51 protein-coding genes (1 of these 51 running past the window's edge) are annotated in these 57,671 nt (G+C 45.8%); 27 read left to right on the top strand and 24 right to left on the bottom strand.

Annotation, left to right across the window (positions count from 1 at the left end; translation table 11 throughout):
- The 3 genes in view from A3IE_RS0100260 to fdnG are tightly spaced (at most 10 nt apart) and all read right to left on the bottom strand, a layout consistent with a single transcriptional unit that may run on beyond the window.
- Nucleotides 1-191 carry the start of a formate dehydrogenase subunit gamma gene (locus tag A3IE_RS0100260; RefSeq protein ID WP_020393557.1) on the bottom strand. The gene continues 448 nt to the left of window position 1, outside the view, so 191 of the gene's 639 nt are visible here — the first part of the coding sequence; its start codon is at nucleotides 189-191; its stop codon lies off the left edge, out of view.
- Complete coding sequence (gene fdxH / locus A3IE_RS19475) at nucleotides 191-1,111, bottom strand: formate dehydrogenase subunit beta (RefSeq protein ID WP_020393556.1); 921 nt, start codon at nucleotides 1,109-1,111, stop codon at nucleotides 191-193. The genes A3IE_RS0100260 and fdxH overlap by 1 nt, the downstream gene beginning before the upstream one ends.
- 10 nt (nucleotides 1,112-1,121) lie before the next feature.
- Nucleotides 1,122-4,181 carry a formate dehydrogenase-N subunit alpha gene (gene fdnG / locus A3IE_RS0100250; protein WP_483855277.1) on the bottom strand — a complete coding sequence of 1,020 codons (3,060 nt, stop codon included), beginning with the start codon at nucleotides 4,179-4,181 and terminating at the stop codon, nucleotides 1,122-1,124.
- A 407-nt stretch (nucleotides 4,182-4,588) separates the two neighbouring features.
- Here fdnG and A3IE_RS19470 point away from each other — a divergent pair, with 407 nt between their 5' ends.
- From A3IE_RS19470 to A3IE_RS0100225, 4 genes are all read left to right on the top strand, one after another.
- Nucleotides 4,589-5,299 (top strand): DUF533 domain-containing protein, encoded by a 711-nt coding sequence (locus A3IE_RS19470; protein WP_020393553.1) that lies wholly within the window; start codon nucleotides 4,589-4,591, stop codon nucleotides 5,297-5,299.
- A gap of 141 nt (nucleotides 5,300-5,440) precedes the next feature.
- Complete coding sequence (gene cas6 / locus A3IE_RS0100235; RefSeq protein ID WP_020393552.1) at nucleotides 5,441-6,127, top strand: type I-MYXAN CRISPR-associated protein Cas6/Cmx6; 687 nt, start codon at nucleotides 5,441-5,443, stop codon at nucleotides 6,125-6,127.
- Between the two features lie 107 nt (nucleotides 6,128-6,234).
- Nucleotides 6,235-6,576 carry a TusE/DsrC/DsvC family sulfur relay protein gene (locus A3IE_RS0100230; protein WP_020393551.1) on the top strand — a complete coding sequence of 114 codons (342 nt, stop codon included), beginning with the start codon at nucleotides 6,235-6,237 and terminating at the stop codon, nucleotides 6,574-6,576.
- 27 nt (nucleotides 6,577-6,603) lie between these two features.
- Nucleotides 6,604-6,798, top strand: a complete 195-nt coding sequence (locus tag A3IE_RS0100225; RefSeq protein ID WP_020393550.1) for a hypothetical protein — start codon at nucleotides 6,604-6,606, stop codon at nucleotides 6,796-6,798.
- Between the two features lie 100 nt (nucleotides 6,799-6,898).
- Here A3IE_RS0100225 and A3IE_RS0100220 read toward each other — a convergent pair whose 3' ends face one another.
- The 4 genes from A3IE_RS0100220 to purE form a co-directional block, all read right to left on the bottom strand.
- Nucleotides 6,899-7,168 (bottom strand): GlsB/YeaQ/YmgE family stress response membrane protein, encoded by a 270-nt coding sequence (locus A3IE_RS0100220; RefSeq protein WP_020393549.1) that lies wholly within the window; start codon nucleotides 7,166-7,168, stop codon nucleotides 6,899-6,901.
- A gap of 128 nt (nucleotides 7,169-7,296) precedes the next feature.
- Complete coding sequence (locus tag A3IE_RS0100215; RefSeq protein ID WP_020393548.1) at nucleotides 7,297-7,890, bottom strand: class I SAM-dependent methyltransferase; 594 nt, start codon at nucleotides 7,888-7,890, stop codon at nucleotides 7,297-7,299.
- Nucleotides 7,883-9,022 carry a 5-(carboxyamino)imidazole ribonucleotide synthase gene (locus A3IE_RS0100210; RefSeq protein WP_026154701.1) on the bottom strand — a complete coding sequence of 380 codons (1,140 nt, stop codon included), beginning with the start codon at nucleotides 9,020-9,022 and terminating at the stop codon, nucleotides 7,883-7,885. Before A3IE_RS0100210 ends, A3IE_RS0100215 begins: the two co-directional genes overlap by 8 nt.
- A gap of 7 nt (nucleotides 9,023-9,029) precedes the next feature.
- Entirely contained in the window at nucleotides 9,030-9,527 is a 498-nt protein-coding gene (gene purE, locus A3IE_RS0100205; RefSeq protein ID WP_020393546.1) for a 5-(carboxyamino)imidazole ribonucleotide mutase, read from the bottom strand.
- Nucleotides 9,528-9,600: 73 nt separating this feature from the next.
- Here purE and A3IE_RS0100200 point away from each other — a divergent pair, with 73 nt between their 5' ends.
- Both A3IE_RS0100200 and A3IE_RS0100195 read left to right on the top strand, forming a co-directional pair.
- Nucleotides 9,601-10,515, top strand: a complete 915-nt coding sequence (locus A3IE_RS0100200; RefSeq protein WP_033406097.1) for a phosphoribosylaminoimidazolesuccinocarboxamide synthase — start codon at nucleotides 9,601-9,603, stop codon at nucleotides 10,513-10,515.
- A gap of 304 nt (nucleotides 10,516-10,819) precedes the next feature.
- Nucleotides 10,820-11,908 carry a type II secretion system protein N gene (locus A3IE_RS0100195; protein WP_020393544.1) on the top strand — a complete coding sequence of 363 codons (1,089 nt, stop codon included), beginning with the start codon at nucleotides 10,820-10,822 and terminating at the stop codon, nucleotides 11,906-11,908.
- Nucleotides 11,909-11,912: 4 nt separating this feature from the next.
- On the opposite strand, the gene A3IE_RS0100190 is transcribed toward A3IE_RS0100195, so the two are convergent.
- Together A3IE_RS0100190 and A3IE_RS0100185 are read right to left on the bottom strand one after the other, a co-directional pair.
- Nucleotides 11,913-14,078, bottom strand: coding sequence for a RelA/SpoT family protein (locus A3IE_RS0100190; protein WP_020393543.1), 2,166 nt, complete (start codon nucleotides 14,076-14,078; stop codon nucleotides 11,913-11,915).
- An 88-nt stretch (nucleotides 14,079-14,166) separates the two neighbouring features.
- Nucleotides 14,167-14,850, bottom strand: coding sequence for an HAD family hydrolase (locus tag A3IE_RS0100185; RefSeq protein ID WP_020393542.1), 684 nt, complete (start codon nucleotides 14,848-14,850; stop codon nucleotides 14,167-14,169).
- Nucleotides 14,851-14,920: 70 nt separating this feature from the next.
- Between A3IE_RS0100185 and A3IE_RS19465 the strand changes: the two genes are divergently transcribed.
- From A3IE_RS19465 to ribF, 9 genes are all read left to right on the top strand, one after another.
- The gene (locus A3IE_RS19465; protein ID WP_020393541.1) at nucleotides 14,921-15,757 is read left to right on the top strand and encodes a PGAP1-like alpha/beta domain-containing protein; all 837 of its coding nucleotides are present in this window, start codon (nucleotides 14,921-14,923) and stop codon (nucleotides 15,755-15,757) included.
- A gap of 125 nt (nucleotides 15,758-15,882) precedes the next feature.
- Complete coding sequence (locus A3IE_RS0100175; protein ID WP_020393540.1) at nucleotides 15,883-16,767, top strand: energy transducer TonB; 885 nt, start codon at nucleotides 15,883-15,885, stop codon at nucleotides 16,765-16,767.
- A 5-nt stretch (nucleotides 16,768-16,772) separates the two neighbouring features.
- The gene (locus tag A3IE_RS0100170) at nucleotides 16,773-17,336 is read left to right on the top strand and encodes a YqgE/AlgH family protein (protein WP_020393539.1); all 564 of its coding nucleotides are present in this window, start codon (nucleotides 16,773-16,775) and stop codon (nucleotides 17,334-17,336) included.
- On the top strand, nucleotides 17,329-17,778 hold the full coding sequence (gene ruvX / locus A3IE_RS0100165) for a Holliday junction resolvase RuvX (RefSeq protein WP_020393538.1): 450 nt from the start codon (nucleotides 17,329-17,331) through the stop codon (nucleotides 17,776-17,778). The genes A3IE_RS0100170 and ruvX overlap by 8 nt, the downstream gene beginning before the upstream one ends.
- Nucleotides 17,765-18,274: a bifunctional pyr operon transcriptional regulator/uracil phosphoribosyltransferase PyrR gene (gene pyrR / locus A3IE_RS0100160; RefSeq protein WP_020393537.1), complete on the top strand. Its 510-nt coding sequence runs from the start codon at nucleotides 17,765-17,767 to the stop codon at nucleotides 18,272-18,274. Before ruvX ends, pyrR begins: the two co-directional genes overlap by 14 nt.
- Nucleotides 18,275-18,362: 88 nt before the next feature.
- Entirely contained in the window at nucleotides 18,363-19,358 is a 996-nt protein-coding gene (locus A3IE_RS0100155) for an aspartate carbamoyltransferase catalytic subunit (protein ID WP_020393536.1), read from the top strand.
- Nucleotides 19,355-20,650 (top strand): dihydroorotase, encoded by a 1,296-nt coding sequence (locus tag A3IE_RS0100150; RefSeq protein ID WP_020393535.1) that lies wholly within the window; start codon nucleotides 19,355-19,357, stop codon nucleotides 20,648-20,650. Before A3IE_RS0100155 ends, A3IE_RS0100150 begins: the two co-directional genes overlap by 4 nt.
- Nucleotides 20,651-21,115 (top strand): tRNA (cytidine(34)-2'-O)-methyltransferase, encoded by a 465-nt coding sequence (locus A3IE_RS0100145; protein ID WP_020393534.1) that lies wholly within the window; start codon nucleotides 20,651-20,653, stop codon nucleotides 21,113-21,115.
- A gap of 9 nt (nucleotides 21,116-21,124) precedes the next feature.
- Nucleotides 21,125-22,048: a bifunctional riboflavin kinase/FAD synthetase gene (gene ribF / locus A3IE_RS0100140; RefSeq protein ID WP_020393533.1), complete on the top strand. Its 924-nt coding sequence runs from the start codon at nucleotides 21,125-21,127 to the stop codon at nucleotides 22,046-22,048.
- Here the strand turns inward: ribF and A3IE_RS0100135 are convergent.
- Nucleotides 22,045-23,064 carry a class 1 fructose-bisphosphatase gene (locus tag A3IE_RS0100135; RefSeq protein ID WP_020393532.1) on the bottom strand — a complete coding sequence of 340 codons (1,020 nt, stop codon included), beginning with the start codon at nucleotides 23,062-23,064 and terminating at the stop codon, nucleotides 22,045-22,047. The two genes, ribF and A3IE_RS0100135, sit on opposite strands and share 4 nt — an antisense overlap.
- Nucleotides 23,065-23,466: 402 nt before the next feature.
- On the opposite strand from A3IE_RS0100135, the gene A3IE_RS0100130 reads away from it, so the two are divergent.
- From A3IE_RS0100130 to A3IE_RS0100120, 3 genes are read left to right on the top strand one after another with little or no spacing between them, the layout of a single operon-like run.
- Complete coding sequence (locus A3IE_RS0100130; protein ID WP_020393531.1) at nucleotides 23,467-24,078, top strand: sigma-70 family RNA polymerase sigma factor; 612 nt, start codon at nucleotides 23,467-23,469, stop codon at nucleotides 24,076-24,078.
- Nucleotides 24,079-24,094: 16 nt separating this feature from the next.
- Complete coding sequence (locus A3IE_RS0100125) at nucleotides 24,095-24,874, top strand: hypothetical protein (protein WP_020393530.1); 780 nt, start codon at nucleotides 24,095-24,097, stop codon at nucleotides 24,872-24,874.
- Between the two features lie 59 nt (nucleotides 24,875-24,933).
- Nucleotides 24,934-26,274, top strand: a complete 1,341-nt coding sequence (locus A3IE_RS0100120; protein WP_020393529.1) for a S8 family serine peptidase — start codon at nucleotides 24,934-24,936, stop codon at nucleotides 26,272-26,274.
- Between the two features lie 14 nt (nucleotides 26,275-26,288).
- Here A3IE_RS0100120 and hemF read toward each other — a convergent pair whose 3' ends face one another.
- From hemF to A3IE_RS0100105, 3 genes are all read right to left on the bottom strand, one after another.
- Nucleotides 26,289-27,206, bottom strand: coding sequence for an oxygen-dependent coproporphyrinogen oxidase (hemF, locus tag A3IE_RS0100115; protein ID WP_020393528.1), 918 nt, complete (start codon nucleotides 27,204-27,206; stop codon nucleotides 26,289-26,291).
- A gap of 50 nt (nucleotides 27,207-27,256) precedes the next feature.
- On the bottom strand, nucleotides 27,257-28,210 hold the full coding sequence (locus A3IE_RS0100110) for an AEC family transporter (RefSeq protein ID WP_020393527.1): 954 nt from the start codon (nucleotides 28,208-28,210) through the stop codon (nucleotides 27,257-27,259).
- A gap of 114 nt (nucleotides 28,211-28,324) precedes the next feature.
- The gene (locus A3IE_RS0100105; RefSeq protein WP_020393526.1) at nucleotides 28,325-29,839 is read right to left on the bottom strand and encodes a B12-binding domain-containing radical SAM protein; all 1,515 of its coding nucleotides are present in this window, start codon (nucleotides 29,837-29,839) and stop codon (nucleotides 28,325-28,327) included.
- A gap of 336 nt (nucleotides 29,840-30,175) precedes the next feature.
- Here A3IE_RS0100105 and A3IE_RS0100100 point away from each other — a divergent pair, with 336 nt between their 5' ends.
- Both A3IE_RS0100100 and A3IE_RS0100095 read left to right on the top strand, forming a co-directional pair.
- Nucleotides 30,176-30,568 carry a 3D domain-containing protein gene (locus A3IE_RS0100100; RefSeq protein ID WP_020393525.1) on the top strand — a complete coding sequence of 131 codons (393 nt, stop codon included), beginning with the start codon at nucleotides 30,176-30,178 and terminating at the stop codon, nucleotides 30,566-30,568.
- 82 nt (nucleotides 30,569-30,650) lie between these two features.
- Nucleotides 30,651-31,358 (top strand): class I SAM-dependent methyltransferase, encoded by a 708-nt coding sequence (locus A3IE_RS0100095; protein ID WP_020393524.1) that lies wholly within the window; start codon nucleotides 30,651-30,653, stop codon nucleotides 31,356-31,358.
- 74 nt (nucleotides 31,359-31,432) lie between these two features.
- On the opposite strand, the gene polA is transcribed toward A3IE_RS0100095, so the two are convergent.
- On the bottom strand, nucleotides 31,433-34,186 hold the full coding sequence (gene polA, locus A3IE_RS0100090; RefSeq protein WP_020393523.1) for a DNA polymerase I: 2,754 nt from the start codon (nucleotides 34,184-34,186) through the stop codon (nucleotides 31,433-31,435).
- 92 nt (nucleotides 34,187-34,278) lie between these two features.
- Nucleotides 34,279-35,088, bottom strand: coding sequence for a polyphosphate kinase 2 (gene ppk2 / locus A3IE_RS0100085; protein WP_245539162.1), 810 nt, complete (start codon nucleotides 35,086-35,088; stop codon nucleotides 34,279-34,281).
- Between the two features lie 457 nt (nucleotides 35,089-35,545).
- Here ppk2 and A3IE_RS0100080 point away from each other — a divergent pair, with 457 nt between their 5' ends.
- The gene (locus A3IE_RS0100080) at nucleotides 35,546-36,040 is read left to right on the top strand and encodes an invasion associated locus B family protein (RefSeq protein WP_020393521.1); all 495 of its coding nucleotides are present in this window, start codon (nucleotides 35,546-35,548) and stop codon (nucleotides 36,038-36,040) included.
- 45 nt (nucleotides 36,041-36,085) lie between these two features.
- Here the strand turns inward: A3IE_RS0100080 and A3IE_RS0100075 are convergent, their stop codons facing one another.
- From A3IE_RS0100075 to A3IE_RS0100035, 9 genes are all read right to left on the bottom strand, one after another.
- Nucleotides 36,086-36,319: a DUF6489 family protein gene (locus tag A3IE_RS0100075; protein WP_020393520.1), complete on the bottom strand. Its 234-nt coding sequence runs from the start codon at nucleotides 36,317-36,319 to the stop codon at nucleotides 36,086-36,088.
- Between the two features lie 42 nt (nucleotides 36,320-36,361).
- On the bottom strand, nucleotides 36,362-37,288 hold the full coding sequence (locus tag A3IE_RS0100070) for a DUF6929 family protein (protein WP_020393519.1): 927 nt from the start codon (nucleotides 37,286-37,288) through the stop codon (nucleotides 36,362-36,364).
- Between the two features lie 7 nt (nucleotides 37,289-37,295).
- The gene (locus tag A3IE_RS0100065) at nucleotides 37,296-38,918 is read right to left on the bottom strand and encodes an ABC-F family ATPase (protein ID WP_020393518.1); all 1,623 of its coding nucleotides are present in this window, start codon (nucleotides 38,916-38,918) and stop codon (nucleotides 37,296-37,298) included.
- 528 nt (nucleotides 38,919-39,446) lie between these two features.
- Nucleotides 39,447-39,974: a hypothetical protein gene (locus A3IE_RS0100060; RefSeq protein WP_020393517.1), complete on the bottom strand. Its 528-nt coding sequence runs from the start codon at nucleotides 39,972-39,974 to the stop codon at nucleotides 39,447-39,449.
- 339 nt (nucleotides 39,975-40,313) lie between these two features.
- Complete coding sequence (locus A3IE_RS0100055) at nucleotides 40,314-41,576, bottom strand: Zn-dependent hydrolase (protein WP_020393516.1); 1,263 nt, start codon at nucleotides 41,574-41,576, stop codon at nucleotides 40,314-40,316.
- 18 nt (nucleotides 41,577-41,594) lie between these two features.
- Nucleotides 41,595-43,046, bottom strand: coding sequence for a dihydropyrimidinase (hydA, locus tag A3IE_RS0100050; protein ID WP_020393515.1), 1,452 nt, complete (start codon nucleotides 43,044-43,046; stop codon nucleotides 41,595-41,597).
- A complete protein-coding gene (locus A3IE_RS0100045; RefSeq protein WP_020393514.1) occupies nucleotides 43,043-44,470 on the bottom strand; it encodes an NCS1 family nucleobase:cation symporter-1 in 1,428 nt (475 codons plus the stop codon). Before A3IE_RS0100045 ends, hydA begins: the two co-directional genes overlap by 4 nt.
- Before the next feature lie 86 nt (nucleotides 44,471-44,556).
- Nucleotides 44,557-45,861: an NAD-dependent dihydropyrimidine dehydrogenase subunit PreA gene (preA, locus tag A3IE_RS0100040; protein ID WP_020393513.1), complete on the bottom strand. Its 1,305-nt coding sequence runs from the start codon at nucleotides 45,859-45,861 to the stop codon at nucleotides 44,557-44,559.
- A 14-nt stretch (nucleotides 45,862-45,875) separates the two neighbouring features.
- Complete coding sequence (locus A3IE_RS0100035) at nucleotides 45,876-47,222, bottom strand: NAD(P)-dependent oxidoreductase (protein ID WP_020393512.1); 1,347 nt, start codon at nucleotides 47,220-47,222, stop codon at nucleotides 45,876-45,878.
- Nucleotides 47,223-47,783: 561 nt separating this feature from the next.
- Between A3IE_RS0100035 and aptA the strand changes: the two genes are divergently transcribed.
- The 6 genes from aptA to A3IE_RS0100005 form a co-directional block, all read left to right on the top strand.
- Nucleotides 47,784-49,097: an omega-aminotransferase AptA gene (aptA, locus tag A3IE_RS0100030; RefSeq protein WP_020393511.1), complete on the top strand. Its 1,314-nt coding sequence runs from the start codon at nucleotides 47,784-47,786 to the stop codon at nucleotides 49,095-49,097.
- Complete coding sequence (locus tag A3IE_RS0100025; RefSeq protein ID WP_020393510.1) at nucleotides 49,097-50,587, top strand: CoA-acylating methylmalonate-semialdehyde dehydrogenase; 1,491 nt, start codon at nucleotides 49,097-49,099, stop codon at nucleotides 50,585-50,587. Before aptA ends, A3IE_RS0100025 begins: the two co-directional genes overlap by 1 nt.
- Before the next feature lie 42 nt (nucleotides 50,588-50,629).
- Nucleotides 50,630-51,499 carry a LysR family transcriptional regulator gene (locus tag A3IE_RS0100020; protein WP_245539159.1) on the top strand — a complete coding sequence of 290 codons (870 nt, stop codon included), beginning with the start codon at nucleotides 50,630-50,632 and terminating at the stop codon, nucleotides 51,497-51,499.
- Between the two features lie 103 nt (nucleotides 51,500-51,602).
- Nucleotides 51,603-52,772 (top strand): Gfo/Idh/MocA family protein, encoded by a 1,170-nt coding sequence (locus A3IE_RS0100015; RefSeq protein ID WP_020393508.1) that lies wholly within the window; start codon nucleotides 51,603-51,605, stop codon nucleotides 52,770-52,772.
- A gap of 80 nt (nucleotides 52,773-52,852) precedes the next feature.
- Nucleotides 52,853-54,076, top strand: a complete 1,224-nt coding sequence (locus tag A3IE_RS0100010; protein ID WP_026154698.1) for an ATP-binding protein — start codon at nucleotides 52,853-52,855, stop codon at nucleotides 54,074-54,076.
- A gap of 66 nt (nucleotides 54,077-54,142) precedes the next feature.
- Nucleotides 54,143-57,671, top strand: a 3,529-nt coding sequence (locus A3IE_RS0100005) for a HEAT repeat domain-containing protein (RefSeq protein ID WP_020393506.1), incomplete at its 3' end; no start/stop codon positions are given.

The raw sequence follows: 57,671 nt of genomic DNA, 5'->3' as shown, positions 1-57,671 counted from the left end.
GCCACGCCCAAGAAGGGGTGCAGAATACGCGTCCAAGCACCACCGCCAAATAAATTGGTTAACCAAAATAAGGCTGGATGAAATAAGGCTAAGCCCGAAAAGGCCGCTAAAAAGAACAAAATAGCGACCATCCAATGATTGGAGCGTTCTGAAGGCGTATAGCGCTGGATGAGGTTAGGATTCGGTTCCATTATACGCGCTCCGCTGGAGGTTGATCGGATTGGGATGTTTGTACGGTGGCAAGACTTTTTTCCCTAGCAGCATATTCATCTTCAGCCACTTTGCGCCCACGACGCACAAAGTGGAAGAAGCTACCCAAGGCAATTAAGCCTAAGCCTGCCAAGCCTAGCGGTTTCGTCCAGCCTTTCCATAATTGCACACTGGCTGAAATATGCGGATTATCTGGTAACTTACTATAAAGCTGTGGCTGATCCGCATGTTGCAGCACATACATGACATGCGTACCGCCTACACCTTGCGGATCATAAAGCCCTGCTTTTTCGTAGCCACGCGATTTTAGATCCACAATGCGTGTTTCCGCATAATCCTTCATCGCCTCTTTAGTGCCGAAATGAATAGCACCCGTAGGGCAAGTTTTTACACAAGCGGGGGCTTGCCCCACCGTGACACGATCAGAGCAGAGTGTGCACTTATAGGCTTTATTGTCCTTTTTCGAAAGGCGCGGGATATTAAAAGGACAGCCTTGAATGCAATAGCCGCAACCAATACAGTGTTCCTGCTGGAAATCTACAATCCCATTGGTGTACTGAATGATAGCACCGGGGGATGGGCAAGCTTTTAAGCAGCCCGGATCAGCGCAATGCATACAGCCATCTTTGCGAATCAGCCATTCCAATTTGCCGTTTTGTTCGGTTTCGGTATAGCGCATGACCGTCCAACTTTGATCGGTGAGATCGGCTGGATTGTCATACACACCGATATTGTGCCCGACTTTATCACGCAAATCGTTCCATTCCATACATGCCACCTGACAGGCCTTACAGCCAATGCAGGTGGATACATCAATCAATTTCGCCACTTCTACCGAATGCCGTGCTTGCGGCGGTTCGGTAGTGGTTGCTGAGCGGCGCTGGATATCGAGTGAACTCATCATGATCTCCTTATGCCTTCTCAATCTTGACTAAGAACGATTTGAACTCAGGCGTTTGCGTATTCGCATCACCCACATACGGCGTTAAGGTATTTGCCAAATAGCCAGGGCGTGTCACCCCTTTAAAGCCCCAATGCAACGGTATACCCACGGTGTGCACTAACTTTCCATCAATTTGCAGTGAACGTATCCGTTTAGTGACCACAGCTACGGCTTCAATGTGTCCGCGCTTAGAACTCACGCGTACTTTGTCGCCATGTCCAATACCCGCTTCCTTAGCCAAAGATTCACCGATTTCGACGAATTGTTCTGGCTGAGTAATCGCATTCAATACTGAATGTTTTGTCCAGTAGTGGAAGTGCTCCACCAAGCGATAAGTCGTGGCTACATGTGGAAAATCAGCCGCTTTACCAAAGTTATCACCGTCTCCTTTAAATACGCGTGCGGCTGGGTTATTCCGCGCTTTAGCATTGTTCGGGAAGAAAGGATTGGCCTCTAAAGGCGATTCAAACGGCTCATAATGCACAGGGAATGGGCCTTCTTTCATGCCTTGGATCGCAAACAAACGCGCTACACCCTCTGGATTCATAATGAAAGGGCCCACCGATTCAGAGGGTGGGGTATCGGCACGGATGTCAGGAATATCATTCCCGACCCATGCTTTACCATTCCACTTAATCACGGTGCGACTCGCATCCCATGGTTTGCCACTAACATCACACGAAGCACGGTTATACAAAATGCGCCGATTCGCAGGCCATGCAAAACCCCAGTTTAAGGTTTGTCCCAAACCGGATGGGTCGGAGTTGTCGCGCCTTGCCATGAGATTGCCAGCTTGCGACCACGAGCCTGCATAAATCCAATTGCCACAGGCGGTTGAACCATCATCACGCAATAAGGCAAATCCTGCTAATTGCTCGCCAGCTTTTGCCAATATTTTGGTCGGATCTTTCGGATCAAGCACGTCAGCCATAGCATAACCAGAAACTTCTTTTGCCACCTCCTCAGGTGAAGGACTGGTGGGAATGCGATACGGCCAATGCAATTTTTGAATCGGCTCAGCATAAGCACCACTGCCATCAGCATACATCGCTTTTAGCTTCGTGAAGAGCAGTGCCATGATTTCCATATCGCCTTTGCCCTCACCAGGTGCATTCTGCCCCGCCCAGCGCCATTGAATGACACGCCCTGAGTTGGTGAAAGAACCTTCTTGTTCGGCAAATAAATTGGCAGGTAAACGGAATACCTCAGTTTGCACTTCCTCTGGCTTTACATCATTGTACTCGCCGTGCGCTTTCCAAAACTCAGAAGTCTCGGTTGCTAAGGGATCCATCACCACCAAGTATTTCAATTTCGCTAAAGCCTGACCAATTTTAGCTTTGTGTGAAACTGAAGCGAGGGGGTTGAAACCTTGACAAAAAAAGCCATTTAATTTGCCTTGATGCATCTGTTCAAACAGAGCCAAGACATCTTGTGCACCCGTAATTTTAGGCATCCAATCGTAGCCAAAATTATTTTCCGCGGTGGCATTAGGGCCATAAAACGCTTTGAGCAAGCTCACCATGAATTTGGGATAGTTCACCCAATAATTCATTTGTGCCATGCGCACGGGTTTCGGAGTTTTAGCTGCCAAGAAGGCTTGTAAATTGGGCTCTTTATCCGAAGGGCTAGCGAGATAACCGGGCAAGTTAGCACCGAATAAATTCATATCGGTAATACCTTGCACATTCGCATGACCCCGTAGCGCATTAATTCCACCACCGGCCATGCCAATATTGCCGAGCAATAGTTGGATAATCGCCATGGTGCGAATCATCTGTGAGCCAACGGAGTGCTGTGTCCAACCCAAGGCATATAAAATCGTCATGACTTTATCGGGTTTGGAACACTCGCCAATCATTTCCGCAATGTTGAGGAAGTCTTCTTTGGGCGTTCCTGTAACACTTTCTACCATCTCTGGCGTATAGCTGGAGTAATGTTGCTTGAGCAATTGCAATACACATTTCGGATATTGCATCTCAGGATCCATATACGGTGCACCGTCTGGCCCTTTTTGATATTGCCAAGAATCATTGGCATAACTGTGCTTCGCTTCATCAAAGCCCGAAAACATGCCATCCGCAAAGCTATACGATTCGTTGATTAGATAAGTCGCATTGGTGTAATAGCGCACGTATTCCGCATTGAATTTATTATTGCTCAGCAGGTAATTGATGACCCCGCCTAAAAACGCAATATCTGAACCAGTACGAATCGGTGCGTAGAAATCGGCAACAGCCGCAGAACGGGTAAAGCGTGGATCAACCACTACCAATTTTGCGCCACGATGTTTTTTGGCTTCAATCGCCCACTTAAAGCCGCAAGGATGCGCTTCCGCTGCATTGCCGCCCATAATTAAGATTAGATCAGCGTTTTTGATGTCAACCCAGTGATTGGTCATCGCACCACGCCCAAACGTCGGAGCCAGACTGGCCACCGTCGGTGAGTGTCAGATACGAGCCTGTGTGTCGATGCCGATAACGCCTAAACCGCGTAATACCTTATGGCTAATATAACCCGCTTCATTAGAAGCCGCCGAGCTAGCTAAAAAACCAACCGTTGGCCAATGATTGACAGTCACACCAGCTTCATTGGTCGTTTTGAAATTGGCATCACGATCCGCTTTCATGTGTGTGGCAATGCGTGTGATTGCCTCATCCCATGAAATACGTTTCCATTCGCTAGAACCCGCTTCGCGCACTTCGGGGAATTTCAAGCGATTTTCACTGTGAATCATTTCTAGCAGACCCGCCCCTTTAGGGCAAAGTGTGCCGCGATTCACGGGGTTATCAGGGTCGCCTTCAATGTGAATAATGCTGGCTTCGACATTCTTGGCTTTATCGCCAATGCTATACATCAAAACGCCGCAGCTTACAGAACAATAAGGGCAGATATTGCGCGCTTCACTGGTGCGCTCCAGTTTAAAAGGGCGAGTCGCAGCTTGTAAGGCTTCAGGTGTTAAACCCAAAGCACCTAAGCCAGCGCCAGCAAATCCCCCTGCTGTCACCTTAAAGAATTGGCGACGCGTCATGGTCTGACTCATAGGCTAATAATCCTCCTCGAACTTATCTATAAAGTGATAGATAGTTAGGCTTTGAGTTTATCGTCGGTTTGCGAAAAATCAAAGACATTTGAGCGGTTGAATCAGTGTTTACAGAGATAAGTCATAATATGTAGTCGCCGCCATCTTAACATCAACCCTATTCCTATCCTGCAAATCGAACAATCCGGCACGGAAAATCGTCTCAAGGGCTGTTAGCGCAATGGATTTAAACTGCCTTGCTGTTTTAGCAGTAGACTAAACTCATCGCAGTGTTGAATAAAATGGCGCTATTGTAAAAGTTTACTGTTTAGAAATTAAGAGTGAAAAGTTGTTGCTGGGTTTCTAAGCCAATCGCTTACACTAATTTGACGTTATAAAGAAATCAGGAGTTGGAAATGAGTTTAGCTAGCACATTGGGTCGGGTTGCGATGGGCATCATTGTAGGCCAAGCGACAAAAAAACTATTAGGGGGGCGTGGCGGTGCGGTCGGTGGATTATTAGGCGCAGTACTCGGTGGTGGTGCTACGCGCAATGCCGCTATCGCCGGTGGCATTGGTACTTTGTTAATGAATATGCTGTCCAGCAAAAGTGCACAAGCTAATACCGGTGCAAGTGCTACTACCGGTGGTGGTGTATTAGGCAGTTTATTTAATATGTTGGGTAGTAGCAATTCAGTATCAAGTAGTGGAAACAAAGGCGTTGGCGATTTTCTAAAAGCATCCTTGACTAATGAGCCGATTCAAGCGACACCTGAGGATGAAAAAACTGCCGCACTGATTTTGCGTGCCATGCTGAATGCGGTGAAATCAGATGGTGTGATTGATGATAATGAACAAGCGAAAATTAAAGAGTATTTAAAAGACGCATCGCCTGAAGCAATTAATTTCGTAAAAAGTGAGTTAAGTAAACCTATGGACTTACAAGGTTTAATTCAAAGTGTGCCGAAAGGTATGGAAAAACAGGTTTATCTTATGTCGTTATTGTCGGTGACCTTAGATACGCCACAAGAAGTGCAATATATGAAAAATTTGGCACAGGGCTTGAGTCTTTCGAACACCGAATTAAATGCCATGCATGATCAATTAGGGATTGCACACTTAGCATAACCTATTCAATTCCAAGGCAAATCAATGCTTGATTTGCCTTTCTATGCTGCATGACATCTCAACTTCAACTCCCATCTTGCATATATACATCGCCGTTGTTTTCATGCTTTGCTGTTTTGGTTAAGTAATCGGATGACATCCATGTTTTGGCAAGAAGACGAAGATAAAACCCTGCCGTTTCAAGCGCCGGATAATGTGCTTGATGTCAGTTTTGCAATACGTTGTAAGCGCCTACCACTTGATCATCATTGGGCGCTATACCAAGCGATTGTAAAAGCGCTACCTTGGTTTGATGAAGATGTGGTGAGTGGCGTGCACAGTATTCATGTCGCAGAGAGTGGCAATGGCTGGTTGCGCCCTGAGGATGACGATGCCTATCTCATTCCGTCGCGACGCACCCGTTTAAATTTACGTATTCCTAAAAGGCGTATTGAGCCAGTAAAAGTACTGAGTGGGCAATGTTTATCGGTTGCTTATCAGGCTTTGCAGCTAGGAGATATGAAAGAAAAACCTTTCACTAATGCAGCCGTGTTATTTGCACGTTATGTGATTTCGGCTGAAGCAGAAAGTGAAGAGGATTTTTTGCAGCGCATGGCACGAGAGATTCGAGAGCTTACGGACGTAAAAGTAAAAAAAATGATGTGTGGCAAAAGTTCGACCTTATCTACGCCAGCAGGCCCAGTGGTAACACGCCATTTAATGATTGCGGATTTGGAAAATGAACCCTCGATTCGCTTACAGCAATATGGCTTGGGAGCGGGGCGCAAATTTGGTTGTGGTTTATTGTTGCCCCACAAAAGCATCAAAACCCTGAAACCTACTGAGTAAAGTAGAGGCGTTTGGCAGGCTATCTCTTTTGAGGAGTATTAGCAAACGGTTAAATTCGTATAATTTCAGCTATCAATGATCCATTTAGGCTGAGAGGAAAACCTAGCATGGCTTACGAGGTAAACGGCAAATCCATTGAGACAACGGACGCTGGTTATTTAGTTGATTTGAATGACTGGAACGAAGACGTCGCCAAACTGATTGCAGCAGAAGAAGGAATTGAGCTGACGCAGCAACATTGGGATGTTCTTGAGTATTTGCGCGACGAATACATCAATAATAACGGCAATCAGCCCATGGAGCGTGCCATTCTGAAAGCAATGGCCGAGAAATGGGATAACAAAAAGTTGACCAGCAAAGACTTATACACTTTATTCCCGCGTGCTCCTAGCAAGCAAGGCTTGAAAGTGGCGGGTTTGCCAGCGACCAATCGTAAGGGTGGTTATTAATCCACTCACAGACTAAGAGATACGCACATGAGTGATAGAAAGCAGGAATTAATCAACGAAATGCTAGAAATGCAGCGTAAGTTTATTGCTTATGAGCATTCTGGTGAGTTTAATGCAGAAGAATATTATGTAGGTGAGTGGAAAGAGTATCGTGAACGCTACACCGAATTAGCCGCAGAAGTGCGTGAAATTGCCTCGAAAGAAGCGAATTTCTGGAAATAAGTTTAGTCCTCCTAGTAGTCCGAAAGGCCACGCAATGCGTGGCTTTCCGTTTTTTATTTCTTTACACGTTTCACAGCTAACGTAATCGCCTTATTCGAAACTAGGCTTTCTTAATCAGTTTTAAGATCAATAGGACAATCACTGCACCAATCGTAGCCCAAATAATGGTATTAACGATTTCTGGTACATTTAGCCCGATTTTGGGGCTAATCAGTCCACCCACCAGTGTACCGACAACAGAACCGACTAAGCCCAAAACAATATTTCCAATTAAACCAAAACCGCCGCCCGGAACCAATTGGCCAGCCAACCAGCCTGCAACGGCACCAATTGCTAGCATGATTAAGATTGCTACAATATCAACACCCATTCTAGTGACTCCTTACTGTGGAAGATTTTTATAGGACTTAAAAGTATTAAGCCCGCGTTAATTATAGTTTAACTTTATGAACGCAATACCCCATAGAGATCAAAAGTTCGAAAGATAGGATTGAGCGGTCAGCCGCCTAATTGGCTATAGGAAATGGTATAGTTTTTGCCCTGCTTAAGTTTGTCATAATGACCAAACACCTCCTTCAAATTACGCTTCATATATTCACGTAAGCCATTGATTGTCACCAGATAAATACGCCCCTTTGGTTTCAAATGCTGTTTCATATCATGCAGCATAATAGTCATCATCTCTTTGCCAACTTTGGCAGGAATATTGGAGGCAATCACATCAAAGCGTAGACTAGGATCAATGTGTTGCAGGCCATTACTCAGTATGGCACGGGCATTGGGGAGTTTATTTAAAGTGGCGTTGCGATTGCTGTATTCGACTGCCATAAAATCTTTGTCGACCATTAAGGTTTGACCTTGAGGCGCCAGTTTTGCCATGAATAAGCCAACAGGGCCATAACCACAGCCTAAATCAAAGCAATCATCGCTGGGATTGATCTCAAGATGGCGCAACAGTAAATCGGTACCTTCATCAATTTCGCGTGGTGAGAAAATGCCCCAAGTACTGGTAAATTGAAACAAATGCCCTGCTAATTCCGCCTCAAAACGAATGTCTTGGCGAATCTCGCGTAAATAAGCGGCGTCAGACATGGTGACTCCCCGCTAAAGCATTAAAGATACGCTCTGATTCGTTAAGTGCTTCATCAAGGCTTGGTGCTAAAGTACAGAAATGCCCCATTTTGCGCCCACTTCGTGCTTCTTGCTTACCGTAGAGGTGCAGTTTGCTGTTGGCCTGCGTGAATAGATATTGCCAAGGCGGTTGGCTAGCGCCCCACAGATCGCCTAACAAATTGATCATAACCACCGGCGTGTGTTGCTGTGTTGAACCAAAAGCTAGGCCGCACACCATGCGTAGTTGCTGTTCAAATTGTGAGGTAACACAGGCATCTAAGGTATAGTGACCACTATTGTGGGGGCGTGGTGCCATTTCATTGACTAAAAGCTCGCCCTGCTGTGTCACGAAAAACTCTACGGCCATCACACCAATAAACTGAAGTCGCTGCGCCATAATCGTGGCGGCTTGACGGGCTTGCTCAGCAAGTGTTTCAGAAATGCGTGCCGGAGCGATGGTTTGGTGCAAAATACCATTGCGGTGTAGATTTTCCGCCACGGGGAAACACTGTACCGTACCATTCTCATGGCGCGCTAACACAATCGAAATTTCACAAGCTAGCTCAATACGTTGTTCTAAGACGCAGTCTACTTGTTTCAATTGCGTAAAAGCAGCAGCCAGCTCTTGTGCATTCTTAACCGTAATTTGGCCTTTCCCGTCATAACCTAAACGCGCTGTTTTTAGAATAGCGGGAAATGGAATGTGTTGGGCGGCAGAGGCTAGATCAGCACTACTACGAATCACCGCGTAAGGCACAGGTGATAAACCACATTCCCGCACAAAAGCTTTTTCCACAATACGGTCTTGTGCCATTTTTACCGCGTAGGCCGAAGGGTGCACAGGGCGGATTTGCGCTAAATATTCTAGGGTTTTCGCGGGGATATTTTCGAACTCTGTCGTAATAACATCACATTGCTCAGCAAGGGCTGTAAGCGCCGTTTCATCATCGTAGGCCGCGATCATATGCTGTTCGGCGAGCTGCCCTGCAGGACTATGTGGATCAGGCTCTAAGACAATCACTTTATAGCCGAGGGTGCGCGCTGCCATCACAAACATACGGCCTAGTTGTCCGCCGCCTAGCATACCAATCGTTGATCCGGGAAGAAGCATGGTGATCCTATTCAAACTCAGGGGGAAGGGTCATATTCAAGGCAAAATCACGTTGAGCTTCGCGGTATTCAGCTAATTGCTGCGCCAATGCTTTATCTTGTAAAGCTAATTGTGCAATGGCGAACAAAGCTGCATTGGCTGCTCCGGCTTCACCAATGGCAAAGGTGGCAACCGGAATACCTTTCGGCATTTGTACGATTGAATACAGCGAATCTTGCCCATGCAAATAACGGGAAGGCACCGGCACACCTAAGACCGGAATTGTGGTTTTGGCGGCCAACATACCGGGCAAATGGGCTGCACCACCTGCTCCCGCAATAATACATTGTAAACCGCGTTGTTCTGCAGTACTGGCATATTCGAATAGCAAATCAGGAGTGCGATGCGCCGAAACAACACGATATTCATGTGCAACGCCAAATGCCTCCAATTGTTCCACAGCTTTGACCATGACTTTCCAGTCACTATTGCTGCCCATTACAATGCCCACGCGTGGTTGCGTCATCTTGCTACCCTTGTGCAACAGAAAATCTGATAGTATACCGGCTTGATATCTTTCTCACTACTTTATGAAGCTTATGAACCAATCAACTCAAGGCGTAGACGTATCTAGTGCCGTTATGGAAACCCAACTGAGCCACTTACCCTTGATAGCACGCGGCAAAGTGCGTGATATCTATGCTGTGGACGCCAAGCATATGCTCATTGTAACGACGGATCGCTTATCAGCATTTGATGTGGTTTTGCCCACCCCGATTCCTGATAAAGGCAAAATTTTAACGGAAGTAGCGTTATTCTGGTTTGAAAAGCTTAAAGCAGTGATCCCCAATCATTTAAGCGATTTACGTTTGGATGATTTACCGCTCAGTGCCACAGAAAAGGCGCAGTTGCAAGGCCGGAGCATGATTGTAAAACGTATGCGTCCTTTACCGGTTGAGGCGATTGTACGGGGTTATCTTGTTGGTTCAGGTTGGAAGGAATATCAGCAAGAGGGTGATGTCTGTGGGGTTAAATTACCGCTTGGTTTACGCTTAGCCGATAAACTGCCTGAACCTATTTTTACACCTTCCACCAAAGCCGAGGTTGGGATTCATGATATGAATATCGACTTTGAACAGATGGTAAAATTAGTAGGCGAACCGGTTGCTAAACAAGTGCGTGAGATTAGTTTTAAGCTTTATCAGCAAGCTGCTGATTATGCCTTAGAGCGCGGGATTATTATTGCAGATACGAAGTTTGAATTTGGTTTGGATGAGAACGATCAATTGGTGTTGATTGACGAGGCTTTAACCCCAGACTCCTCACGATTTTGGCCAGCCGACCACTATCAACCCGGAAATAATCCACCGTCCTTTGATAAGCAATTTGTCCGCGATTATCTGGAGACTTTGGATTGGGATAAGACGGCACCAGGACCAGCCTTACCGCAAGAACTGGTTGAAAAGACTACCAAAAAGTACCGTGAAGTGGCTGTCCGCTTGACAAGAGATTAACCAAAACCCTGTGGATAAAACCTAAGTTTTGTTTAAAATATCATCTATACTGACAAGAAGAAAACTGTATCGTACCCAACTCCTTGGGGAAGCGTAAGCTTAGTAGGATTTAAGTAGCCAGAAGTATAGAAATCGACTACCCTTGCCAGCCGTTATAAGTAGGTTTGTTAGGTCAAGTCAGGGGGCAATAATATTTATTAGCGATTATCGACAAACTACCTCCTTCAATGCGGTAAGCGGTCGATAAAGTTGTCCAGACTCGGGAACATTTAACAGATGCAAACTGAGATTTCAGGTTTGGTATATGCAAAAGCTTAAACAACAACAGTTTTTCGACCGTGTCCTAGAAAAATTGCCTGACCATGTCACTTTACTGCTCGTGATTTTAAGTGGCTTTCTGTTAGCTCGCTTAACGTGGATGCTGTTTCCGGCGGATCCAGCATTATCTATGGTCACCACAGCTGTTCCATCTGAAGCGGTAGAGGTCATTCCGGCCAAGGCTAGCTCACAAGATTTAAGTCGTGAAATTGCTAATTATCACTTATTAGGTGTTTATACGCCTCCAGTAGCCCCACAGCAGCCACAGTCAGCTATTCAGGCTGAACCAGCGAAACCACAACTACCGATGAAATTGGTGGGTTTGTATAGTCTACCGGGTAAAGCAGGGATAGCGATTATTGATGTTAATGGTAAACAGCATGTACTGAGTGTGGGTGAGACGATTAAAGATACCGGTGCAAAGTTAGAAAAAGTTTACGATGATAAAATTGAGATTAGCCTTGCGGGTGAGAAAAAAACACTCAACATGCCCAAGTTGGTTGAGGCTAGTAATGGCGGCGGGGCTGGCGCTGGGCAGATGATACCAGATGAAATGGCACCAGAAATAACAGAGCAGCCGATGGTGGATAATGGCCTAGCACCACCGATGGAAGATCCTAGTCTGCAACAACAAACGGATCTCATTCCAGCTCCACCACCCGAGCAACCTATGGTAGAAACCCCCTCCCAAGATGTTCTTCCTGCAGGCGCTTCAGAAGTGGCTCCAAGCAATAAACCCAACCAAGAACTACCTCCACCTCAATCTAGCAATACCCTGACTGGATTTAGACAGCAAGTCGCAACAGATAATAATAAACTCTTAGAAATAGTTCGACCTAGTCCGGTGATTCAAAATGGTCAAATGCAAGGCTTTCGTGTGGCCCCCGGCAGCAATATTGCTTTATTTAATCAGACCGGTTTGCAAGCTGGCGATATAGTAACGGAAATTAATGGCAGTCCATTAACTAGCAATTCTTCTAGTCTAAGAGCCATGCAAGGCTTAATGCAAAGTTCTAGTGCTAGCCTCAAAGTATTACGAGGAGGTCAGTTAACCTCCGTCCAAGTCACCTTCTAGTTATCTAGGCTTTACGCTGTACATCCGTCACAAACGATAATTGGGTCAGACGCTCTAAGGCTTCTGATAATTGCTCAGAGTTTTTGATGTGAATGGATACCTCAATCAAAGCCAAATCATCATGCGGGCTAGAATGCGTATTAATACTTAGGATATTAATCTGTTCGCGTGCTAATAAATCAGTAATATCGCGCAAGAAACCGGGCTGGTTATAACCTTTAATTAAAATATCAACAGCGTAAGATACATTATTATTAGCCCAAGTGACTTCGATCAATCGATTTTGCTGCTCTGGTGGTAAGTGAATCATATTCACGCAATCACTGCGATGTACCGCTATGCCACGGCCTTGTGAAGTGATGTATCCAATAATTTTATCGCCGTAAATAGGCTGGCAGCAGCTAGCAATTTGCGTGACAATATTTTCAACGCCTCCCACAATAATATCATCAGCTTTGGTGCTAACAGGTTTCTTAACAATTTTCAGTTGAATATTATTATTGCGATCTTTCAGTAAAGCAGTAGTTAATTGTTGCGGACTAACATCGCCACGCCCTAGTGCAATAAAAAAATCACGCTCATTAGGACGACCAAAACTTTTGGCAATGGCCTCAATATCCGTTTGCTTTAAGTTGAGTAAATGACGTTTACGTTCAAAAATAGTTTGGCCGTCTTGATAATTCTTTTCGTGATTTTGTTGACGGAACCAATGATTGATTTTTTGTTTGGTGCGCGGTGATTTAGCATAACCTAAGCTTTCATTGAGCCAGTTCATCTTAGGCTTGGCTTCTTTGCCCGTTAAAACTTCGACTTGTTCGCCATTATGTAATTCGTAGTTTAACGGGACTATGCCACCATTTACTTTCGCACCTTGGCAGCGATGCCCAATGTCGGTATGAATAGCATAGGCAAAGTCTAAGGGGGTTGCACCTTTGATGAGGTCAATAACACGGCCTTTTGGGGTGAAGACGAAAACACGATCGGAAAATAATTCAGTTTTAAAGTTTTCTAAAAAGTCACCATCTTCAACATCATTATCTAGAAGTTTGCGGAGTGAGGAAATCACCCGCTCTAAGGCAATATCATGTTTACCGCCTTCTTTATAGCGCCAGTGTGCAGCTACCCCTAATTCCGCTTGCTCATGCATGGATTGGGTGCGAATTTGAATTTCAACATGCTGATTTTCAGGGCCAATGACAACTGTATGAATGGACTGGTAGCCATTGGGTTTAACATTATCAATATAATTATCATATTCTTCGGGAACAAATTCCCATTTATTATGAATTAAACTGATGACTTCAAAGCAAGTATCACGGTCATTAACAATAATGCGGATCGCACGTAAATCAAATAGACCATCAATGCCTACGCGTTTACGTTGCATTTTTTTCCAAATGCTATAAATATGCTTAGGGCGACCGTAAACTTTGGCAGAAATATTGATTTCTTTGAGAAATTTTTGAATCAGCTCAATAAAGTTCTCGATATATTTTTCACGTGCAATCCGAGTATCTGCTAGGGCTTTGGCAATAAATTTGTATTGTTCCGGCTCAATAAAGCGGAAGGCTAAATCTTCCATCTCCCATTTGAATTGACTAATCCCTAGACGATTCGCTAAAGGTGCAAATAGTTCTAAGGTTTGTCGGCCAACAATGAAGTGGTCAGGCGTGATTTCTTGACGTGATAAAAAGCGTAAATAATGTAAGTGCCAAGCTAATTTAACTAAGACTGCTCGAATGTCTTTTAGCATGGCTAATAACATGCGCCGTACTTGTTCCGCTTGGTCTTTCTGATTTAAATCGGGATTATTTTTAGTATTAACACGAAAATAATGCAGGGTACGCATATTTTCACACAACAAAGCGACTGGCTCGCCATAGTCACGTGCAATATCAGCCAATTCAATATACGGCACTAAATGATGAGAGGACAAAATGGCCGCTAAGAGGGTCGTTTGGTCAGTGTCAATACTGCGCAGTGTTTCAGCCACTTCTAGACAGTCAGGCCCTTCTGAAAAGGCTTCAGGGTGAGCTTCACGCATTTCAAAATAAAACGTTACGGCGCGTTTTAATGCCGTGTAGTCTTTATCGTCTTTGCTGACCCATAGTCGCAAAATCCAATCGCTAATGCCACGATGATGGGTTTGAATGGTGTAACTATGTTGCATAGTAGTTTGCTTCCTTGTCCGACTTCATCCATGAAGTTTTTAGCCATTAGGTCGGATTCTATTTATTTTAACTGCCTCCAATAAGCTTTTATAATAATCGAATCAGCTCATGAATTTCAGCAAAATTTATCATGATAGCATCCGGTTTAATCGCCAAGGGCAGTGATCGCTGTTGGGGATTAAACCAAATCGCTTTCATACCGACCCTTTGGGCACCTAATACGTCCTTTTCAAGGTCATCACCAATGTAAACCATTTCGTCCAAACGCACGCCTGCGAGTTGCCCCGCTTGAAGGAAGATGTTTGGATGAGGCTTGGTGACGCCAGCTTGCGCGGAACTTAAATGAAAATTGAACAAACTACCAATAGATAAACGTGAGACGTCGGCATTGCCATTAGTTATCGTGCCGAGCTGATAGTGTGGTTTCAGGGCATGTAAGGCAGGTTCTACTTCAGGGAATAGTGTCACTTGGTGTCGGGCTTGGTAAAATGCAGCAAAGGCAGGCTCTACTAGATCGTGGCTTAATTGGTGTTCCTGCGCTAATTGTGCTAACCATGCTTTACGCAATTGACCAAGGTCATGATGTAAGTCGGGGCGTGATTGAGCATAGTCAATACGATGTGCAATGAACTCGGCATAAGGATAGGTGTCTGTAATACTGGGATAATGGTGGGCGAGCCAAGCATAGCCGGTTTGTTCGGCGTGCGTGATGACTGCATCACAATCCCACAAGGTGTCATCGAGATCAAACGCGATACAGCGCACCGTCATGGTCTTCTATCCCTAAGCCTTAAAAATAAAAATTTTACCATTAATTAATTCATGAGTTTATGACAACAAGATGGTTTTAAAATACTTCATTCGTTTAGCTAGTGTGCTAGTAGTGAGTACTGTTTTCCTCGAGGGCGTACAGGCAGAAACCTTAGTGTTGATAGCTGGGTTCCAAGCACAAGGGATGGATTGGCGATTTCGCAATGTTAGTGATGCCTTGACATCCTCCGGTTGGGTGGATGGCGGTAATTTATCCTTGACACCACGCGGCATTGTTAATCCGATTCGCTTGCCGTATGCGCCCAAAAAAGTATTTTTTACCGTAGATTTGCCTTCAAGTGCGCCCGTGGCACAACAGGCAGGGGTATTACATCACTACCTTAAAGCCATTTATCACTATCGTAAAGAACCGTTAGCCTTGGCAGGTCATTCCGCTGGCGGTGTAGTCGCACGCTATTGGGTAGTGGCTAATGCAGGCCGTAAAACCCCGAAAGTGGATACCTTAATTACGATTGCTGCCCCGAATCTTGGTACGCCAGTTGCTGATTTATCGGGTGCTTTAGTAGGTACGCCTTTAATGGACATGGCCGAGCAAATGGGTTTAGGCTCCTTACGGCAGGCTCGAGGTTTATATGCAGATTTACGTCAAGAAAAGCCGGGCAATTTTATGTATTGGCTCAATCACCAACCCCACCCAGCTATTCGTTACGTCTCTATCGTGCGCACAGGAAATACGCCTGAGACAGCGGATTTGGTGGTACCACCCGCTAATCAAGATATGAATCATATATTTGTGTTACATGGCCACGCTGAAATCATCCCAACGCCCAATATCGGCCATTTATTGACAGCGGAAGATGGCTATATTTTGGCAAATGTATTAAGTAAACAAGCTACTCAGCGCTAATTAATTTAGTTTATGTATAAATGGTACCGTTAGATGAAAACAAGTGCTAGTATCGTAGCTGGCCTTTCCCGAACGACGGCTTTAACCGTCTATACTATTATAATAAGACGTACTAAGCGGATGTCATGGCGACCTTAGCAATGAACGGTGTGCAATCAACCGTAACCGAATTTCCATTAATTAAGACCTTGCCCTTGGCGATTTTGGCGCACGCCTTATTAATTTTTGGGGTCTCTTTCGCACCGAGTCGTATGGGTGATCGGAGTCTGCCTGCGGTATTGGACATTACTTTAGTGCAAACGCATAGTGAAAAAGCACCTGATGAAGCTAGGTTTATTGCGCAAGCTAACCAACAGGCCAGTGGCAGTACCGATGAAGAAAATCGCCCACGCACACCCTTAGCTGCGGTGGAACCGAATACTTCGGAAGGGGATGCGCCGATTCAGTCACAAAAAACGGCACCTGAATCACCGCCCAAGTATCAACCACAAATTCTGACTACAAAAGGCGAAACCTTTAAAGCAGCGGATAAAAGTCCAGAGCAACCCGAAGATCAGCCTGAGGTCGTCTATAAAGACTTATCGGATACCGCGCAGGAAATCGCACAATTATTGGCCGAAGTCGATGAGGCTGAAGCGCGCTATGCACGTCGTCCGCGTATTCATTTTATTGATGCGGTGAGTGCTAAAAGTGCCGTAGAGGCTGAATATATTGACAATTGGGTCAAGAAAATCGAGCGAATTGGCAATATTAATTTCCCCGAGGAAGCGATTAAACGTAATTTAAGTGGGAAGTTAATCGTCAACGTGACACTGGATCACCAAGGTCATGTTGTCGATACCCAGATTGATGTATCATCGGGCAGTGCGCTTTTGGATAAAGCAGCTACACGGATTGTACGGATAGCTTCACCTTATCCACCGTTGCCCAAAGAAATCCGCCAGAAGTGGGATCAACTCAATATTACCCGCACCTGGATTTTCCACAGCGGAACCCTAAATACAGAATAGAGCCTATGCAGACCATTTCTTATCTGCGCAATCATTTATTAATTGCATTGCCAACACTGCAAGACCCGAATTTTGATCATACTGTCACATTAATTTGCCAACATGATGACGAGGGTGCTTTCGGTGTTACGATTAACCGTCCACTAGAAGTTACGGTGGGTGAGTTGCTATTACAATTGGGCATTACGGTAGAAGATCCAACGATTGCCGAACAAGTGGCCTTGAATGGCGGCCCTGTGCAGCCTGAGCAAGGTTTTGTGCTCCATGATACCGATCGTGCGTGGGATAGTACGATTGAGATTTCGGATAATTTATCGCTGACATCCTCTAAGGATATTTTAGTGGATTTGGCGCGTGGCAAAGGACCCGATAATTTCTTGCTATTACTGGGCTGTGCGGGTTGGACATCCGGACAGTTAGAGAAGGAATTAAAAGAAAATAGTTGGTTGGCCTGTGAATCGGATAATCGTATTTTGTTTGAAATGCCCTATCCGCAACGTTGGCGGGGTGCAGCGTCTAGTTTAGGGGTGGATGTAGAGTTATTGGGTATGGCGGCGGGTCATGCCTGAGCCTTTACCGCATACCATTTTAGGATTTGATTTTGGGCTGGTGCGTATTGGCGTGGCTGTCGCCAATACCATTACAGGCTTGGCCACGCCGGAAAGTGTCTTGACCGCTAAGCAGAATCAGCCAGATTGGGAAGGAATTTTGCAGCTTATCAAAGCATGGCGCCCTGGTCTTTTAGTTGTCGGAATGCCCAGTAAATTAGATGGCAGCCCTAGCGCCATGCAAGAACCTATTTTGAAGTTTTGTCGTGAATTAGAGCAGCGTAGCGGTTTGCCGGTGCAAATGGTGTCGGAACAACTGTCCTCACGTGAAGCAGAAGATCGTTTGAAGTCAGCACGCCAAGCAGGACGCAAGCGTAAAATTCGTAAAGAAGATATTGATCAACTCGCAGCGGCTATTATTTTGGAGAGCTGGCTGTTGGAGAATGCCCGTGGACAACCATAAACACAACTTAGCGGATTTACTAGAAAACATGGCTGAGCAATTAAAAAACTATCTCAGCGAACACAAAATCGAACAGCCTCTTATCGTTGGAATGCAGCGCTCGGGTGTTTGGTTGGCTCGAGAACTTCAGAAGCGTTTAGGTTTACAGGAGCCGATTGGCGAGCTGAATGTCAGTTTTTATCGCGATGATTTCAATCGTAGCGGCTTACCCGTGCAAATGGATGCCACGCGTTTGCCGTTCAGTCTGGAAGATCGGCATGTCATTCTTGTGGATGATGTGATTCAAACTGGTCGTACTGTACGTGCGGCCATGAATGAGTTATTTGATTACGGGCGTTTGGCAAGCATTATTTTAGCGGTGGTGGTTGCACGTGAAACACGTGAGTTGCCGATTGAGCCGCAAATTTGTGCCTTATACGAAGAGCCGGGTAAGAATTTCATTTACCACATTGCTGGACCGGAACCTTTGACCATGCAGATTTTACCGCGTAATTAATCCATGGCTAGCGAACAGGTTTGGGCTTTAATCGCAGTGCACAAACCTGTAAGATACCGCCACTATCAGTTTTGGTGGAAAATCCCTCATGCACCCTCATTTGCAACCCGGGCCTTTGCCTGCCAGGATGCAACTCGCACCCGGTAATCGGCTAAAGCACTTTCTCACTATTGAAGGTTTGCCTCATTTATTACTGCACGAAATTCTAGAGCGTGCTGAGCAATTCGTTACCTTACCCGCCAAACAGCAAAAGAAAGCGCCCTTGCTGCGTGGCAAAACCGTCATGAATTTATTTTTCGAAAACTCTACTCGCACCCGCGTTACTTTTGAAATTGCGGCGCAGCGTTTGGGCGCTGACGTTATCAATCTTGATATTCGTACCTCCTCGGCGGCGAAAGGCGAAAGCCTGCTGGATACGGTGCGTAATTTGGAAGCGATGAATGCTGATATGTTTGTGGTGCGCCATGAGCACGCGGGTACAGCACAATTCATTGCGCGCTATGCAGCTCCGCATATTAGCGTGTTAAACGCTGGTGATGGTCGCCACGCCCATCCGACTCAAGCGATGCTTGATATGTTTACTATTCGGCAAAAGAAAGGTGCATTCGAACCACTCAAAGTCGCCATTGTGGGTGATGTGTTGCATTCACGTGTAGCGCGTTCTCAGATTCATGCTTTAAATACGCTGTTAACGGGTGAAGTTCGTATTATCGCACCACGTACCTTGATTCCGGCTGATATCGAAAAAATGGGTGTGCGCGTTTTTCATCGCATGGAGGAAGGTCTACGCGATGTGGATGTAGTGATTATGTTGCGCCTTCAGCGTGAGCGGATGGAGGGCGCATTGCTTCCATCGGAAAGCGAATTTTTCAAGTTATATGGTTTAACCGAAAAACGTTTAGAACTCACCAAGCCAGATTCCATTGTAATGCACCCAGGTCCCATCAATCGAGGGGTGGAAATTGACTCCGCCGTGGCGGATGGGCCACGCTCAGTGATTTTGGAACAAGTCACGAATGGTATTGCGGTACGCATGGCAGTGATGTCCATGATTATGGGTTCGACCGTTGGAGGTACAGCGTGAATCTACTTATTAGCCATGCACGTGTTATTGATCCGGCATCGGGGCGCGATGAAATTACCAATGTTTGCGTACAAGATGGAAAAATTCTTGCCCTTGCCAATGATGGTCATGTGCCAAAAAGTTTTGCCCCCAGCGAAACAGTCAATGCACGTGGTCTGTGGTTATTCCCAGGGGTGATTGATTTGGCGGCATGGTTACGCGAACCGGGCTTGGATCATAAAGCGACTCTAGCCAGCGAAACCCGAGCGGCGGCTGCCAGTGGTGTGACTACCTTATGTTATCAACCCGAGCCAGCCACTAGCATTAATAATTCCGCGCCAGTCAATTTGATACGCGATATTAATACTGCTTTGGGAAAAGTCCATATTGCCGTAGTAGGCAACTTAACTCTCAAGTTGGAGGGAAAAAAGCTGAGTAATATGGGCGGTTTGCGCCGTGCGGGCTGTGTGGGGGTGACCAATGGTTGGCAGCCGGTCGCTGATCTCAAAGTCATGCGCCGCGCTTTAGAATATGCCACGACGCATGATTTAACCGTCTTTGTGTATCCGCTAGAACATGAGTTAGCAGGTGGTGGTTGTGTGCATGAGGGGGAAGTTTCGACGCGTTTAGGCTTGCCCGCCATTCCAGCGGCAGCGGAAACGGTTGCCGTTGCGCAAACGCTCGCCTTAATGGAAATGACCGGTACGCGTGTACATTTTTGTCGTCTCTCTGCCGCAGGGAGTGTGCGTTTAATTCGCCAAGCGAAACAGGATGGCTTCAAGGTAACTGCTGATGTCGCTGCGCATCAATTGCACCTCACTGAAATGGATGTGGTGGATTTCAATCCTCTATGCCATGTTCAACCCCCGTTGCGCTCGCAGGCTGATCGTGAAGCACTGCTGCAAGGTTTAAAAGATGGCACCATTGATGCGATTTGTTCGGATCATCAACCGCATGAGTTGGATGCCAAACTAGCGCCTTTCCAGCAAACCGAAGCCGGTATTTCTTCATTAGAAACCTTGCTACCACTCACCTTGCGTTTGGTGGAATCAGGCGATCTAAGCCTACAACAAGCCTTAGGTAAATTAACCTATCAGCCAGCTAGTGTGATTCATAGCTCCGCAGGTCGTTTAACTGCCGGTGCACCGGCTGATTTGGTATTATTCAATCCCGATAGTTTATGGGATTTTTCCCTAGAAAAAATGCGTAGCATGGGTAAGAACACACCGTTTGCTGGTTGGAGCTTCAAAGGCCATGTAGTGCGCACTTTATTAGCAGGTAAAACTGTTTTCCAACGCGAGGCTGAGCGTTAAGTGATCCATATTGCTTTATACGAACCTGAAATTCCGCCCAATACCGGTAATATTATGCGCCTGTGTGCTAATACGGGCTGTGCTTTGCATCTAATTCATCCCTTAGGATTCGATTTAGATGAAAAGCGCCTTCGTCGTGCAGGCATGGATTATCGTGATTTGGCGGTCGTACAAGAACACCAAAGTTTTGCCGCTTTTAGCCAAGCCATGAGCGGCAAGCGCGTGTTTGCCTTGACTACCAAAGGGGGAACGAATTACGCAGACATCCAGTACGAACAAGATGATGTCCTATTATTCGGCCCTGAAACCCGTGGTTTGCCGGAAACTTTATTAGGCATTTTGCCGGATTCCTTAAAATTGCGTGTGCCAATGTTACCGGAAAGTCGTAGTCTTAATTTATCCAATACGGTAGCTTTGGTTGCGTATGAGGCATTGCGCCAACACGGTTTTGCAGGTTTAGGCTAAACTGCTGTTATGAAAATTTTGCGCCATCCCTCAAGTTTTGCCGCCTTAAACTCGGGCTGTGTTGCCACGATTGGCAATTTTGATGGCGTGCATTTGGGGCATCAGCAGGTTATTCAACAAGTCAAACAACAAGCTCAAGCGATGGGTTTACCTTCAGTGGTGATTAGTTTTGAGCCACTGCCCACAGAATATTTTGGTCGTGCCTTACCGCGTATTTATCCTTTGCGTGACAAAGCGATTCAATTAGCGGGTTTGGGCATCGATTATTTTGTTTGCCTAGCGTTTAACCGCGCCTTGGCTGACATGGCAGCAGAAGATTTCGTTACCGAGTTACTACTCCATAATCTGCAAGTCCGTTATTTGGTCGTCGGGGATGATTTTCGTTTTGGGCGCGGTCGTGCTGGCGATTATCGGATGCTACAAGAGCTGGGGGCTGGTGCAGGCATGCAGGTCGTCGATACGCCAACCTTTGTGTATGATGAGCAACGTGTGAGTAGTACGCGGATTCGCCAAGCTTTAGCTGAGCCCGATTTAGGTTTAGTAAAAAAATTATTGGGAGGCGCGTATGGTTTATCAGGTCGCGTGCGACACGGCGATAAGCGCGGGCGTACGATTAATTTTCCGACCTTAAACTTACGCATACCCGACTCGATTGCTTTAGCTAAAGGCGTTTATGCGGTGCTTATCTCAGGATTAGGCAAGCACACTTTAAAAGGCGTAGCGAATGTAGGTGCTCGTCCTACCGTCAATGGCGTCAATATGCGCTTAGAAACGCATGTATTTGATTTTAATGCACAAGTTTATCAAAAGCAGGTCTGCATTGAGCCAATCGCTTATCTCAGGCCAGAACAACGTTTTGAATCATTTGATGCCTTGAAAGCTCAAATTGTGCAAGATGCGGAGCAGGCGCGAAGCCTGCTCGCTGTGTATTAATCGTCGTTAGGGCGATGGTAGGAAACCACTAAATCAACTTCATTACGTGAGCCCTGAATAACAGGAATGCGTTGATGTAAACTGGTCGGTTGAATTTCCATTATGCGTTCGTAGCCCGTGTGAGCCATGCCGCCCGCTTGCTCAATAATAAAGCTCATGGGATTCGCCTCATACATCAAACGCAATTTACCGCCATTACTATCGTGGCGTACTCGCTCATCGAAAGGATAAGTGAAAATTCCGCCACGGGTTAAGATACGGTGAATTTCGGCGACCATTGCCGCCACCCAACGCATATTAAAGTTTTTGCCGCGCGGGCCATCTTTACCGGCTACGCACTCTTTAATATAACGCTTAATCGGTTCTTCCCAATAACGTTCATTCGACATATTAATCGCAAATTCTTGGGTATCGGCGGGAATTTGTACATTCTCACGGGTCAGAATAAATTCGCCACAATCACGATCTAGGGTAAACATATTCACCCCATTACCAGCCGTTAGTGCCATAATCGTTGACGGGCCGTATAAGCAATAGCCGGCAGCTACTTGGGTTACACCGGGTTGCAAGAAATCTTTTTCGGTGGGATTTCGTACGCCATTGGGCGCGCGTAAAATGGAGAAAATGGTACCCACCGACACGTTAATATCCATATTGGATGAGCCATCTAAAGGATCAAACAATACTAAATAACGACCACGGGGTTTGTTTTCCGGTAAATTATAAACCTCTTCCATTTCCTCCGAGGCTAAAGCAGCAGCATTACCATTATTTTGCAAGGCCTCGATGAAAATTTCGTTAGTAATAACGTCCATTTTCTTTTGTACTTCGCCTTGTACGTTTTCCGTGTTGGCTGAGCCTAAAACACCAACCAAAGCCCCTTTACTAGTGAGCGAAGCAATTTTTTTACAAGCCGTAGCAATGTCGTTCAAAACTCCGGTGAAATGACCACTAGCGCCGTAGCGGCGCTGTTCGTCGAGCATAAATTGCGTGAGTGTTATACCGATCCCATACATAGGTGTGCGTCCTAAAACAATAAAATCGTAAAAGCAAACGGAATGTTGGTTTGGCGAACCTTGCCGCTTGATGAATGTTCAAGAATAATAGCAAGCTCTGTTGAATAACGCGTATACATCTGAAGGTATAACACGTTAATAAAGCAACGGACTCCGAAGAGTCCGTCAAGTTTGCGAGGGAGTTTTATAATATTTGTGATGAATAATTCGGGTTAGCGTGGTGTGTGGTTTAGCAGATAAAAACAAATTAACCGCTAGATTGTTTGTTCATAACTGCTTGTCACGCTCCGACAATCGTGAGTCGTAATGACATTCTCAAGGGTTCACGTCAGTGAGAAAATTTTGTAACTATTTTTTTATCACGTAATTAAAACCAAAATAAGTTTCAAGGCGACGTAAATAATGATTGATTCACAGCATGATGATGAAGCGGGTACAGGTATAACAGCTCAACTGTCTGAAGATGTGCAGTTGTTGGAACGTGTAGCTCAGGGGGACCGAGTTGCGTTTAGTCAACTGTACCGCAAATATCAGCCACGTTTAGTAAGTTATTGTGCGCGTCTGTTAAAAGATGATGTAGCTCAAGCCGCTGATATTGTTGACGAAGCCTTATTTGATGTGTGGCGCTCGGCAAATCGTTTTGAAGGTAAATCAAAACCTTCGACTTGGATTTATTCGATAGCCCGCAACAAATTAATTTCTTGGCTACGTAAAACATCGGAAGTCACGCTCGATGATGATGCCATGGTGCTGGCAATGGTGGATCCCTCCGCTTCGCCTGAGCAAGCATGGATCGAAGATGATATGAAAAATCAATTATTACGTATGATGAATCATTTGACGGATGAACATCGGGATATCTTGAAGCTCACTTATTTTGAAGAAAAATCAGTGAAAGAAGTTTCGACCTTATTGGGGATCTCGGAAAACACCGTTAAAACACGCATGTTTTATGCCCGTAAGCGCCTAGGTCAAATGCTAGAGAAAGCGGGAATCATAGAGTTTGACAATTAACGATGGTCCACGAATTATGAATAATCAAGAATCAAAATTAGTTGATGAGGCAAGGTTACTACTCCCTTGGTCTTTAACGGGTCAACTCGACAAAGAAGAACAAGCCATCGTTGATGCCGCCTTAGAGGCTTCTACAGAATTACGTGTGGAATATGCCCAAGAAGAGCGTATGTTGCGCACGGTACGTGAAAATACTAGCCTACTGGAGTTATCCGCTATGGATACGACAGAGCTACGTTTAAATAAATTGCTTTCGCGTATTGATAAAGAACCTGCTCAAGCAGTGGCAAACGCAGTTGACGACGCAGCAACTAACTTATCGCCAGCTATTCCATCCACTTGGACTAAGCTTAAACAAACTTGGAACGCTTTGTGGCAAGGCTCAAGCGATGGCAGAACCACTTGGATGACACCCGCGAATGCTGTGTTAAGTGTATTAGTGCTTTCACAATTAGCTTTAGCGGGAATGTATCTAGTTAAGCCTACGAAAACAGAAACGCTTTATACCGTGGCTTCGGTTTCGTCTGAGCAAATGATTGAGAAAAATAAAGCCCTGTTTCTGATGGAGTTTGCGCCTCAGGCTCAGCATGGTGAAATTTGCGACTTCTTAAATCAATGGAATGCGCGTATTGTTTCAGGCCCAGCCGCTAATAACTTATTCATAGTGGCACTTTCTTTACCGAAAGAAACCGATAAAAATGCCTTGGCTGAGAAAATGATGAGTCCCTCACAAAATAAACCTTCGCCAGTGGTATTTGTTGGCCCACAATATATGGGTAAAGAGATCGTTAATTAAGAGTGATGAAGTAAGGCTTCATTGCTTTGGCATAAGATAGTGTTTAATTGGGATATTTTATGAAGCAGTGGGGTCAGAGTTTCGCTAGTGGATTGAGCGTGTTGTTCTTAGCGACAAGCGCAGCCACCGCACAATTATCTAATACAGAGCAAGCTACGGTTGTTCGCGGAGCAGGCAGTAGCAAGGCAAGCGCCGAAACCAGTTATAATTCACCCGCCTGCCAAATTTCGAGTGCTTGGTGTGTGGGTAGCCGTGCCAAAGCCCAAGTTGCACCCAACAAGCCCCAAAAGCCGGAATATTTAGAGAATGAGCTGTTATTGTTATATGACAATACCCAGCCGCAACACCTAGCGGATGAGGTCGTTCAACGTTACAAGCTTCGTGAAAAGCGCACGGATGAATTAGCGAGCCTAAAAACAAAAATGATTACGGCGGCGACGAATGGTCAAGATCCAGTCAAGCTTCGTCAAGCAATTAATGCCCAAGAAAAAAACGTACAAGCAAATTTAAGTAATCTTTATTATTCCACTACGATTAGCACTAAAACCACCACGATGGTAGGTGACTATCCTTTAGCACTGACCGGTGTTCCTTTAGCGCACCAACTGACGAAAGGGGAAGGTGTGAAAATCGGGATGATTGATACGCCGATTGATATTTTGCACCGTTCCTTAGATAACAGTCATGTGATGCGGGTGGAGCTTACGCCAGCCGGTAGTAAGCAAAATCAAGAACATGGCACGGAAATCGCCGGTGTTTTAATTAGCCAAAATCCGCGTATTGGTGTTGCGCCCGAAGCCTCTTTATATGCAGTGAGCGCGTTTGGTGCTGAGCCGGGGCAGCCTGCAAGCCGTGTCAGTACCGCTGCTATGGTGGCACGTGCTATTGATCAATGTATAAAAGAAAAAGTCGACATTTTAAATTTAAGTTTTGCCGGTGCAGAAGATAAGTTGGTGAGCGACATGCTACGCAAAGCCATGGATCAAGGCATTATCGTCGTGGCCTCAGCGGGCAATGGGGGACCTGATGCCAAACCTGCTTATCCAGCCGCGATGGACGGTGTCATTGCTGTCACCGCAGTCGATCAAAAAGAAAAGGTTTTCCGTGCCGCTAATCGGGGGAGCTATATTGATTTAGCGGCTCCAGGGGTGGATATTCTGACCACTTCCCCCGCTGGCGCTTTTAATGTCGTCAGTGGAACCTCAGTGGCTACTGCACATGTATCGGGTGTGATTGCCTTATTACTCTCCCTCAACCGTAGCGGTTTTAATCCGCAAATGCTGCAAGAAACCGCTACCGATTTGGGTGCTCCGGGGAAGGATAATGAATATGGCTATGGTTTATTAAATGTAAAAAATGCGCTCAAGGCAGTGGGTGCGGCGATACCTGAGACACCCTAAGCCCTGCAAAATGATTAACCACCATTAATCCAGTCGCGGGGGCGTAAGAAGTCAGTATAAAGTTTTGCTTCGGCTGATTCCGGTTCGGGTTGCCAGCTATAGCGCCATTTCACTAAGGGTGGGAGTGACATTAAAATCGATTCGGTACGTCCGCCCGATTGCAAGCCGAACAAGGTTCCACGGTCAAAGACCAAGTTGAATTCCACATAGCGGCCACGTCGATAGAGTTGAAAGTCGCGCTCACGTTCACCAAATGGCAGATTTTTGCGTTTTTGCACAATCGGGCGATAGGCTTTGATGTAGTGATCACCGATGCTGCGTAGGAACGCAAAGCTTTTTTCAAAACCCCATTCATTGAGATCATCGAAGAACAAACCACCAATGCCGCGTGGTTCTTGGCGGTGTTTTAAATAGAAATAGTCATCACACCATGTTTTGTAACGTGGATAAACGTCTGTCCCAAAGGGATCACAGGCCGATTTTGCGGTCTGGTGCCATGCTACACAATCTTCTTCAAAGCCATAATAAGGGGTCAAGTCAAAGCCACCCCCGACCCACCACACGGGTTCTTCACCTTCTTTCTCTGCCATGAAAAAGCGCACATTGGCGTGAGAAGTGGGAATATAAGGATTGTTAGGGTGAATAACTAAGGAAACACCCATAGCCTGAAAACCACGCCCGGCTAATTCGGGACGTGCTGCGCTAGCTGAAGGGGGTAAGGTAGAGCCAAAGACATGCGAGAAATTGACGCCACCTTGTTCAAATACGGCACCTTGGGTTAACACACGGGTACGCCCACCGCCGCCACCCTCACGTTGCCAATTATCTTCTTCAAAACTAGCTTTACCATCTTCTGCGCTTAATTGTGTGCAAATGTCATCTTGCAAAGCCAGTAGGTAGGCTTTAACCGCGTTAATATCCGGTGAGTCCATGTGAAAATTCCTCAAAAATGCTTGGTGCTAGTGTAGCGATATTTGCTGGCTTACATAAGCTGCCAGCTTTTGAGAATCATAATGCCAAGGCTGGTGGACACTAATGATCCTAGTGTGGTGAGAGCAATAATATTGGCCGCTAAATTAGCATTACCGCCCATTGCGCGTACCATCACATAACTAGCAGCCGCAGTGGGAGCGAAGGCCATCAGCATAATAATGCCCATATCAATACCACGAAAACCGACTAGGTAAGCACCTATACCAAATAGTGTCGGTACAAGCGCTAATTTTGCTAGGCTTGCGCCGATGGTATTCCCCATAGCTTGTTGAAGTGACCTGAAATTGAGTGTGGCACCCGTACACAATAAAGCTAACGGTAGCGCTAAGTTGGCTAAGTAATCACCTGCTTTTAAGACTACGGCGGGCAAATGCCATTGAAAGTATGAAAAGGGGAGTGCCAGTAAAATACCAATAATCAAAGGGTTGGTGGCAATGCCTTTAGCGATAGCATTGATTGGGCTAGCACCTTTGTGCAGGGAGCGGCTCAAGGTGATGACAGAGAGAATATTGAACAGAATCGTGATAATGCCTAGATAAAGCGAAGCCGCGCCAATCGCCGTTTGTCCATAAGCGTTCACGCAATAAGCCAAGCCGATAATGCCCATATTGGAGCGGAAGGCGCCTTGAACAAAAACACCGCGATCGTGTGAGGGTTTGACAAAAAAGTAGCTAATGAATTCTAAGAGGACATAACTGATGAGGGTTGCCACAATGCCATAAGCAACGATGGCAACGTTCGCACTTTGATCGAATTGGGTTTTACTGATGCTCATGAATAAGAGAATCGGCAAGCTCACATTAAACACTAATTTTGAGCCGCCCTCGATAAAACTTTCGCTTAATAAGCCGATGCGTTTGAACACTATACCGAGGACAAGAACAATAAAAGTCGGTCCTGTAACCGTGAGCGCAAAGGCAAACGAGGCTAGAAATTCGTTCATGATGGTCTGGTGGTGCGGTAAAGCAGCGCACTGTACGCCGCTTGTTTGAGCGGGGCAATAGTTGGCTCTGATTAGTACACGAACTTTGTGCGCCAATACAGGCAGTTGGTTTATTTAAGCGGGCAGGTTTCTTCTTTGCCGCTGATGGCGAGCATCTTTCACACCTTTCTGTTCCTGATACAAGACTTGCCCTTCCAGAAAAGGAATAGCACCTTTTTGGCCTGTTTTTGCATAATCTGCTAACAACGCTTTTTCCAAACGGTCGCGCGGAATCTGCAAATGCTCTAAAGCAATTTCATGGACTAACTTAAATAAGCGTGGCAAAGCAATTTGATGGGTCTGCTGTGAGCGCTGATAAAGCTGCTCACTTAAAAGCCAGAAACGCGCAAAGGGATTGTCGCCTAGTAATAAAGGCCGTGTTTGTTCGAAGCGCCCTGAATTGCCAATCATATCCCAATAACGTGCAAACCGATTCATTTGCTGCACGGTAGTAAAATCAATGACGCTATTTTTCAGAATATTATAAGGAGGCCGTGGGTTATAAACCATTTGTGAGTCTTGCGTGTGGCGTATAATCGGTGCGCCACGCAGGCGTTTCAAAATGCCGACTTGAATTTCGTGTGGATTCAAAGCAATGAGCCGATTAAAACCTTGGGCAAAACTGTCTAAGGTTTCTTCAGGCAAGCCAAAAATTAAATCGGTATGTAAGTGCGCATGACTTTGCTCGCGCAACCAACGCAAATTTTCTTCTGACTTGGCATTATCTTGTTTACGACTAATGATTTTTTGTATTTCAGGATTAAATGTTTGAATGCCAATCTCAAATTGCAGGCTACCCGCTGGAAATTGTTGGATCTTGGTTTTTAGCGCCTCGGGCAAATGATCCGGAATAAGCTCGAAATGCAAAAAGGTTTTTTCATCCAAACGTGCTAGAAAGAAATCGAGAATCGCGAGCGTTGTAGTAATTTTGAGATTAAACGTACGATCAACAAATTTAAAATGGCGTAAGCCACGTTGCCACAGTTGATCCATTGCTGTTAAGAAGTTTTCGAGTTCAAAAGGCCAAGCAGTCTTATCCAACGCGGATAGACAAAATTCGCATTTAAAAGGACAACCACGCGATGCCTCGACATACACAAAGCGATTTTGAAGATCCTCATCTGTGTATAAGGCATAAGGGAGCTGAAGCTGATCAAGCGGGGGGCTAATTGCGCGGATGATCTTTTCGGGGGGCGGATTGCCCTCTAATAATTGCCCACATAATTCGCGAAAGTTAATCTCACCCGAACCACAAATGACATAATCGGCTAAGTGCACAATGGCTTGTTCTTCGGCTTCGTAGCTCACTTCGGGGCCGCCTAGAACAATATAAATCTCGGGGGCAAGAGCCTTGAGTAGCGCGACGACTTCCGTTGTTTCGACACTATTCCAGATATAAACACCCAATCCGACGATTTTGGCTTGCTGAGCTAAGATTTGCTCCACGATATCTATCGGACGCATCGCAATAGTGAATTCTAGGATGCTGGCATTTGCCTGAAATTTGCCCAAATTAGCCAATAAGTAGCGCAATCCTAGGGATGAGTGGTTATAACGCGCATTCAGTGTGCTCAGTAGAATATCGGGCATGGTTGACAAAATTCATGGGTAAAAAAAACTAATCTTAGCAGATTAATGGTATTTTTGATCGAAAAAAGCGAATGATTGACTCTTTTACTCGTGTTTCTGATAAGCGTTGTTGCGCTGCACTAAAGGCGCTGCCTCTTGCTTCTAGGCTAAATGATAAATGAATCTGGTGCTAATTTAATCAAATAAATCATACCTTTAGGGGCTTGGCAGTCATCTAAAAAATGGCCGCTTGTGACGTTTAAATGAAAAAAATCCTATGATACAGTCGTCTCTGATTTTTGGTGAGCAGTGTGGTGCTTGCTAAAATCGCTTTATAAACAACATATTAGAACCCATATGAGAAAACTAAGCCATTTTCTGGCGTTAGTTGTGGTGAGCTTTGCTTGTGTAAGCGCCTCCGCAGCCGCCGAAAAGACTGGGAAACGTAGTTTGGTTGTAACAGCGACTGCCTACAATTCCTTATCCTCTCAAACGGACTCCTCTCCAAGTGTTACTGCTTGGGGCTACCAATTAACCCCTGGAGTCAAAGCCATCGCAGTTTCCCGTGACCTTTTGCATCAATACGGCTTAAAACATCGAGATAAAGTACGTATTAGTGGCATGAACGGTGAATTTGTGGTTCTCGACAAAATGCACGCCCGTTGGAAAAAGAAGATTGATATATATATGGGTGATGACAGTAGAAAGGCACAGCGCTTTGGTCGAAGAAATGTCACCATAAAATGGTAATAAAAAAGCCTGCCTCGTGCGGGCTTTTTTATGACTATCCGCTTATCATGTGGCGACATTAAGTTTGTCGCTGAGAACATTTATGCAATTCCAAAGCCCACAAGCTCAAGTACTTTGCAGTGAATTAGAGCTGATTCGCCAACATTTAACTTTAGCAGACACCACCGTACTAGAATTAGGTTGTGGTACGGCTCGTATCACCCGTTTACTGGCTGAGCAATTTCCTATCAAGCGTTTAATTGCCACTGAGGTAGATGCGCGTCAGCACGAAAAAAATCTAGCTAGCCACTATCCCACGACGATTGAGTTTCGCTCGGGTGGCGCCCAAGCGATTGACCTGCCCGATAATAGTGTTGATGTCGTGTTTATGTTCAAATCCTTGCACCACGTCCCCTTACCTTTACTGGATCAGTCGCTCAAAGAAATCGCCCGCGTCTTAAAAGCTAATGGCATAGCTTGGATTTTAGAGCCGGTCTACGCAGGTGCTTTCAATGAAATTTTACGTTTATTTCATGATGAAAAAGTAGTGCGTGAGGCGGCATTTCACGCTGTGAAACGCGCGGTCGACACGGGGATTTTTAGCTTAGACAAACAGATATTTTGCCATACGGATACGCGATTTGCGGATTTCGCGGAGTTTGAGCAACGTATTTTGAACGTGACGCATACTGAGCATCGTTTAAGTAATGAGCTTTATCAAACAGTGAAGCGACAATTTGAAGCTCATAGGGGTACTGACGGTGCAAGATTCGACAATCCGATTAGAGTGGATGTGCTGCGCAAAGTCTGAAGTTTAGCGCTTAGCATAAACTTGTTTTCCGATTATGCCCCTAAAAGCTTGGTGCACATTAAATCAGTGTTGATTTAGTGTGCTTCCTCCCAGTTCTCGCCAACGCCACTCTCCACCAACAATGGCACACTTAAGGTGGCTGCATGAACCATTAATTCCGTGATCACTTGCCGCGTTTCATCCAACTCCGCTTCAGGCACTTCAAATACCAGTTCATCATGTACTTGTAGAATCATACGCGCACCGGATTTGTGGCTCCGCAACCACGTATCCACCGAGATCATTGCCATTTTAATAATATCGGCTGCTGTCCCTTGCATCGGTGCATTAATGGCGGCACGTTCAGCCGCCTGACGGCGCTGGGCATTGCGCGCGCGGATTTCAGGTAGGAACAAGCGCCGTCCGAATAAGGTTTCTACATAAGCTTGGGCTTGAGCCTGTTCGCGGGTACGTTCCATATAAGCTTTCACGTCAGGATAGCGTGCAAAGTAAAGATTTACATAAAGCTGTGCCTCAGAACGATCAATTCCTAATTGGCGCGCGAGACCAAACGCCGACATGCCATAAATCAAGCCAAAGTTAATCGCTTTGGCCGCACGGCGCTGATCATTAGTAAGCTTGTCTAATGGTGTATTAAAGACTTCCACCGCCGTTGCACGATGAATATCTTTGCCTTGTGCGAAGGCATCCAGCAAGCCTTTATCGCCTGACAAATGCGCCATAATGCGTAATTCGATCTGAGAATAGTCCAGTGCCAGTAGTTTGTAGCCTGGCTCAGCAATGAAAGCACGCCGAATCCGACGACCTTCTTCACTGCGAATTGGAATATTTTGCAGATTAGGATCGGTAGAAGATAAACGCCCCGTTGCCGCGCCCGTTTGTTGGTAGGAAGTATGAACACGTCCGGTGTTGGGGTTTATTTGCTCGGGCAATTTATCGGTATAGGTCGATTTTAATTTGCTCAGACTGCGATATTCCAACAACAACTTGGGTAATTCGTGACCTTGATCGGCCAACTCTTCCAACACATTTACATCGGTGGAGGCTTGTCCGGTCGAGGTTTTTTGTACAATAGGCAATCCCAATTTATCGAACAAAATCTCTTGGAGTTGCTTCGGTGAGTTGAGATTGAACGCTTGCCCTGCCAGCGCGTAAGCCTGCTTATTCATTTCGCTGAGCCGCTGTTCAAGTTCTTGGCTTTGTTGGGCGAGCAGTTTTGCGTCAATTTTAACGCCAGTCCGCTCCATGGTGGAGAGTACACGAATCAGTGGCATTTCAAGACTTTGGTAGAGTTTACGCTGATCGTCCAAGGCTTGTAATTGCGGCCAAAAATATTGGTGTAAGCGCAGTGTCATATCGGCATCTTCAGCCGCATAGGTACTGGCTTGCTCGATACCAACTTGATTAAACGTTAATTGTTTTTTGCCTTTGCCCGCAATATCTTCGAAATGAATAGTGGTGTGATGGAGATGCTTTTCGCACAAACTATCCATACCATGCTCTTCGTTGGAATCCAGTACATAGGACTCCAGCATGGTGTCATGTGCCAAACCTTGTAATTCAATGCCATGATTCAATAGTACATTGCGGTCATACTTCAGGTTTTGCCCAATCTTGTGTAAAGCCTCGTCTTCTAAATAAGGTTTTAAGAAAGCTAAAGTGGCCTCGCGATTCAGTTGGGGTGGTGCGCCTAAATAATTATGGGCTAAGGGTAAATAAGCGGCTTTACCGGCTTGAATAGCAAACGATACACCAACAATTTCAGCCTCCATATAATTCAAGCTGGTTGTTTCGGTATCGAAAGAAAATTCGCCTGCTTCTCGAATAAGCTTAAGCCAATGCTCCAATGCCTCTTGCGTGAAAATAGTTTGATAATCGACTTTGGAACTAGCTATTGTCGTTTTTTCTAAAGGCTCAATTTCGTCGAACATCTCGAAAGGATCAGCTAACGGTTTTTTAGCTGCAAGCGTCGTTTCTTTGCCTAAACTGCGTAAACGAGTACTGAATTCATAACGCGTATAAAGCTCACGCAATTTCTCATTATTGGGCGCAGCAAGTTTTAAGTCGTCTGGATCCAGTTCTAGCTGAACATCACATTTAATCGTGACGAGCTGATAAGAAAGTGGTAAATGTGTTAAAGCAGCGCGTAGATTTTCCCCCACTTTGCCACCAAATTTCTCGGCATTCGCCATAATATTTTCCAGCGAACCATATTCACTAATCCATTTCGCCGCTGTTTTGGGACCCACTTTTTCTACACCAGGGACATTGTCTACGGTGTCACCCATCAGGGCTAAATAATCGCGAATTTGATCTGGCCTGACGCCAAATTTTTCTATGATTCCTGCGGGATCAGCGTAAGTATTGCTCATGGTATTGATTAAGTGCACTCGCTCATCGACCAATTGCGCCATGTCTTTATCACTGGTGGAGATAAGTACTGCGCCTTGATGTTCGCTAGCGAGTGTACCAATTACATCATCGGCCTCTACACCTGCAACCATGAGCAAGGGGTAACCTTGGGCACGAATGATTTCCAATAAGGGTTCGAATTGGCTACGCAATTCATCAGGCATGGGCGGGCGATTGGCTTTATAGTTGGGATATAAATCATCACGGAAGGTTTTGCCTGAGGCATCAAATACCACGGCCATCAAGTCTGGCTCGTAATCTTTGCGTAGCTTGTCCAGCATATTTAATACGCCGTGCATAGCGCCTGTGGGTTCACCACGTGAGTTAGTTAGTACACGTAAGTTAGGCACATAAAAGGCGCGGAACAGATAAGACGAGCCGTCAACAAGAATTAGTGGTTTGGTAGTAGTGGTCATAGCAAAGCAAACGTTTGGACTAATGACCGAAGCTTAGCGGGGTTTGGCTAAGGGAGCGAGAACAATTCACTCCCTTATGGGAATCAAGCGCTTTATAAATCGCCCATAATATTCGCACGACCGACAATCAACGGGTCAATCGCAAGAATATTGGAAGGATCTTTGCCTGTGTAGTGCATTTTGTGCAGCACATAACGCATGGCATTGAGACGTGCCCGCTTTTTACAATCAGATTTCACAATGGTCCACGGTGCTTCTGCAGTATCACTGTGGAAGAACATAGCTTCTTTCGCTGCGGTATAGTCCTCCCATTTATCCAAGGAAGCTAAGTCGATCGGGCTGAGTTTCCATTGCTTAAGTGGATGGATTTTGCGCTCTTCAAAACGGCGACGTTGTTCGGCACGGCTAACGGAGAACCAGAATTTAATTAAATGCACACCGCTTGAGACTAAATGACGTTCAAATTCAGGCACTTGGCGCATAAAATCATCATATTGTTTATCAGTGCAAAAACCCATGACACGCTCAACGCCCGCGCGGTTGTACCAAGAACGGTCAAATAACACGATTTCACCGGCTGTAGGGAGGTTTTGCACATAACGTTGGAAATACCACTGGCCTTGTTCTGCGGTGGTAGGCTTTTCCAAAGCCACTACGCGTGCACCACGGGGATTAATGTGCTCCATGAAGCGTTTAATCGTTCCACCCTTACCAGCAGCGTCGCGGCCTTCGAATAAAATAACTACTTTTTGACCGGTTTCACGTACCCATGCTTGCCACTTCAGCAATTCGACTTGCAGCATATATTTTTGTTTTTCATAGGTTTTGCGTGACAAGCGATTTTTATAAGGATAAACCGCAGAACGCCAATTCTCGACTAATTCTTCATCCTTATTTATCATAGAGCGGTGTGCCTTGGGATCATTCCAACGCGCAATCGCCACTTTTAGTACCTCAGCATCATCGGGTGATGCACCTTCTAGCATAGCCTCCAACTTTTGAATCATATCGGCGGCAATCGCTTGATCTGCATGTTTCGCTTGAGCCAAAATGCTTTCCGTGGCTGCTAGTTTGGCATGTTGTGCAGCGCTGACAGCTTGTGTGGCGGTAAAGGCGTTTATAGCATCTTGTTGCACTGTATCGACTGAACTTGGATTGGTTGACGCGCCTTGCTTGAGATTCTCTTGATCCATCACTGAACTCCACCACTTATTGAAATGTCTTACTCTAATCATAGAGATTTAGTCAGAAAACTATCTTGACGAATGTCAAAAGGATAGTCCTGCCGGAATAGGCTAGAATGCTATTATACTATTGATAGATCATGAAATTTAAAAGTCAAAAAGACGGGAGCGGTTTATGTTGAAAACAACCAAACAATGGGCTGGTTTATTGCTGTTATGTGCATTCAGTAGCACTACTTGGGCTGCTGCACAAGCAGGGCAGCGGTTTGGTGACTGGGGCGTGCAATGTGAAGCCTCTCCGGATAACAAGCAACTTTGCTATTTACAACAAGTATTGTCGGAAAAAGGTAAAAAGCAGCCCCTGATGGTGACTGTATTGGGTTACGGACAGGGAAAACAATTTCCTACCGCGATTTTCGAATTGCCGAAAGGGATTGATATTAAAAAGGGCGTACAGCTCAAAGTGGATAATAATCCACCCGTTGGCTTTGGTGGCGTCTGTAATGCCCAAGGCTGCCGTGCAGGATTTACCTTAGATAATAAAATGTTCCAACAACTCACGCATGGCAAGCGGGCTTTATTAGCTTATCGCCCAGCCCCGAATAAAGAGCCGGTAATTTTCCCCGTGTCGCTCAATGGTTTGCAAAACGGTTTAAAAGCGGTGAAGTAATCGAATGGGTTAGCCCCTCTGTAAAAAGAGGGGCGTCTAAACGCGTTAGTTTTTGCTAGAAGAGAATAGATTAAAAGCATCCATCCATTTTTTAGCAAATTCAGTATTATTCATAATAGAAGCTTGAAATAAGTTCATGGGATCAAAGCCCTCTGCCCCTGCGGTCAGCTTTTCCATCATTTTCGTCATGACCTGTTGATTAAATTCTTGTACATCCGGCAAACCGACCAAGCGGCGCACTTCTTCAGGCGTCATATCAATGTCAACCTTTATATTCATACCTGCTCTCCTCAACGGAATGAATTCTATTTTAATTAAGTATTAAAATGGGTAGCCATCTAATAGGGACTCTAATAAAACGGCTGGTTGGTTGGGATCATCTGCATCAGTTACTAAAAGTAAACGAAGCTTATCGCCCTCAACGCTTACAGATACCCCTTCGATTTTATAGCGATTATCTAATGGTATTAGATGTTCTAGCTTACCCTGTGCACTGATTACACCAAGCGCTGCTGCCACTAATACACCATCTGCATAACTATTATCAGTGTCCTCTGCCACAGCTGAAAATACCCAACCCCCACCAAGCAAAGGGCTAGCATCGGTAAAGCATAAGGGTACATCATGGACATTTCCTAGATCATAAGGGCGAATCTCCCTTATCAAATCGGCATTGAGTTGTTGCTGTGTCAAAGCAGCTAGGCTAGCTTGCAAATCCAAAAGAATACAAGCATTTTTATTATGTTCGGACTTATTCCCACGCTGTAATAGATTCAGATGTTGATTAACAAATGCGCCTTCAATATTTAGGTCAGTAAATTGTTCGGCTAATTGTTCATACAAAGGACTTAAATCAATGATGAGCGGCGCAGTATTAATTGAACCATCTATTGCCAAACCTAATAGCACGGCTCTGCGACGATGTTTCTTCGACCCCGACCCCATGGCTAATAGAGCACCGTGTGGATAATTGCTAAAAGCAGGTAGTAAAGTTAAAACTTCAAAATCAGGTTTTTGTTTTTTACGTTCCTTAGCATCATTTGGTAAATCACCGTCTACTAAGCGTAACAAGCGTCCAGATGCAGATTGGATACGAGAGAAAATGCCTAAATGATTTTCATCATCTGCGACAACATACAAATAATCGCCTACGCTGACTAAACCGCTGGCGGCTGACAAAAAAAGCGGGCGACCAGCTTGAGTTGGCTCAGTTAAATCTAAGTGACGTAATACCTTAAGTTGCAACATAGGTGCCTTATTCTAAGCCTTGGCTGCTTAAGTACTCATCATATGTGCCACGATAATCCACAATCCGCCCATCTCCTTTCACATCGAAAATCCGAGTGGCTAAGGAACTGACGAATTCGCGATCATGTGACACGAAAATGAGTGTCCCATCATAACGCGCTAGCGCACCATTCAGCGACTCGATGGATTCCATATCCAAGTGGTTGGTTGGCTCATCCATTAGCATCACATTAGTACGTGACAGCATCATGCGCCCAAAGATCATCCGGCCTTTTTCACCACCCGATAAAACTTTTACTGCCTTCTTAACGGTATCACCACCAAATAATAAGCGACCTAGCGTACCACGTATTTGCGTTTCCGCATCTTCACCTTCATAGCCTTCTTTGCGTACATATTCCGCAATCCAGTCGGTGAGTGAACGATCACTTTTGAATTCATCCTCATGATCTTGATCATACGAGGAAATACGTACTTTCTCCGCCCATTTGATCGTACCTTTTTGCGGCTGCAAATGACCTTGCAACAGTTTTATCAGTGTCGTTTTACCCACGCCGTTTTCACCGATAATGGCGACTTTTTCACCCGATTCAATAGTAAAGCTGAAATTTTTAGCAATCGGTTTATCGGAACCTTCATAAGCGAAGTTTAGATTCTCCACCTCGACGGCAAAACGATGCAAACGTTCTTTTTCATCATATTCAAAACGAATCCAAGGATATTGACGACTAGACGGTTTGATGTCTTCCGGCTTAAGTTTTTCAATCAATTTGCGGCGGCTAGTGGCTTGTTTGGCTTTGGATTTATTTGCTGAGAAGCGGCGCACGAAATCTTGTAGCTCCAAAATCCTTTCTTTAGCCTTGGCATTCGCATTGGCTTGGCGTTCACGCGCCATTGTTGCCGCTTCCATGAATTCATCGTAGTTACCCGGATACACCTGAATCTTGCCGTAGTCCAAGTCAGCGGTATGCGTACAAACTTGGTTCAAGAAGTGCCGGTCATGCGAAATAATAATCATAGTCGAGTTACGATTATTCAAAGTCTCTTCCAGCCAACGAATCGTATTAATATCAAGGTTGTTGGTGGGTTCGTCCAAGAGCAGAATGTCTGGATTCGCAAATAAGGCTTGGCATAATAGTACGCGCAATTTCCAACCCGGTGCTACTTCGCGCATCGGGCCATTGTGTTGCTCCACCGGAATACCTACTGCAAGCAATAATTCACCGGCGCGTGCTTCAGCGGTATAGCCGTCCATTTCTGCGAATTGTCCTTCCAATTCAGCCGCACGCATATAATCATCTTCGCTGGCCTCAGGATTGGCATAAATTGCATCTTTTTCCGACATGATTTTCCACATGTCTTCGTGCCCCATCATGACCACATCCAACACCCGCATTTCTTCGTAGGCGAATTGGTCTTGACGCAGATAGGCCATACGTTCGGTGCTATCTTTAGAGACATTGCCGAAGCTTGGCTCTAACTGACCGCAGAGAATTTTCATGAATGTTGACTTGCCCGCGCCATTCGCGCCAATCAAGCCATAGCGATTTCCATCGCCAAATTTGACAGAAACATTTTCAAACAGCGGCTTAGCACCAAACTGCATGGTGATATTGGCAGCAACCAGCATGGGAAGAACCTCTTAGATAAATCAGATACGCTACGTCCTAGGGTGGCGCAGCAAAATAGTCGGGTATGGTAGCAGTTTTGGGGCAGGGGTGCAGTAGGTGAGTTGCTATCGCAGCATACCGATTTGTAAGATAAAAAGCCTATATGTTCAGCTATAACCAAGTTGCCAGCTAGCCCAAAGGCAGTCTATGGCAAAGGCTTTGTCTGAGGTTCGTTAACCACACAGACAAAACGGTAGGGAGGATTTGTGATCGGTGGAACTCAGCGAATAAGAACAGCTAGTAATGGAGGGGTGAGCGTGTCGGCTATTCGTTTCTTGGTGGGATTTTGGATACCATATCATGTCAGGAGGCGGTTTCATGCTTCTTATTAAACGAGTTAATAAAATCCTACAACACACTATGCTATTGCGACCAATAATCTTTGAGCACCGCCACATCTGGGTGGTGCTAATGTGTATCTAGCGCAACCCCCAAAGCCAGTAATACTGGCAGAGGAGCTTTTTTGGAATAGCTATCTACATAGCGTTTTAGATGATTTCCAACAATTTTAAGCGTAGGTTTTTCTCATCTTTACGGCCTGCACGTGTTGCGATGACTGCACTATGCCATTCTTCAAATAAATCACGTAAGTCTTGATGGGTTTTTGCGGTTTGAATACGACTGATTAAACCACTAGCCCCGAATGAACCAACGAAAGCGTTCAAGGTATTACACATAAAATTGCGTGCCATTTGCAGCGTTTCTAGATCTATTTCGCTAGGCAAAGGCCGAAACATAGTATTGCTGCTAGGTAAGGGCCTAGCTAAAGGCGTGCTGTTACGCGTGATTGTGTTGTCTGAGGCTAACAACTCATTGACTGGCATGATGTAACCCCCGCGCAATAGGGTATTTAGTACATCTTGCAAATCACCAATTTTAGGCAAGCGCTCTAGCTCCTTTACGGAGCGCTGCCCATCAATAAAGATTAAGACCCGACGTAATACACTCGACAAGCCACCTGCATGGCTATCGATTTCATCTTTTCCTTTCAAGGTTTTTGCAAAAACAGCAGTCATACTCCCTCCGTCTGACAATACTCCCCAAAGATTGTTATAGAGCGATAAATATTATGTGGCCCATTCAAGCGTAATGCTTAAGAGGTAGAGTATAGTCTAAAGTTGGTTTTTTGCAGGAAAGATTAGTATAAATTTTATACATTTTTTAATTGCATCTTTACCAAGGGTGTAGACTGAAAGTGATTGATTAGGGTTTTAAGCTCGCTCTTTAGGATGAATAAACTTTAATCAATTTATTATTTGACGGCTTTAGGGGCGCGAACTAGGCATCGCAGGGTATAGGGGCTAGGTAATATTTAAGGATAAGCGCCAATTTAGAGCTTATCCTTAATCGGTTTATTATAAAGCGATACCTGCTCGCTCTAACATCGCATGTAAAAGTACATTGCAACCTGCGGTAATATGCTCAGGCTTCGCGTCTTCAATTTCATTGTGGCTAATCCCGTCTTTGCAGGGAATGAAAATCATGCCGCTAGGTGCTAGACGTGCCATATACACCGCATCATGCCCCGCGCCTGAAACAGCAGGCATATTGGAATAGCCGAGCTTTTCCGCTGCTTTAGCGACCGCATTCACACAGTCAGGATGGAAGGGTTGCGCGGGGTAGCTGGAAACCATTTCAATCTTAATCTCTAAGCCACGGCGCTCAGCCACTGCTGCTGCAAATGCTTTTACCTCATCGGCCATTTGATCAACTAGCTCATCGGTATGATTACGTAAATCAATACTGAATTTCACTGTACCTGGAATCACATTGCGGCTATTAGGGTGAACATGCACCATACCGACCGTACCGCGCCCGTGGGGTGCATGGCGTAAAGCACAAGTGACAATCTCTTGCATAATTTCCGCAGCGCCCTGCATCGCATCTTTGCGTAAATGCATAGGCGTAGGGCCTGCATGCGCTTCCATGCCGACCACGGTGCAATCGAACCAACGAATACCCAGCACTGCTTGTACGACGCCGATGGTCTTATCGTTGTCTTCGAGTACTGGCCCTTGCTCAATATGCGTTTCAAAATAAGTACCAATCGGATGATCACCCGGCTCTTGTTCACCGATATAGCCAATTCGCTCCAATTCACCCTGTACGGTTTTGCCTTCGGTATCTTTTGCGGCATAGGCATGTTCCAGCGTAAACGCTTTGGCAAATACGCCCGATCCCATCATCACCGGCACAAAACGTGAGCCTTCTTCATTCGTCCAAAAAGCCACTTCAATTGGTGCTTCGGTTTCGATTTTATAGTCGTTTAAAGTACGCACCACTTCTAAACCTGCGAGCACACCATAGTTACCATCAAATTTTCCACCCGTAGGCTGGGTATCGATATGGCTGCCAGTAACCACTGGGGGTAGTGCATTATTGCGCCCCGCACGGCGCATAAATCCATTGCCAATCTTATCAATAGTAATCGTCATGCCTGCTTCTTGCGCCCACTTCAGCACTAGATCACGACCTTGTTTGTCCAAATCGGTGAGGGTTAAACGGCAGACTCCCCCTTTTGGAGTTGCGCCAATTTGCGCTAGCTCCATTAAAGAGTCCCACAAGCGCTCACCATTCACCCGTAAATTGCTAATATCCAACTCTGTTTGCTGTTTCATCACATCCTCCTCAACGCCTTAGCGCTGCACAGCAGTTGGTTTTAAAGTTTCACTGCGCTTTTGCGCAGCCGTAAAATTCACACCAAAAGCGGGACGTTTGATATAGCGACCTGCACCGCGCTCAGCGCGCAAATCACCCTGCGCCCAAACGACTTTGCCTTGACTCAAGGTATGACTGGGAATGCCTTTGACTGTGCGCCCTTCAAAGATATTAAAGTCCCCTTTACTATGATGGGTTTGTGCCGAGATAGTGCGTGTTCCTTCTGGATCCCACAGCACCAAATCAGCATCCGCACCAACTTGAATACAACCTTTTTGCGGATAAATATTAAATAATTTGGCGGCATTGGCACTCGTGATAGCCACAAATTCACTGGGCGTTAAACGGCCAGTATTGACCCCCGCATCCCATAAAACGGTCATGCGTTCTTCCACGCCACCCGTGCCATTGGGAATTTTGGCAAAATTATCTAAGCCAGCGGCTTTTTGAGCAGCACAGAAGGTACAGTGATCGGTGGCGGTAGTGTGCAATTGTCCAGACTGTAGGCCACGCCACAACGCTTCTTGGTGGCCTTTTGGACGGAAAGGTGGGCTCATCACATGCGCGGCGGCAAAAGCAAAATCAGGGTGACGATACACACTATCATCAATCAGCAAATGCCCTGCCAAGACCTCGCCATAGACACGTTGTCCTCTAGCACGCGCCCGTGATATCGCATCAGCCGCTTCGATACACGAGACATGCACAATATAGATTGGTACACCTAACACATCGGCAATCGCAATGGCGCGATTTGCCGCTTCGCCTTCTACCATTGGCGGACGTGCGAGTGGATGACCTTCAGGACCCGTAATACCCATTTTGGCGACTTCTTGCTGGAGCAGATAAACGAGCTCACCGTTTTCGGCGTGCACGGTGGGCATCGCGCCCAGTTCTAAGGCTCGCTTAAAACTATTCACAAGGGTCTCGTCGTCGCACATGATGGCATTTTTATAAGCCATGAAATGCTTGAAACTATTTACGCCTTCTTCACGCACTAACTTGCCCATATCTTCATGTACTTGATCACTCCACCACGTAATCGCCACATGGAAGCTATAATCACTGGCTGCTTTTTCTGCCCAGCCGCGCCAGGTTTGATAGGCTTCCATGATCGGCTGTTTCGGGCTTGGAATAACGAAGTCAATAATAGTGGTCGTACCGCCCGCCATCGCTGCTGCCGTACCCGTATAGAAATCATCGACCGTGACCGTACCCATGAAGGGCAATTGCATATGGGTGTGAGGGTCAATGCCGCCGGGTATAAGATATTGCCCACTAGCATCCAGCGTTTGCTTACCTGCAGGCGCTAAATCAGCTGCTTGTTCGCCCATGGCCGCAATTTTACCCTCCACACACAGCACATCGGCTTTGCGCTCGGCATCCGCATTGACGACTGTACCGCCACGAATTAAGACTGCTGAACTCATGCTGTTACTCCACTGAGCTTATGCTGTTTTGATGCGCTAATGTAATAATACAAACCCGCCACGAATAAACTGAAAAACCAGCCGAAACTAAATAAATCTACTAAGAAGCTCGGTACACTTTCCTTAGCGACAATGCCGGCTACCGCCAAATAACCGGGTAGGCAAGGTAAGACGCCAAGCACAAACGCTAAGACAGCCTGCCAGTTCCAGCCATTGCTATAAGTATAGATGCCATTCGTGTTATAAAGCTCTTCTACGCTTAAGTGTCCTTTGCGCACAAGGTAATAATCTACCAACAAAATACCTGCAATAGCGCCCAACAAAGTCCCATAACCGCCCAACCAGACAAATAGGTAGTCGCCGGAAGTGGCCAGTAATTTCCAAGGCATAAATAGCAAGCCAATCACAGCAGCAATTAAGCCACCGGTGCGGAAGCTAATATATTTTGGTGCGACTTGGCTGAAGTCATAAGATGGTGAAACCAAGTTGGCAGCGACATTCGTGGTTAAATTAGCTAAGAGAATCACTAATAAACCAATGCCTGCGGCGACGCTTCCGATTTGGGAAAGTAAAGCATCCGGGAATAATTGTGCTTTACCATATAGAATTTGTGATACGGAAAAACCAATAATGCCTACCAAAGAGAACAGGGCCATGGGAATTGGCAAGCCAATAAATTGCCCGACTTGTTGATCTTTTTGTGATTTGGCAAAGCGCGTGAAATCAGGGATATTCAAGGCTAAGGTTGCCCAGAAGCCGACGAGGCCGGTTAAAGCTGCCCAAGTTTTGGGGCCACCCTCAACCACTTTGGCCGGTAAACTGAAAATTTGGCTGGGTGAGACTTTAATAAAAGCCCAGATAACTAAAGCCACTGAGGCAGCGATCATTAAGGGAGCTGCATAGACTTCTAGTTTACGGATCGACTCTAGGCCATTCCAAATGAAATAGAGGTGCATCAGCCAAAAGATAAAGAAAGTGACCAGTTGTGAGTTGCTAATAAACTGGCCCTCGGCAGGTCCCGATAAGTTCATGCCCAACACATTGAGAAAACTATGTAACGCCAAGCCCCCAAAATAACAATTAATTGAAAACCATCCACAAGCGACTAAACCACGTAACACTGCCGGTAAGCTCGCCCCTTTTACCCCAAACGATGCACGTGCAATCACCGGAAAAGGGATGCCATATTTTGCACCAATCCTCCCCATTAAAATCATCGGTACCAGTACAATACAATTGGCCAAAAACACGAGCCAAACGGCTTTTTGCCAAGTAAAACCTTGGTCGAGCATGGAGCTAGCCATCGTATAAGTGGGTACACAAACCACCATGCCGACCCAAAGCGCTGCATAATCTTGCCAACGCCAATGTCGTTCAGCGAGAGCCGTGGGTTGTAGATCTTTATTGCTTAACGAATCGCTCATGTTTAATTCCTTCTGGTGGTTTAAGGGGTAAAGGACTCAACTTGGCTTAACTTTTTCTCCCGCTACTTGAATGAGGTGAGTACTACTTAAGAGCAACTGGCGCCTGGATTATTAGGGTGAGTTGTCCAATTAGCATAAGTCCCACTGATGGTATGCCCTGTGCGCTGATCCAATTCACCGACTTGTAAGGCACGCATAGTGATGCAATTGGGCACAGGGCAAATGGAGACACATAAATTGCAGCCCACGCATTCGGCCTCATTAATTTCAAAATGGCGTTCACCATTTTTCGTCGCGAAAATGGCTTGATGTGAAGTGTCTTCGCAGACGATGTGACAGCGCCCGCATTTAATGCAGAGATCCTGATTAATCACCGCCTTCTCAACATAATTGAGATTGAGCTGATTCCAGTTTTTAACCGTTGGCACAGCTTTGCCTACTAACTGATCAATGGACTGATAGCCTTTGCTATCCATAAAACTAGACAGGCCATCGCAGAGATCTTCGATGATCTTGAATCCATACACCATGGCGGCTGTGCAGACTTGGACCGTCCCTGCGCCAAGTGTTAAGAACTCTGCCGCATCGCGCCACGTGGTAATGCCCCCAATCCCTGATATTGGTAATCCAGCCGTTTCAGGATCGCGCGCAATTTCTGCCACCATATTCAGCGCAATCGGCTTCACTGCATAACCACAATAACCGCCATGCGAACCTGCGCCATCGGTATTCGGGTAAATCGCCATCTTTTCCAAATCCACACTCATAATGGAGTTGATGGTATTGATGAGTGACACTGCATCCGCACCGCCGGCTTTGGCTGCACGCGCGGGCATACGAATATCGGTGATATTAGGGGTGAGTTTGACAATAATCGGGAGGCGGCTGTATTGCTTGCACCATTCAGTCACCATTTGAATATATTCCGGCACTTGCCCCACGGCTGAACCCATGCCACGCTCACTCATGCCATGTGGGCAACCGAAATTCAGTTCAATGCCATCGCAGCCGGTATCTTCTACTTGCGGCAGGATATTTTTCCACGCTTGCTCGGTGCAGGGCACCATAATCGAGGCAATAATCGCTCGATCCGGAAAGCGCTTTTTTACCCGTGCCATTTCTTCTAAATTAGCTTTGAGTGGGCGATCTGAAATCAGCTCAATATTATTGAAACCAATCACGCGCCGATCTTGGCCTAATAAAGCGGCATAGCGTGGGCCATGCACATTCACCACGGGCGGATCTTCACCTACCGTTTTCCAAACCACCCCCCCCCAACCTGCCTCTAAAGCACGCATCACATTGACTTCTTTATCGGTTGGCGGTGCTGAAGCCAACCAGAATGGATTAGGGCTTTTGATACCTAAGAAATTACTGCTTAAATCGGCCATGATTTGCTCCTCTCTTAGGCGGTTCTTAATACACGATCAATGTCGATAGCAGCCAATTTTCCATGCTGCACCCCTTCTACGGTCAGGTCTTTGCCACCATAACGGCAGTCTCCCCCCGCCCAGACTTTGGCGAGACTGGTTTTGCCATGAGCATCGGTGAGAATCTTGCCGCCTTGCATCGCCAAGCCTTCAACGCTGTGACTACTATCAAAGGTCTGACCAATCGCCCGCAATACCATATCGGCCTCTAGCTGAAAACTTTCTGGCAGTTGTGTCAGTCGACCATCCACTAATTGGGTATATGCAAAACGTATTCCAGTGAGTTGGCCATTAGCAGTATGTAATTCAAGAGGTGCTGCCCAATGGCGAATCTTTACCCCATTGTTTTTCGCCCATGCCTGCTCATATTCGGAAGCACTCATACTTTCTTGACCACGTCGGTACACAATAGTCACTTCCTCTGCACCTAATTTTCGGCTTTGCACTGCCGCATCAATGGCGGTCATACCGCCGCCAATGACCACGACTTTGCGCCCGACTGGCAATTGACTTAGATCCTCGGCTTGACGCAAATCGGCAATGAATTCCACAGCATTACGTAGACCAACAGACTCAGGTTCATGAATGCCTAAAGCATTTACACCCGCTAAGCCTAAGCCTAGAAATACGGCATCAAAGTTTTGCACTATATCTTGGAAGAACACATCTTTACCCAAGCGGGTATTGGTTTGAACAGTGATGCCACCAATCGACAGCAACCATTCAATTTCTTGCTGTGCGAACTTATTGGGGGTCTTATAAGCAGCTAAACCGTATTCGTTTAAACCACCTAATTTAGGTTTCGCTTCAAATACAGTGACCTGATGGCCTAGGCAGGCTAAGCGATGTGCGCAGGACAAACCGGCTGGCCCTGAACCAACCACGGCGATCTTTTTGCCAGTATCAGTGGTGCGTTTAAATAACGGTGGTTTGGGTTTAGAAAAAAAACTATCCGTGGCAAAGCGTTGTAATAAACCAATTTCCACCGGTTTATCTTCATTAGTATTACGCACACAAGCTTGCTCACACAGCACTTCGGTAGGACAAACACGCGCACACATACCCCCTAATATATTCTCCTCCAATATTTTAGCCGCAGCGCCTCGCGGATTATCTTGGGCAATGCGTGCAATAAAGCTGGGAATATCGATACCGGTAGGGCAAGCCGTTTGGCAGGGTGCGGCAAAGCAATAATAACAACGTTCGGCTTCGATTTTGGCTTGGATAGCATTGAGAGGGGGATGTGCGTCGGCAAAATTTTGTTGATAAGTAGCTAAATCCAGTCGTGCACTACAAATGCCATTTTGTAAGCTAGCCAGCATAGATTTTATTCTCCTTAACCAATTGTTATGGGTAGCAGCCAAGGGTTTGAACCTTTCTCTCACGAGCTTTGCGCTAGCTTGCTGCACTTAAGGACAAATGCCCTCGCCAAACATTAGTATAGTTCTCAAAGAATTCACGCTAATTTAGAAACTGACTACTAGCCTTCAGCGATTAGGACAAAAGTCTTTTGGGTTTTTTTATTGTGTTACAGAGCTTGAATGAGATAAATTTCAAAAAAATTGAAATCACTTTTATATTTACTTAACTAAAGTGCAGCATTTTCGTGCTGAATACGCCCTATAAAAACGCTTACTTAGCGCTTTAGAATAAGCCCATCGTTAAATCAGTCAGTTAAGGATTTCTACTGGTTCTTTTTTAGGGCATCCTCAAGCTAGGCTTACAGATGGGCTAAAAACTACAGGGCAGAGGCGATTTTGCTTAAACATCTGGCGTAGCTTATGGTTTAGTTTTCATTAAACTAAGTGGATGAAATTTTAAATTTATTAAAAATAACGACTAAAGCACTATAGGCGCATTATCGCCACCTTGGAGAGATTTGTATGACTTCGACTAACTACTCAAATGCCTACTGGTTACCGTTTACCAGTAACCGCTCTTTCCACAAAGATCCTCGTGTGATTGTCGCAGCAGAGGGTCGTTATTATCGAGATGATCGCGGACGCACCATTTTCGATGGTTTATCGGGACTTTGGACTTGTGGTCTAGGACATTGTCAAGCAGACATTAGCGCAGCAATCGCTAAACAAGCCCAAGAATTGGATTACTCGCCAGCGTTTAACTTTGCCCATCCCAAAGCGTTTGCCTTAGCTGAGCGCATTACTGAGCTTATGCCTACAGGTCTAAATCATGTGTTTTTCACTTGTAGTGGTTCGGATGCGGTCGACAGCGCCTTAAAAATAGCGAGGGCTTATTGGCGCAAGCAAGGTCAAGCCTCCAAAACACGTTTGATCGGGCGTATCAAGGGTTATCACGGCGTGAATTTTGGTGGTATTAGTGTGGGTGGTATTGTTGGCAATCGTGCTCTCTATGGACAAGGGATTGAAGCGGATCATCTGCCACATACCATGACTGCGGCGAATGCCTTCTCTAAAGGTATGCCCACGCAAGGCGCTGAACTGGCGAATGAATTATTGAATATGATTGCCTTGCATGATGCGTCGAATATTGGTGCGGTGATTGTCGAACCCATGGCAGGGTCGGCAGGTGTTATTCCGCCACCTGTTGGCTATTTGCAGCGTTTACGTGAGATTTGTACTCAGCATAATATCTTATTGATTTTTGACGAGGTGATTACTGCGTTTGGACGTGTTGGTGCTAATACAGGCGCTGAGGCATTTGGTGTAACGCCAGATATGTTAACCTTCGCTAAGCAAGTCACCAATGGTACTCAGCCGATGGGCGGGGTGGTGGTGAATGACGCGGTGTATCAGTGCTTTATGGATAAAGGTGGCGCTGAACACATGATTGAATTGCCACATGGTTACACTTACTCGGCTCATCCGATTGCCTGTGCAGCGGGTTTAGCAGCTTTAGAAGTGTTGCAACGTGAGCATATGATTGAGAAAGTGAAAGCGATGGCGCCAGTGTTTGAGGAAGCGTGGCATGGTTTAAAAGGTTTGCCGCATGTGACGGATATTCGTAATTACGGTTTGGCAGGTGGCTTAACCCTGCAAGCGCGTGATGGCGATGCGGTGATCAGACCTTTTGAGGTGATGAAAAAATGCTGGGAAAAAGGCTTTTACGTGCGTAGTGGTGGCGACACCATCCAACTGGGTTTACCTTTTACGATAGAGCCGCAAGAAATCGATGCGTTGGTCAATGCCATTGGCGAGTCAATTAAGGAGCTTCATTAATGAAAACAGTCGGTCACTTAATCAATGGTGAGTTACGCGCAGATACAGGTCGTACACAAGCGGTGTATAACCCTTCTACAGGCGAAGTGAGCAAACAGGTAGCCCTAGCCTCAAAAGCGACCGTCGAAGAAGCGATCGCTGCGGCGCACGCGGCGTTTCCAGCCTGGCGCGATACGCCCCCTGCGAAGCGTGCACGGGTAATGTTCAAATTCAAAGAGCTGCTAGAACAACACGCTCAAACCATCAATCAACTGATTGGTGAAGAGCATGGCAAGATTGCCCATGATGCGGGGGGAGAGTTACAGCGCGGTATTGAAAATGTCGAATTCGCCTGTTATGCCCCTGAGCTCTTAAAAGGTGAACACAGCCGCAATACAGGGCCTGGGATTGATTCGTGGAGTGAGTTCCAAGCCCTCGGTGTCGTTGCAGGAATTACCCCCTTTAACTTCCCCGCGATGGTTCCCTTATGGATGTATCCCGCAGCGCTGGTCTGTGGCAATACCTTCGTTCTGAAACCTTCGGAGCGTGATCCAAGTTCCACGATGTTGATTGCCCAACTCGCGCATGAGGCAGGTTTACCGTCTGGGGTATTGAATGTTGTTAATGGTGATAAAGAGGCCGTCGATACCCTGCTAAATGATCCCCGTGTGCAAGCCGTGAGTTTCGTTGGCTCCACCCCGATTGCCGAATACATCTATTCCACCGCGACCAAACACGGTAAGCGTTGTCAAGCCTTAGGGGGCGCGAAAAATCACGCTATCGTCCTCGAAGATGCGGACATGGATAATGCGGTCGCGCAATTAGTGGGGGCGGCCTTTGGCTCTTCAGGCGAACGTTGTATGGCCTTATCGGTTGCGGTAGCGGTTGGCGACAATGCTGCTAATGCACTGGTTGAGAAAATGACCCTAGCGATGCAGAACCTGAAAACGGGTGCGTATTCAGATAGCAGCAATGACTTTGGACCTTTAATCACCAAAGCGCATCAGGAGAAAGTCAAAGGCTATATTGATAGCGCGGAACAGGATGGTGCCAAGATTGTGGTCGATGGTCGTAAGGTCAAAGTCGCTGGGTTCGAGCATGGCTTCTTTGTCGGTGCGACGCTGATTGATCATGTCAAACCGAGCATGATTAGTTACCAAGAAGAAATCTTTGGTCCAGTCTTGCAAGTGGTACGCGTCAACACGATGGAAGAGGCCATGCAGTTGATCAATGATCATGAATATGGCAATGGCACTTGTATTTTCACCCGCGATGGTGAAGCGGCACGTTATTTCTCAGATTATATTCAAGTCGGCATGGTCGGGATCAATGTGCCTTTACCTGTGCCAGTGTCCTATCATAGTTTTGGTGGTTGGAAGCGCTCCTTGTTTGGGGATCTCTCGGCTTATGGGCCGGATAGTATTCGTTTTTATACCCGTCGTAAGACCATCACCCAACGTTGGCCTTCCTCAGCGGTACGTGAAAAAGTCCAGTTTGCTTTCCCGTCCTAAGCTATGCTCAAAGGCCAGCTCAGTGATAGTAGTTTAAGGCTGTTGCGCATTTATAAAACCGTCGTCGAGTGCGGCGGTTTTGCGGCGGCAGAAGCGGAATTAAATATCAGTCGCTCAGCCATTAGTTTGGCAATGTCTGATCTTGAGCAGCGTTTAGGCTTACGTCTTTGTCAGCGTGGACGCACGGGTTTTGCGCTCACGGATGAAGGCGCAAAAGTTTATGACTCTACCTTACAGCTCTTGGGTTCGATGGAAACCTTTCGCACCCAAGTCAACGAGCTACACAATCACCTGCGTGGCGAGTTGAATATTGGCATTACCGATAACCTTGTCACCATGCCATATATGCGGGTCACGGATGCCTTAAAAAGCCTACACACCCTCGGCCCTTCGGTCAAAATTAATATCCGCATGATTCCACCCAAAGATATTGAATTAGAAGTCTTGGATGGTCGTTTGCATATTGGCGCAGTGCCTGAGTTACGCCCCTTGACCGGTTTAAACTATCTTTCGCTGTATGATGAATTATCGTGTTTGTACTGTAGCGCCGAGCATCCTTTATTTGACTTCGATCAGCAGCAACTGGATCGTAAAATCTTAAGCCAACAAGCGGCGGTTTTGCCGGCTTATGCCCAAACGGTTGCCGTGAAAGAATTGATGCGCGATTTAAAACCCGCTGCTACTTCCACTGACCGTGAGGGGATTGCTTTCCTGATTTTGACAGGGCAATACATTGGCTATTTACCGACACACTATGCACAGCGCTGGGTAAATGAAGGCCGAATGCGTGCACTGCTGCCCGAAGAGCTTCATTACAGTACGGCCTATGCCATTATTACCCGTAAAGGTGCACGCTCCAATTTGGTGGTCAAAACTTTTATGGATGAATTACAAAAAACCTCGATCGATTGAAATTTTAATTCTAATATTCTATTGATATAGAAAATAAATTACAAAATTTATTGCTCTTGCTTATACTCTCAAGCAAATTAGTAGCTGAAACGAAGGATTGAGCATGTTTAATGAAGAGCGGCATTTCACTGCCCCGATTCGTTGGGGCATGGTTGGGGGTGGGCGTGGCAGTGAAATTGGTTATGCGCATCGTGCTAGTGCTGCTCGGGATCGTTTTTTCCAACTCAAAGCCGGTGCATTGGATCTTGATGCCGCACGCGGGCGCGAATTTGGCAGCCATTTAGGGATAGAGCCTGAGCGCTGTTATGCAGATTACCAAGCGCTGTTTGCTGGCGAGGCGGCACGTGCGGATGGCATTCAAGCCGTGAGTATTGCTACACCAAATGACATGCATTACGCGATTAGTAAAGCGGCACTCGAAGTGGGTTTGCATGTGATTTGCGAAAAGCCGCTCACTTTTACTAGTACCGAAGCCCAAGAACTGGTTGATTTAGCTAAAGCTAAACGCAAGCTATTCGCAGTAATGTATGGCTATTCTGGCTATCCCATGCTACATCAAGCACGTGAGATGATTCATCAGGGTAAGCTCGGTGAGATTCGTATTGTCACGCTGCAATTTGCGCATGGCTTTCATAGCACTGCCATTGAAGAGCAGAGCGCGGGTGCAAAATGGCGCATGAATCCAGCCATTTCAGGGCCAACTTATGTGCTGGGTGATCTGGGCACACATACCTATTATTTGATGGAAATGCTCACGGGGCTTGAAGTGGATGAGCTGTGCTGTATGCGCCAGAGTTTTATCTCAAGCCGTGCACCCCTCGAAGATAATGCGCATGTGATGTTTAAATTCAAAGGCGGCGCGGTCGGCACATTGTGGGCAAGCTCAGTGAATGCAGGTTCGATGCACCAACAAAAAATCCGCGTAATCGGCGAAAAAGCTAGCCTAGAATGGTGGGACGAATACCCCAACCAATTACGCTATGAAATTCAAGGTCAGCCCGCGCAAATTCTCGAGCGCGGCCTGGGCTATTTAGCGCAAGGCGTGGATGGGATTTGCAGCCGTATTGGTGGCGGTCACCCCGAAGGATTTTTTGAGTCATGGGCGAATTTGTACCACCGCTTTGCTTTGGCGATTGATGCGCTGGAGCGTGAGGATCACGCCTTTTTAGAACAACTGTGGTATCCCGATGTGCAGGCGGGGCTGTGTGGGGTGAAGTGGCTGGAGGCTTGTGTGAAGTCTGCAGATAATGGGGCGATTTGGGTGAAGTTTTAAGATAATTCCCTTAAAGTCTAGCTCTACAATTTTAAAAATCTCGACTAAAATGGAATTATATTCCCGATTAGTCGAATGTCATGTATCAACGCACCCTTCAAAATACCATCCAGCAAGCTTCCAGCGTGTTCCCTGTCTTACTACTCACAGGAGCAAGGCACGTGGGCAAAACCACTTTATTGCAAGCCTGCGCAGAGCCGGAACGCCACTATGTGACCTTGGATGATCCACAAGAAGCTGAATTGGCGCGCACTGATCCTGCTTTATTTTTTCAACGTCATCCTCCACCTGTGATCGTGGATGAAATTCAATATGCGCCAGAGTTATTTCGCGCTATTAAACTCATGGTTGACCGTGAGAAAAAAACGGGTTTGTTTTGGCTGACAGGTTCGCAGAAATTTCATTTGATGCAGGGCATTACCGAAACCTTAGCAGGTCGAGTGGCGGTCTTGGATTTATTAGGTCTATCACAAGCGGAACTGAATCAACGTGCTATGGATTCCCAGCCTTTTCTACCAACGACTGCCTGGCTTTATCAAGCGCGGGTACAAAAACTACCCAGCTTAAATCTAATAGATTTATATAAGCGTATTTGGTTGGGTTCTTTTCCGCGTCTGGCTTTAGAGCCTGCCATGCCGCGAGATTTATTTTACAGTGCTTATTTGCAAACTTATTTACAGCGCGATGTGCGTGATTTAACTCGTGTCGGTGATGAGCGTTTATTTCTCCAATTCTTGCGTGCTTGCGCGGCACGTGTCGGGCAATTATTAAACTATGCTGATTTAGCGCGTGATGTAGATATTGACCCTAAAACCGTAAAAGCATGGTTGTCGATTTTAGAAACCTCTGGAATTATTTATCTCCTCCAGCCTTATCACACTAATGTGACTAAACGTTTGGTGAAAACGCCCAAGTTATATTTTTTAGATACCGGTTTATGCGCTTATTTGACGCAATGGTCATCTCCTGAAACATTAGAAGCAGGTGCTATGTCGGGTGCTATTTTAGAAAATTGGATGTTAGTGGAAATCCTGAAGAGTTGGTGGCATAACGGAAAAACACCTTATGCTTATTTCTATCGTGATAAAGAGCAACGTGAAATAGATTTATTGCTAGAACAGGATAATACACTTTATCCGGTGGAATTTAAAAAAACGGCCAGCCCTAATTTGAGCATGGTCAAAAACTTCAAGGTGTTAGCAAGTTTACATAAGCAAGTGGGGCATGGTGCTCTTATTTGCCTACGCGAGGCGGATATTCCGTTGTCGGCTGGAGTGGATGTGATTCCGGCTAGCTACTTATAAGCTGATTCGTTATACCTCTACTTTTAGTTTAAGCTAGTGCTAGGCATGGGCTAAGGAGGATTGAGTATGATAGGGCTGGAGTTATTAGTAAGCGGTGCTTTGCTTTTGGCAAAGCCTATACTAGAAGAGTTCCTTAAAGATTTTGGCAATGATCTAGCTAAAGATGCCGGAAAAAGTACTTTAGGAAAAATTTATAAAACTACCTTTTCTAAACTCAAGCGTGAACCTTTATTGAAAGCCACCGGTTTAGCATTGAAAGAGTTCTTGGAGCTTATGGAGAATGAGCTACTCGATAATGAGGTGAGCGAAAAAGATATTCAATACCGCTTTCTACCTTTTGTGAAAGTGTTTGTTAACTCTGAATCATTCCTTGATCTCTTTGAGCCTTTATTCACTGATCCTCAATTTCAGTTAGATGCGGGTATTTTGGCACGCACATGGCAAGACCTTCCTAATGCACCTGATTTACCAGAGGAGTTTTCATGGGAACACCTTGCCAAAGCCTTCAAACGCAAAATCAAAACGATTCGCGATAACCACCCCGAAATCCAACAAGCTTTTGAGCATGCGCAAACAACACAATCCCACACGGCTTTATTAGAGTTAAGTGGCTTACCGCCGGAGTTTGATCAAGAGGCTTATCGTGAGGCTTTATTAGAAAAATTTCAGGATGTGGGTTTTGATTGTTTAGACAGCACGGGCGTTTTTTACAATGAAATTCGTTTGTGGAATATCTTTGTGCCGCAATCCTGCCGCGAAACCCAAGATTACAAACCTCAACTTTTAGAAATGCCCAAAGAGCATCAAAAGCGTTTGTTGGAAAGAGGCGAGATTGATGCAGCGAATTTGGAAGAGTTGGAGCGTTTGCAAGCGATGCAACGCCAGCGCTATTTTGAGCAGCCGCTGCGCCCGATTTTAGAAGTTTGCGCTGATCCGAGCTTAGCGAATTTGGTTATTTTGGGTGATCCGGGATCGGGTAAATCGTCTTTATTACGTTATTTGGCCTTGCGCTGGGCGAATTTACCCTCTGCTAATGAGCGCTTGCAACAAGCTTTACCTTTGTTGATTGAGTTACGTGCTTATAATCTCTGGGAATGTCCTAGTGGCAAAAGTTTTTTGCATTATTTACATGCCGCGCGCACTTGGCATCGCCTCAATCAGCAAACCCTCAATCATCTGATGCAACAACCTGATCGGGTGATTTTGCTGTTGGATGGCTTGGATGAAGTGTTTGATCCGGTGCAGCGTGAGCAAGTGATTCATGATATTCACCGCTTTAGCAATGACTATAAACAAGTGCGGATTATTGTCACCTCGCGTGTGGTTGGCTATCAGCCCAAAGCTTTACGCGATGCGCAATTCCGCGATTTTATGTTGCAGGATTTAGATTCAAAGCAGATTCAAACCTTCCTAGAGCAATGGCACGCAACTACTTTTGAAACTTCCAAGGCCGCAGAAGCCGAGTTAAAACGCGAGCGCTTAGCCAAGGCGATTGCAAGCTCAAAATCCATTGCGCTACTAGCCGGTAATCCCTTATTGCTAACCATGATGGCTATTTTAAATCGCCATCAAGAATTGCCGCGTCATCGAGCTGCATTGTATCAAAAAGCCTCTGAAGTCTTATTGCATCAATGGGATACCGAACGCGCCTTGGAAGCTTATCCCGAATTGCGCAACGAGTTTGATCTCAGCGCCAAAGTCGCTTTATTACGGCGCATTGCTGAACAGATGCAAAATGCGCCAGAAGGGTTGGCAGGAAATATTATTACCGGCGAAAAACTAAGCAAAATTATCGAAACCTATTTGCGTGAGGAACTGCATTTTGCCCAAGCAAGAGGTGCTGCTAATGCAGTCGTCAAACAATTGCGCGAACGGAATTTTATTCTGTGCTTTATTGGTGCGAATAGTTATGCCTTTGTGCATCGGGCATTCTTAGAGTATTTTTGTGCAGCGGATATTGTTTATAAATTTACTCATCAGCGTGCTTTGAGTATTGAGGATTTAATAGGAATATTTGATGCACATTATGCGGATGATGCTTGGCGTGAAGTATTGCGTTTGATTTGTGGTCAAATTGATGAGCAATTTGTGGGGCAGATTGTTGAGCATTTGATAAATAAAACAGATTTGGATGCTTTGGATACAGAAGCAAAATTACCAGAAATTATTTTAGCTGCTTTCTGTTTGGGAGAAGCAAGGAATAGCAGCAGATTAGTAAAAACTGGCGAACAGTTTTTTAAAAAAATTGAGCGCTTATTTATTAGCTTTAATAACCCTAGCGACGGATTTTTTAAAAGTCTACACCGAGCTTTTCAAGAATTAGGACAAAATTGGCCAAAACTCAACTTGCCTACTGAGCTTCCAAATTTTTCACAAGGGAACGTCATAAGGCATTTTTTTTGGCCACTACTATTACAGAGTTTAGGATTAACTAAACAGACGCTTACTAATTTTTTAGAGTCAGACTTGCCATATATACGTAGTGGCAGTTTACTTGCTCTATGTGAATTCGATGATCAATACCCTGATATATATAATCTGCTACGAAAAACTGCCTTAGAGGATACAGATCAATGGCTACGCAGTATTGCTTTAGAACAGCTCGTGAAAAAGTGGCCCGATGATCAAACCCGAGCACTCTTGCAACAGCGTGCCTTAGAGGATATGGATGAAGCGGTACGCTGCACCGCTTTAGAGCAGCTTGCTAAACAATGGCCCAATGAGCAAACCCGAACACTCTTACAGCGGCGTGCCGTAGAGGATGAGGCCGTACGTAGCATTGCTTTAGAGCAGTTTGCTGCACAATGGCCCGATGATCAAACCCGAGCACTCTTGCAACAGCATGTTGTAGAAGATATGGATGAAGCGGTACGCTGCACCGCTTTAGAGCAGCTTGCTAAACAATGGCCCGATGATCAAACCCGAATACTGTTGCAGCAGCGTGCTGTAGAGGATGAGGCCGTACGTGGCATTGCTTTAGAGCAGTTTGCTACACAATGGCCCGATGATCAAACTCGAGCACTCTTGCAACAGCGTGCTGTAGAGGATACCAATAATCAGGTACGCCGCACCGCTTTAGAGCAGCTCGTGAAAAAGTGGCCCAATGATCAAACCCGAATACTGTTACAACAGCGTGCTGTAGAGGATATGGATGAAGCGGTACGCCTCACTGCTTTAGAACAACTTGTTAAACAATGGCCCGATGAGCAAACCCGAACACTCTTGGAGCGCCTCACTGCTTTAGAGCAACTTGTTAAACAATGGCCCGATGATCAAACCCGAACACTCTTGCAACAACGTGCTGTAGAGGATACCAATAATCAGGTACGCCGCACCGCTTTAGAGCAACTTGTTAAACAATGGCCCGATGATCAAACCCGAATATTCTTGCAACAACGTGCTGTAGAGGATACCAATAATCAGGTGCGCCGCACCGCTTTAGAGCAACTTGTTAAACAATGGCCCGATGATCAAACCCGAATACTCTTGCAACAGCGTGCCTTAGAGGATATTGATGAGTTTGTACGCGAAATCGCTTCAGAGCAGCTTATTGAGCACTGGTCAGATCTGGCAGCCCAAGCCTGGCTGAGGTTAC

It is taken from the genome of Thiolinea disciformis DSM 14473, assembly GCF_000371925.1.
GTDB classification, from domain to species: domain Bacteria; phylum Pseudomonadota; class Gammaproteobacteria; order Thiotrichales; family Thiotrichaceae; genus Thiolinea; species Thiolinea disciformis.
This window is presented reverse-complemented; position numbering and strand designations above follow the sequence as displayed.

Coding starts and splice junctions, on each gene's coding strand:
- A3IE_RS0100100 (WP_020393525.1), top strand. CDS start 30,176: ATGAGAAAACTAAGCCATTTTCTGGCGTTAGTTGTGGTGAGCTTTGCT.
- A3IE_RS0100095 (WP_020393524.1), top strand. CDS start 30,651: ATGCAATTCCAAAGCCCACAAGCTCAAGTACTTTGCAGTGAATTAGAG.
- A3IE_RS0100065 (WP_020393518.1), bottom strand. CDS start 38,918: ATGCTGGTTGCTGCCAATATCACCATGCAGTTTGGTGCTAAGCCGCTG.
- A3IE_RS0100185 (WP_020393542.1), bottom strand. CDS start 14,850: ATGACGGTGCGCTGTATCGCGTTTGATCTCGATGACACCTTGTGGGAT.
- A3IE_RS0100130 (WP_020393531.1), top strand. CDS start 23,467: ATGATTGATTCACAGCATGATGATGAAGCGGGTACAGGTATAACAGCT.
- A3IE_RS0100125 (WP_020393530.1), top strand. CDS start 24,095: ATGAATAATCAAGAATCAAAATTAGTTGATGAGGCAAGGTTACTACTC.
- preA (WP_020393513.1), bottom strand. CDS start 45,861: ATGGCCGATTTAAGCAGTAATTTCTTAGGTATCAAAAGCCCTAATCCA.
- ribF (WP_020393533.1), top strand. CDS start 21,125: ATGAAAATTTTGCGCCATCCCTCAAGTTTTGCCGCCTTAAACTCGGGC.
- A3IE_RS0100135 (WP_020393532.1), bottom strand. CDS start 23,064: ATGTATGGGATCGGTATAACACTCACGCAATTTATGCTCGACGAACAG.
- A3IE_RS0100055 (WP_020393516.1), bottom strand. CDS start 41,576: ATGAAACAGCAAACAGAGTTGGATATTAGCAATTTACGGGTGAATGGT.
- cas6 (WP_020393552.1), top strand. CDS start 5,441: ATGTTTTGGCAAGAAGACGAAGATAAAACCCTGCCGTTTCAAGCGCCG.
- A3IE_RS0100070 (WP_020393519.1), bottom strand. CDS start 37,288: ATGTTGCAACTTAAGGTATTACGTCACTTAGATTTAACTGAGCCAACT.
- A3IE_RS0100210 (WP_026154701.1), bottom strand. CDS start 9,022: ATGCTTCTTCCCGGATCAACGATTGGTATGCTAGGCGGCGGACAACTA.
- A3IE_RS0100155 (WP_020393536.1), top strand. CDS start 18,363: ATGCACCCTCATTTGCAACCCGGGCCTTTGCCTGCCAGGATGCAACTC.
- A3IE_RS19470 (WP_020393553.1), top strand. CDS start 4,589: ATGAGTTTAGCTAGCACATTGGGTCGGGTTGCGATGGGCATCATTGTA.
- A3IE_RS0100195 (WP_020393544.1), top strand. CDS start 10,820: ATGCAAAAGCTTAAACAACAACAGTTTTTCGACCGTGTCCTAGAAAAA.
- A3IE_RS0100200 (WP_033406097.1), top strand. CDS start 9,601: ATGAACCAATCAACTCAAGGCGTAGACGTATCTAGTGCCGTTATGGAA.
- ruvX (WP_020393538.1), top strand. CDS start 17,329: ATGCCTGAGCCTTTACCGCATACCATTTTAGGATTTGATTTTGGGCTG.
- fdxH (WP_020393556.1), bottom strand. CDS start 1,111: ATGAGTTCACTCGATATCCAGCGCCGCTCAGCAACCACTACCGAACCG.
- A3IE_RS0100105 (WP_020393526.1), bottom strand. CDS start 29,839: ATGCCCGATATTCTACTGAGCACACTGAATGCGCGTTATAACCACTCA.
- A3IE_RS0100080 (WP_020393521.1), top strand. CDS start 35,546: ATGTTGAAAACAACCAAACAATGGGCTGGTTTATTGCTGTTATGTGCA.
- A3IE_RS0100035 (WP_020393512.1), bottom strand. CDS start 47,222: ATGCTGGCTAGCTTACAAAATGGCATTTGTAGTGCACGACTGGATTTA.
- A3IE_RS0100110 (WP_020393527.1), bottom strand. CDS start 28,210: ATGAACGAATTTCTAGCCTCGTTTGCCTTTGCGCTCACGGTTACAGGA.
- A3IE_RS0100045 (WP_020393514.1), bottom strand. CDS start 44,470: ATGAGCGATTCGTTAAGCAATAAAGATCTACAACCCACGGCTCTCGCT.
- A3IE_RS0100075 (WP_020393520.1), bottom strand. CDS start 36,319: ATGAATATAAAGGTTGACATTGATATGACGCCTGAAGAAGTGCGCCGC.
- purE (WP_020393546.1), bottom strand. CDS start 9,527: ATGACGCAACCACGCGTGGGCATTGTAATGGGCAGCAATAGTGACTGG.
- A3IE_RS0100015 (WP_020393508.1), top strand. CDS start 51,603: ATGTTTAATGAAGAGCGGCATTTCACTGCCCCGATTCGTTGGGGCATG.
- A3IE_RS0100025 (WP_020393510.1), top strand. CDS start 49,097: ATGAAAACAGTCGGTCACTTAATCAATGGTGAGTTACGCGCAGATACA.
- A3IE_RS0100220 (WP_020393549.1), bottom strand. CDS start 7,168: ATGGGTGTTGATATTGTAGCAATCTTAATCATGCTAGCAATTGGTGCC.
- A3IE_RS0100225 (WP_020393550.1), top strand. CDS start 6,604: ATGAGTGATAGAAAGCAGGAATTAATCAACGAAATGCTAGAAATGCAG.
- A3IE_RS0100215 (WP_020393548.1), bottom strand. CDS start 7,890: ATGTCTGACGCCGCTTATTTACGCGAGATTCGCCAAGACATTCGTTTT.
- ppk2 (WP_245539162.1), bottom strand. CDS start 35,088: ATGATAAATAAGGATGAAGAATTAGTCGAGAATTGGCGTTCTGCGGTT.
- A3IE_RS0100175 (WP_020393540.1), top strand. CDS start 15,883: ATGGCGACCTTAGCAATGAACGGTGTGCAATCAACCGTAACCGAATTT.
- A3IE_RS0100060 (WP_020393517.1), bottom strand. CDS start 39,974: ATGACTGCTGTTTTTGCAAAAACCTTGAAAGGAAAAGATGAAATCGAT.
- A3IE_RS19465 (WP_020393541.1), top strand. CDS start 14,921: ATGGTTTTAAAATACTTCATTCGTTTAGCTAGTGTGCTAGTAGTGAGT.
- A3IE_RS0100120 (WP_020393529.1), top strand. CDS start 24,934: ATGAAGCAGTGGGGTCAGAGTTTCGCTAGTGGATTGAGCGTGTTGTTC.
- A3IE_RS0100230 (WP_020393551.1), top strand. CDS start 6,235: ATGGCTTACGAGGTAAACGGCAAATCCATTGAGACAACGGACGCTGGT.
- A3IE_RS0100190 (WP_020393543.1), bottom strand. CDS start 14,078: ATGCAACATAGTTACACCATTCAAACCCATCATCGTGGCATTAGCGAT.
- polA (WP_020393523.1), bottom strand. CDS start 34,186: ATGACCACTACTACCAAACCACTAATTCTTGTTGACGGCTCGTCTTAT.
- A3IE_RS0100170 (WP_020393539.1), top strand. CDS start 16,773: ATGCAGACCATTTCTTATCTGCGCAATCATTTATTAATTGCATTGCCA.
- hydA (WP_020393515.1), bottom strand. CDS start 43,046: ATGAGTTCAGCAGTCTTAATTCGTGGCGGTACAGTCGTCAATGCGGAT.
- A3IE_RS0100010 (WP_026154698.1), top strand. CDS start 52,853: ATGTATCAACGCACCCTTCAAAATACCATCCAGCAAGCTTCCAGCGTG.
- aptA (WP_020393511.1), top strand. CDS start 47,784: ATGACTTCGACTAACTACTCAAATGCCTACTGGTTACCGTTTACCAGT.
- hemF (WP_020393528.1), bottom strand. CDS start 27,206: ATGGACTCACCGGATATTAACGCGGTTAAAGCCTACCTACTGGCTTTG.